Source organism: Aeromonas sp. V90_14 (assembly GCF_029967615.1).
Classification (GTDB): domain Bacteria; phylum Pseudomonadota; class Gammaproteobacteria; order Enterobacterales; family Aeromonadaceae; genus Aeromonas; species Aeromonas hydrophila.
In genome coordinates, this window is record NZ_JASCAS010000007.1 from 1 (window position 1) to 56,475 (window position 56,475).

51 protein-coding genes (1 of these 51 only partly in view) are annotated in these 56,475 nt (G+C 62.6%); 33 read left to right on the forward strand and 18 right to left on the reverse strand.

The window, feature by feature from the left end; all coding sequences use genetic code 11:
• Window positions 1–192 precede the first annotated feature (192 nt).
• Window positions 193–3,978 carry a translocation/assembly module TamB domain-containing protein gene (locus QLG02_RS06955; protein ID WP_282464828.1) on the reverse strand — a complete coding sequence of 1,262 codons (3,786 nt, stop codon included), beginning with the start codon at window positions 3,976–3,978 and terminating at the stop codon, window positions 193–195.
• A 144-nt stretch (window positions 3,979–4,122) separates the two neighbouring features.
• A complete protein-coding gene (locus tag QLG02_RS06960; RefSeq protein WP_282464935.1) occupies window positions 4,123–5,823 on the reverse strand; it encodes an autotransporter assembly complex family protein in 1,701 nt (566 codons plus the stop codon).
• A gap of 649 nt (window positions 5,824–6,472) precedes the next feature.
• Between QLG02_RS06960 and QLG02_RS06965 the strand changes: the two genes are divergently transcribed.
• Window positions 6,473–6,847: a hypothetical protein gene (locus QLG02_RS06965; RefSeq protein ID WP_029301378.1), complete on the forward strand. Its 375-nt coding sequence runs from the start codon at window positions 6,473–6,475 to the stop codon at window positions 6,845–6,847.
• Between the two features lie 81 nt (window positions 6,848–6,928).
• Window positions 6,929–7,207 carry a peptidylprolyl isomerase gene (locus QLG02_RS06970; RefSeq protein ID WP_011705448.1) on the forward strand — a complete coding sequence of 93 codons (279 nt, stop codon included), beginning with the start codon at window positions 6,929–6,931 and terminating at the stop codon, window positions 7,205–7,207.
• 14 nt (window positions 7,208–7,221) lie between these two features.
• Here the strand turns inward: QLG02_RS06970 and QLG02_RS06975 are convergent, their stop codons facing one another.
• Window positions 7,222–7,782 (reverse strand): peptide-methionine (S)-S-oxide reductase, encoded by a 561-nt coding sequence (locus QLG02_RS06975; protein ID WP_029303450.1) that lies wholly within the window; start codon window positions 7,780–7,782, stop codon window positions 7,222–7,224.
• A gap of 51 nt (window positions 7,783–7,833) precedes the next feature.
• Between QLG02_RS06975 and QLG02_RS06980 the strand changes: the two genes are divergently transcribed.
• The 8 genes from QLG02_RS06980 to mltB all read left to right on the forward strand — a co-directional run bounded on the left by QLG02_RS06980 (window position 7,834) and on the right by mltB (window position 16,613).
• Entirely contained in the window at window positions 7,834–8,508 is a 675-nt protein-coding gene (locus QLG02_RS06980) for a DUF1499 domain-containing protein (RefSeq protein WP_282464829.1), read from the forward strand.
• A gap of 11 nt (window positions 8,509–8,519) precedes the next feature.
• Window positions 8,520–9,101 (forward strand): carboxymuconolactone decarboxylase family protein, encoded by a 582-nt coding sequence (locus QLG02_RS06985; RefSeq protein ID WP_194759622.1) that lies wholly within the window; start codon window positions 8,520–8,522, stop codon window positions 9,099–9,101.
• Entirely contained in the window at window positions 9,101–11,254 is a 2,154-nt protein-coding gene (locus QLG02_RS06990; protein WP_282464830.1) for a bifunctional TVP38/TMEM64 family protein/FAD-dependent oxidoreductase, read from the forward strand. Before QLG02_RS06985 ends, QLG02_RS06990 begins: the two co-directional genes overlap by 1 nt.
• A gap of 20 nt (window positions 11,255–11,274) precedes the next feature.
• On the forward strand, window positions 11,275–12,459 hold the full coding sequence (locus QLG02_RS06995; protein WP_282464831.1) for an ABC transporter substrate-binding protein: 1,185 nt from the start codon (window positions 11,275–11,277) through the stop codon (window positions 12,457–12,459).
• Complete coding sequence (locus QLG02_RS07000) at window positions 12,459–14,135, forward strand: ABC transporter permease (protein WP_282464832.1); 1,677 nt, start codon at window positions 12,459–12,461, stop codon at window positions 14,133–14,135. The genes QLG02_RS06995 and QLG02_RS07000 overlap by 1 nt, the downstream gene beginning before the upstream one ends.
• A 23-nt stretch (window positions 14,136–14,158) precedes the next feature.
• Window positions 14,159–14,797 (forward strand): ATP-binding cassette domain-containing protein, encoded by a 639-nt coding sequence (locus QLG02_RS07005; protein ID WP_282464833.1) that lies wholly within the window; start codon window positions 14,159–14,161, stop codon window positions 14,795–14,797.
• 14 nt (window positions 14,798–14,811) lie between these two features.
• Window positions 14,812–15,414 (forward strand): CDP-alcohol phosphatidyltransferase family protein, encoded by a 603-nt coding sequence (locus QLG02_RS07010; RefSeq protein WP_282464834.1) that lies wholly within the window; start codon window positions 14,812–14,814, stop codon window positions 15,412–15,414.
• Window positions 15,415–15,509: 95 nt separating this feature from the next.
• Window positions 15,510–16,613 (forward strand): lytic murein transglycosylase B, encoded by a 1,104-nt coding sequence (mltB, locus tag QLG02_RS07015; RefSeq protein ID WP_011705439.1) that lies wholly within the window; start codon window positions 15,510–15,512, stop codon window positions 16,611–16,613.
• A 44-nt stretch (window positions 16,614–16,657) separates the two neighbouring features.
• On the opposite strand, the gene QLG02_RS07020 is transcribed toward mltB, so the two are convergent.
• The gene (locus QLG02_RS07020; protein WP_282464835.1) at window positions 16,658–17,140 is read right to left on the reverse strand and encodes a MarR family transcriptional regulator; all 483 of its coding nucleotides are present in this window, start codon (window positions 17,138–17,140) and stop codon (window positions 16,658–16,660) included.
• A 96-nt stretch (window positions 17,141–17,236) separates the two neighbouring features.
• Here QLG02_RS07020 and QLG02_RS07025 point away from each other — a divergent pair, with 96 nt between their 5' ends.
• On the forward strand, window positions 17,237–18,118 hold the full coding sequence (locus QLG02_RS07025; RefSeq protein ID WP_139391111.1) for an EamA family transporter: 882 nt from the start codon (window positions 17,237–17,239) through the stop codon (window positions 18,116–18,118).
• Between the two features lie 77 nt (window positions 18,119–18,195).
• On the opposite strand, the gene pgm is transcribed toward QLG02_RS07025, so the two are convergent.
• The gene (gene pgm / locus QLG02_RS07030; protein WP_282464836.1) at window positions 18,196–19,845 is read right to left on the reverse strand and encodes a phosphoglucomutase (alpha-D-glucose-1,6-bisphosphate-dependent); all 1,650 of its coding nucleotides are present in this window, start codon (window positions 19,843–19,845) and stop codon (window positions 18,196–18,198) included.
• 57 nt (window positions 19,846–19,902) lie between these two features.
• Window positions 19,903–20,412, reverse strand: a complete 510-nt coding sequence (gene seqA / locus QLG02_RS07035) for a replication initiation negative regulator SeqA (protein ID WP_073349600.1) — start codon at window positions 20,410–20,412, stop codon at window positions 19,903–19,905.
• A 292-nt stretch (window positions 20,413–20,704) separates the two neighbouring features.
• Here seqA and QLG02_RS07040 point away from each other — a divergent pair, with 292 nt between their 5' ends.
• The 4 genes from QLG02_RS07040 to fldA are packed head-to-tail and all read left to right on the forward strand — an operon-like array spanning window position 20,705 to window position 22,627.
• Window positions 20,705–21,469, forward strand: a complete 765-nt coding sequence (locus QLG02_RS07040) for an alpha/beta fold hydrolase (RefSeq protein ID WP_282464936.1) — start codon at window positions 20,705–20,707, stop codon at window positions 21,467–21,469.
• A 55-nt stretch (window positions 21,470–21,524) separates the two neighbouring features.
• Window positions 21,525–21,746 (forward strand): DUF2788 domain-containing protein, encoded by a 222-nt coding sequence (locus QLG02_RS07045; RefSeq protein ID WP_011705431.1) that lies wholly within the window; start codon window positions 21,525–21,527, stop codon window positions 21,744–21,746.
• 20 nt (window positions 21,747–21,766) lie between these two features.
• Complete coding sequence (gene ybfE / locus QLG02_RS07050; protein WP_011705430.1) at window positions 21,767–22,063, forward strand: LexA regulated protein; 297 nt, start codon at window positions 21,767–21,769, stop codon at window positions 22,061–22,063.
• Between the two features lie 39 nt (window positions 22,064–22,102).
• The gene (gene fldA, locus QLG02_RS07055) at window positions 22,103–22,627 is read left to right on the forward strand and encodes a flavodoxin FldA (protein ID WP_011705429.1); all 525 of its coding nucleotides are present in this window, start codon (window positions 22,103–22,105) and stop codon (window positions 22,625–22,627) included.
• A 60-nt stretch (window positions 22,628–22,687) separates the two neighbouring features.
• Here the strand turns inward: fldA and QLG02_RS07060 are convergent, their stop codons facing one another.
• On the reverse strand, window positions 22,688–23,170 hold the full coding sequence (locus QLG02_RS07060) for a DUF4442 domain-containing protein (protein WP_024943809.1): 483 nt from the start codon (window positions 23,168–23,170) through the stop codon (window positions 22,688–22,690).
• Window positions 23,171–23,414: 244 nt separating this feature from the next.
• On the opposite strand from QLG02_RS07060, the gene fur reads away from it, so the two are divergent.
• On the forward strand, window positions 23,415–23,843 hold the full coding sequence (gene fur / locus QLG02_RS07065; protein ID WP_011705427.1) for a ferric iron uptake transcriptional regulator: 429 nt from the start codon (window positions 23,415–23,417) through the stop codon (window positions 23,841–23,843).
• 244 nt (window positions 23,844–24,087) lie between these two features.
• Here the strand turns inward: fur and glnS are convergent, their stop codons facing one another.
• The 3 genes from glnS to nagE all read right to left on the reverse strand — a co-directional run bounded on the left by glnS (window position 24,088) and on the right by nagE (window position 30,359).
• Window positions 24,088–25,749 carry a glutamine--tRNA ligase gene (glnS, locus tag QLG02_RS07070; RefSeq protein WP_282464837.1) on the reverse strand — a complete coding sequence of 554 codons (1,662 nt, stop codon included), beginning with the start codon at window positions 25,747–25,749 and terminating at the stop codon, window positions 24,088–24,090.
• 345 nt (window positions 25,750–26,094) lie between these two features.
• A complete protein-coding gene (locus tag QLG02_RS07075; protein WP_049049266.1) occupies window positions 26,095–28,758 on the reverse strand; it encodes a beta-N-acetylhexosaminidase in 2,664 nt (887 codons plus the stop codon).
• A 122-nt stretch (window positions 28,759–28,880) separates the two neighbouring features.
• Entirely contained in the window at window positions 28,881–30,359 is a 1,479-nt protein-coding gene (gene nagE, locus QLG02_RS07080; protein ID WP_016350212.1) for an N-acetylglucosamine-specific PTS transporter subunit IIBC, read from the reverse strand.
• A gap of 273 nt (window positions 30,360–30,632) precedes the next feature.
• On the opposite strand from nagE, the gene nagB reads away from it, so the two are divergent.
• From nagB to QLG02_RS07095, 3 genes are read left to right on the forward strand one after another with little or no spacing between them, the layout of a single operon-like run.
• On the forward strand, window positions 30,633–31,433 hold the full coding sequence (gene nagB, locus QLG02_RS07085; RefSeq protein ID WP_011705423.1) for a glucosamine-6-phosphate deaminase: 801 nt from the start codon (window positions 30,633–30,635) through the stop codon (window positions 31,431–31,433).
• A 9-nt stretch (window positions 31,434–31,442) separates the two neighbouring features.
• A complete protein-coding gene (gene nagA / locus QLG02_RS07090; RefSeq protein WP_024943812.1) occupies window positions 31,443–32,588 on the forward strand; it encodes an N-acetylglucosamine-6-phosphate deacetylase in 1,146 nt (381 codons plus the stop codon).
• 4 nt (window positions 32,589–32,592) lie between these two features.
• Window positions 32,593–33,807 carry an ROK family protein gene (locus tag QLG02_RS07095; RefSeq protein ID WP_016350209.1) on the forward strand — a complete coding sequence of 405 codons (1,215 nt, stop codon included), beginning with the start codon at window positions 32,593–32,595 and terminating at the stop codon, window positions 33,805–33,807.
• Between the two features lie 69 nt (window positions 33,808–33,876).
• Here the strand turns inward: QLG02_RS07095 and QLG02_RS07100 are convergent, their stop codons facing one another.
• From QLG02_RS07100 to aspS, 3 genes are all read right to left on the reverse strand, one after another.
• On the reverse strand, window positions 33,877–35,493 hold the full coding sequence (locus tag QLG02_RS07100; RefSeq protein WP_282464838.1) for a phosphoethanolamine--lipid A transferase: 1,617 nt from the start codon (window positions 35,491–35,493) through the stop codon (window positions 33,877–33,879).
• 282 nt (window positions 35,494–35,775) lie between these two features.
• Window positions 35,776–36,516, reverse strand: coding sequence for a YebC/PmpR family DNA-binding transcriptional regulator (locus QLG02_RS07105; RefSeq protein WP_011705419.1), 741 nt, complete (start codon window positions 36,514–36,516; stop codon window positions 35,776–35,778).
• Between the two features lie 95 nt (window positions 36,517–36,611).
• Window positions 36,612–38,378: an aspartate--tRNA ligase gene (gene aspS, locus QLG02_RS07110; RefSeq protein WP_282464839.1), complete on the reverse strand. Its 1,767-nt coding sequence runs from the start codon at window positions 38,376–38,378 to the stop codon at window positions 36,612–36,614.
• A 432-nt stretch (window positions 38,379–38,810) separates the two neighbouring features.
• Here aspS and QLG02_RS07115 point away from each other — a divergent pair, with 432 nt between their 5' ends.
• The 6 genes from QLG02_RS07115 (at window position 38,811) to QLG02_RS07140 (ending at window position 45,125) form a co-directional block, all read left to right on the forward strand.
• Window positions 38,811–39,659, forward strand: coding sequence for a DUF72 domain-containing protein (locus QLG02_RS07115; RefSeq protein WP_282464840.1), 849 nt, complete (start codon window positions 38,811–38,813; stop codon window positions 39,657–39,659).
• Window positions 39,660–40,052: 393 nt separating this feature from the next.
• Window positions 40,053–40,799, forward strand: coding sequence for a carboxy-S-adenosyl-L-methionine synthase CmoA (gene cmoA / locus QLG02_RS07120; RefSeq protein WP_282464841.1), 747 nt, complete (start codon window positions 40,053–40,055; stop codon window positions 40,797–40,799).
• On the forward strand, window positions 40,796–41,773 hold the full coding sequence (gene cmoB / locus QLG02_RS07125; RefSeq protein ID WP_282464842.1) for a tRNA 5-methoxyuridine(34)/uridine 5-oxyacetic acid(34) synthase CmoB: 978 nt from the start codon (window positions 40,796–40,798) through the stop codon (window positions 41,771–41,773). Before cmoA ends, cmoB begins: the two co-directional genes overlap by 4 nt.
• A gap of 82 nt (window positions 41,774–41,855) precedes the next feature.
• Complete coding sequence (locus QLG02_RS07130) at window positions 41,856–42,614, forward strand: ATP-dependent zinc protease (protein WP_016350202.1); 759 nt, start codon at window positions 41,856–41,858, stop codon at window positions 42,612–42,614.
• Window positions 42,615–42,617: 3 nt separating this feature from the next.
• Entirely contained in the window at window positions 42,618–44,156 is a 1,539-nt protein-coding gene (locus QLG02_RS07135; RefSeq protein ID WP_011705413.1) for an inactive transglutaminase family protein, read from the forward strand.
• Window positions 44,157–44,159: 3 nt separating this feature from the next.
• Window positions 44,160–45,125 carry an alpha-L-glutamate ligase-like protein gene (locus QLG02_RS07140; protein WP_011705412.1) on the forward strand — a complete coding sequence of 322 codons (966 nt, stop codon included), beginning with the start codon at window positions 44,160–44,162 and terminating at the stop codon, window positions 45,123–45,125.
• A 209-nt stretch (window positions 45,126–45,334) separates the two neighbouring features.
• Here QLG02_RS07140 and QLG02_RS07145 read toward each other — a convergent pair whose 3' ends face one another.
• Window positions 45,335–45,937, reverse strand: a complete 603-nt coding sequence (locus QLG02_RS07145) for a peroxiredoxin C (RefSeq protein ID WP_005299113.1) — start codon at window positions 45,935–45,937, stop codon at window positions 45,335–45,337.
• Between the two features lie 146 nt (window positions 45,938–46,083).
• Here QLG02_RS07145 and QLG02_RS07150 point away from each other — a divergent pair, with 146 nt between their 5' ends.
• A complete protein-coding gene (locus QLG02_RS07150) occupies window positions 46,084–46,992 on the forward strand; it encodes a hydrogen peroxide-inducible genes activator (RefSeq protein ID WP_011705410.1) in 909 nt (302 codons plus the stop codon).
• Window positions 46,993–47,059: 67 nt separating this feature from the next.
• On the opposite strand, the gene ahh1 is transcribed toward QLG02_RS07150, so the two are convergent.
• Window positions 47,060–48,925, reverse strand: coding sequence for a hemolysin Ahh1 (gene ahh1 / locus QLG02_RS07155; RefSeq protein ID WP_282464843.1), 1,866 nt, complete (start codon window positions 48,923–48,925; stop codon window positions 47,060–47,062).
• 854 nt (window positions 48,926–49,779) lie between these two features.
• On the opposite strand from ahh1, the gene QLG02_RS07160 reads away from it, so the two are divergent.
• Window positions 49,780–50,229: an NlpC/P60 family protein gene (locus QLG02_RS07160; protein WP_011705408.1), complete on the forward strand. Its 450-nt coding sequence runs from the start codon at window positions 49,780–49,782 to the stop codon at window positions 50,227–50,229.
• Between the two features lie 58 nt (window positions 50,230–50,287).
• Here the strand turns inward: QLG02_RS07160 and QLG02_RS07165 are convergent, their stop codons facing one another.
• On the reverse strand, window positions 50,288–50,581 hold the full coding sequence (locus tag QLG02_RS07165; protein ID WP_005299095.1) for a hypothetical protein: 294 nt from the start codon (window positions 50,579–50,581) through the stop codon (window positions 50,288–50,290).
• A 211-nt stretch (window positions 50,582–50,792) separates the two neighbouring features.
• Here QLG02_RS07165 and QLG02_RS07170 point away from each other — a divergent pair, with 211 nt between their 5' ends.
• The 4 genes from QLG02_RS07170 to QLG02_RS07185 are packed head-to-tail and all read left to right on the forward strand — an operon-like array spanning window position 50,793 to window position 54,534.
• A complete protein-coding gene (locus QLG02_RS07170) occupies window positions 50,793–52,223 on the forward strand; it encodes a coniferyl aldehyde dehydrogenase (protein WP_282464844.1) in 1,431 nt (476 codons plus the stop codon).
• 10 nt (window positions 52,224–52,233) lie between these two features.
• Window positions 52,234–52,836: a TetR/AcrR family transcriptional regulator gene (locus QLG02_RS07175; RefSeq protein WP_282464845.1), complete on the forward strand. Its 603-nt coding sequence runs from the start codon at window positions 52,234–52,236 to the stop codon at window positions 52,834–52,836.
• On the forward strand, window positions 52,817–53,332 hold the full coding sequence (locus QLG02_RS07180; RefSeq protein ID WP_139393365.1) for an SCP2 sterol-binding domain-containing protein: 516 nt from the start codon (window positions 52,817–52,819) through the stop codon (window positions 53,330–53,332). The genes QLG02_RS07175 and QLG02_RS07180 overlap by 20 nt, the downstream gene beginning before the upstream one ends.
• Before the next feature lie 17 nt (window positions 53,333–53,349).
• Window positions 53,350–54,534: an iron-containing alcohol dehydrogenase gene (locus tag QLG02_RS07185; RefSeq protein ID WP_065478392.1), complete on the forward strand. Its 1,185-nt coding sequence runs from the start codon at window positions 53,350–53,352 to the stop codon at window positions 54,532–54,534.
• 33 nt (window positions 54,535–54,567) lie between these two features.
• On the opposite strand, the gene QLG02_RS07190 is transcribed toward QLG02_RS07185, so the two are convergent.
• Together QLG02_RS07190 and cysM are read right to left on the reverse strand one after the other, a co-directional pair.
• Window positions 54,568–54,849: a hypothetical protein gene (locus QLG02_RS07190; protein WP_017410040.1), complete on the reverse strand. Its 282-nt coding sequence runs from the start codon at window positions 54,847–54,849 to the stop codon at window positions 54,568–54,570.
• A gap of 166 nt (window positions 54,850–55,015) precedes the next feature.
• Complete coding sequence (gene cysM, locus QLG02_RS07195; protein ID WP_101614157.1) at window positions 55,016–55,921, reverse strand: cysteine synthase CysM; 906 nt, start codon at window positions 55,919–55,921, stop codon at window positions 55,016–55,018.
• 133 nt (window positions 55,922–56,054) lie between these two features.
• Here cysM and QLG02_RS07200 point away from each other — a divergent pair, with 133 nt between their 5' ends.
• Together QLG02_RS07200 and QLG02_RS07205 are read left to right on the forward strand one after the other, a co-directional pair.
• Window positions 56,055–56,312, forward strand: coding sequence for a GNAT family N-acetyltransferase (locus tag QLG02_RS07200; RefSeq protein ID WP_011705401.1), 258 nt, complete (start codon window positions 56,055–56,057; stop codon window positions 56,310–56,312).
• Window positions 56,302–56,475: the 5' end (the start) of a nucleotidyltransferase family protein gene (locus QLG02_RS07205; RefSeq protein ID WP_282464846.1), read on the forward strand. 447 nt of this gene lie beyond the right edge of the window; 174 of the gene's 621 nt are visible here — the first part of the coding sequence; it begins with the start codon at window positions 56,302–56,304; the stop codon falls past the right edge of the window. The genes QLG02_RS07200 and QLG02_RS07205 overlap by 11 nt, the downstream gene beginning before the upstream one ends.

The window sequence follows — 56,475 nt, forward strand, 5'->3', positions numbered from 1 at the left end:
ACTGTAAATCTGACGGCTCTGCCTTCGAAGGTTCGAATCCTTCTCCCTCCACCATCATTCAAGAAAACCCGGCCTCGCGCCGGGTTTTCGCTTTTCAGCATCCCCCTGCTCATCAGCATCAACGTCAGCCGCATCAACGCCGTCAATAAAAACGGGAGGCTTGTGCCTCCCGTTTTTGTCTCTTCCTGCCCGCTACAGGGTGAAGCGATAGAAGATATCCACCGCCTGGGCCACCCCGCTCATGGCCTGCAGGTAGAGCCTGGGCATCAGCTCGTAGCGCAGCTTGAACTCGGCGATGGGGCTGAACACCCCGACCCCGTACTGGAACTGCAGCCCCGGCAGCAGATAGGCCGACAGGGTCACCTGGGTGTTGTCGCCACTGCCGGCGGTGTCGAGGGCCACGTCGCTCATGCCGAGGGATTCTCCCAGACTGGAGACCACGCCGTTGGCCTGGCTGACCGCGCCCGCCACCAGCAGGCCGTTGAAGCCGCCATCCTCGCCGCTGGTCTGCAGCCCCTTGCCGCGCAGCAAGTAGGAGAGCTGCTCGGACTGGGCCAGCTGCGGCTCCGAGTAGACGGTGATCTTGGGCTTGCTGGCCGGTCCGGTCACCCGCACCCCCACCGTCACCTTGTCCTCGATGGTGTCGGGGTCCCGATACGCCTCTATGTTGAGGAACGGCTGATCGAGGGGGCCGGAGAAGAGGATGCGGCCATCCTTGATGATGAGGTTCTGGCCATAGGCCTTGAAGCGCCCGTCGTTGAGCACCAGCTGGCCGTTGCCCGCCAGCGGCCGCGAGGGATCCTGGCGGATGTTGATGCCGCCCCCCACCTTGGTCTTGAGCCCCATCGCCTCCAGCCGCACGTCGTCACCCAGCCGGATGGCCAGCTTGATCGCCATCGGCAGCGGCGCCGCCTTGGGCACCGGCGGCAGATCGTCGTAGACCACGGTCACGTCGTCCGACACCGCCACCGCGCTCTCGGGCAGGCTCTTGACCAGGATCCGCGCCCAGGGGATGTCGACCTGACCGGTGATCCGGGTCTCCTCCCCCAGCGAGATGGCGATGTCCGGGGAGACCCGCACCCGGCCCATGCCCGGATACTGGGCTTCCAGCTCCTTGCCCTGAATGGTGAGGCTGCCGGTGACCGGCAGCTGTGCCCAGCTCAGCCAGCCCCCCAGTGCCAGCGGCCCCTTGCCCACCAGCATGGTGCCATCCAGCTCGGCCCGGTTGCCTTCAATCTTGAGGCGGGTCACCAGCTTGGAGAGGGTTACCATGTCGGAGTGGGTCTGCACTTCCCCATCCAGCAGGTTGAGCTGGCCAAACAGCAGCGGCGAGGCCAGGGTACCGTCGAAACGGGCATCGGCCGAGATGACCCCCTGCAGGGAGCGTACCTCGGGGATGAGCGGGGCGAAGGTGGTCAGCTTGAGGTCGTCAAACTTGAGCTGGCCGGAGAGATTGCCACGACCGGACGGATCCCGGATATAGAGCTTGGTATCGATGTTGCCAATCTGCTCGGAGGCAAAATCGAGCCGGATCGCCGCCTGCTGGCGCTCGAAGTCCACCCCGAGCTCGAGGCGCTGATAGTCGGTCTTGAGCTCGTCGGCCACGAAGGTGCCCGGCGTGGTGCGCACGGTGGCGTGCAGGGTCGGCTGATTGCCGCGCCAGCTGGCCCGCCCGTCGGCGGAGAGCACCGCCTGCCAGCGGAAGTTGTCCGGCAGCCAGGGCCGCAGGCGCTTGAGGTCAAACTGGTTGAGGGCAAACTCCAGGCTGCCCTGCTGGGCCGATACCTGGCTGCCCTTGACGCAGAGGCTGGCCCCCTGGGAGCCGAGGCAGAGATCCCCCATGGTCAGCCGCTGACGCGGCAGATCGAGGTCGAGGGCCCAGGGCGCGTTCAACTCCCAGCGCCGCAGCGGCGTCTTCAACTTGAGCTCGCTGAGGGCACCGCGCCAGCGCTCCCCGCGCAGACCGCCGCTCAGCTTGAGGTTGGCCGCCACCGGATCGCCCTTCATGGTGAGCGACAGGGCGTGCTGGTTGAGATCGCCGCTCAGGTTGAGCGCCAGCTGGCTGAGGCTGGTCGCCCCCTGCACCAGGCTGGCTACCGCCAGGGCCACTTCCCCTGCCGGCTTGTCACCGACCAGGGCATTGCCCTTGACGGCGATCCCCTTCAGATCGGTGCCGGCATAATAGAGGCGGCTGGCAGCCAGCTCGGTAGTGACCCGCGGCGCTTGCTGATTGCCGGTCAGGCGCACCTGCCCCTTGATGTCCCCCTTGAGCCCGGGGTAGAGCCCGGCCAGGTTGGGGGCATTGAGATCCGCATCCAGTTTCCACGCCTGCTGGCTCAGGCTGCCCTTGGCCTGCAGCTGGTTGGGGCCGCTTTGCAGCGCCAGCGCCGGGATGGTCCACTCCATCTTGTCGTTGCCGCTCGCGCTGCCCTTGATGGCCAGCGGATACTGGTTGAGCTTGCCGTCCACCTTCAGCTCGGGCAGTTGCAGTTGCCAGTGGCCCGCCTCATCGAGCTCGAAACGGCTGGCAATCTTGCCCGCCAGCGCCCCCTTGAGCTCGGGCACCAGCTCGGCCGGGTTGATCCCCTTGAATTCCGTGGTGCCCTGCCAGCGTACCCCCTTGTCCCAGGCGAGCTTGCCGTCCAGCTTGAGCTCCCCCTTGAGGGCGTTGAGCAGCAGGTTGATCTGGTTCAGCTGCGTCAGATCCCCCTTGCCCGTCAGTGCCAGCTTGAAGGGGGGCACATCCGTGCCCTTGCCGGCGGTATTCAAGGCAAACTGGTAGCCGGAGAGCTTGCCCTTGGCACTCAAACTGCCCTTGTCCAGCCGGTAGCTGGGCTCATCTTTGGCAGGCTTGTGCAGCGGCCAGCCCAGGCTCTTCCACTCCAGCCCCGCATCAAAGGGCAAGTCGGGGTCGAGGGCAGCCAGAGAGCCCTTGAGGCTGGCGGCCACCGGCCCCTTGGCCTGCAGCGCCAGTGCCAGCTTGCCCACCGAACCGCCGAGGGTCAGGTTGGCCTGTTGCCCCTGCAGCTCGCCATCCAGCAGCCCCTTGCGGGCCTTGGCATCCAGAGTCAGGGCGAGCGGATAATCGTCTTTGAGCTGGATCTTGCCCTTGAGCGCCAGATCCGCCATGGCGTGGCGCAGGGAGAGCTCGCGCAGCGTGATGTCGCTGCCCTCGGCACTGGCCGACAGCAGCAGCTTGTCGAGCCCTTCAATCAATTCACCCTGCTGATAGCGAAACGCCGTGACCTGCAACCCTTCCAGCTGGATGGGGAAAGGCAGCCGGATGACGGGCAGCTCGATGGAGGCCGCCTTGGTTGCCTGCTGCGCCTTGCGCTCATCCGCCGGCTTCGCCTTGGCGGTGACAGGCGACTTGGCCGCAGCCTTGTCCTGGGAGCTTGCCTTGGTGGCAGCCGGTTTGACAGCCTCGGTGGCCGGCGTCTCGGCCAGGGTCACCTTGAGGCCGTCCAGCACCGGCCCCTGCACGATCAGCCCCTTGCGGCTGAGGGTGGCGCCGATGTCGAGGGACTTGAGGCTCACCCCCACCCCGGGCACCGTCACATCGAGATCCGCCACCTGGAGGCTGTCGACCTGAATTTTCAGGGGCAACGGGTGCCAGACGAAGGGCTCTGACGGCTCTTCCGGGGTCGGTTCGGAGTCGGCCACCTTGACCACCGGGTGGGTGACGTTCAGGGATTTGATCCAGAGCTTGCCCTGCAGCAGCTTGCCCAGATCCCAGTCCAGCACGGCGCGATCCACCGTGACGTCCACCAGCTCATCCTGCCAGCCGACCCCTTCCAGGGTCCAGCCATAGCCAAGCTGGCCCGCCACCAGTTCCCCCTTGAGGGAAGGCAGGGCGGCTCTCGCCTGCTGCCACAGCCACTTGTTGCCCTGATGGGTGAAGCCCAGCAGGCTGACACCGATGAGCAACAGGAAGATGAGCCCCATCAGCCAGAGAAAAATACGTTTTACCCAAATCACAGTGCAGACCCCCGCGAAAGACGCAGCCGCAGCGGCCAGAGAAAGATGCGTTTTACCCAGATCACAGTGCAGACCCCCGCGAAAGATGCAGCCGCAGCGGCCGGTCAGGAGAACAGAAGAGAAGAGGAGTGAAGTGCGGCCGGATCATAGTTCAGGCCCCAGCGCGAAGTGGAGTCGCAGCGGCTTCTCCTGCTCGGAAATGCCCACCGCCAGATCGAGCCTGACCTGACCGATGGGGGTGACCCAGCGCACGCCGACCCCGGTGCCTATCTTCCAGGCCTCGCTGTAGTCGACCGTGGCGGTACCGCTGTCGACGAACAGGGCCCCCAGCCACTTGTCGCTGAAGCGGTAGTTGTACTCGGCACTGGCGACGCTCACATAGCGGCCCCCCAGCAGCTTGCCGTCGCTGCCGCGCGGCGAGATGGTTTCGTAGCCGTAGCCGCGCACCGTCTGATCACCACCGGTGAAGAAGCGCAGCGAAGGCGGCACCAGCGAGAAGCTGTCCCCTATGATGGCCCCCTGTTCGGCCCGCAGCAGGAAGCGGTGATCCTCCCCCAGGGTGCGCAGCCACTTGCTGCGCCCCCACACCCGCACGAAGCTGATGTCGGAGCCCCAATAGGGATCGGAAAACTCCAGGGTGAGCTGCTGGCGATCGCCCCAGTCGGGCACCAGACCACCGCGCACCCGCAGCCGCGACCAGGAGACGCCGGGGATCAGCAGCAAGCTGTTGCCCTCATCGGCGCCCTGGGTATAGATCTCGTTCTCCAGCCGGATGAACACATCCCGGTCCCAGCTCTCCGGCCGCCGTTTCCAGCGGTGCACGCTGAGGGTGGTCAGGTCGGAGCGGGTATCGTTGTTGTCCTTGTATTGATAACCGGCCTGCAGCGAGTAGTAGTCCCGCAGCGGGTTGCCTACCGGGATCTGGTAGTCGAAGCTGAGCTCGGCCTCGGGCTGGGAAACTTTGGCGGTGGCGTTGAGCCGGTGACCGTAGCGGTTGACCCAGGGCTTCTCCCAGGTGGCGCTCATGCGCGGCCCCACGTCGGTGGCATAGCCGATACCCGTTTCAATCTCGTGATCGACCCGGTTGGAAAGAGTCACCTGCACCGGCACCCGGTTGCCCTCGGCCTGGCTGATGAGCGGCTTGATGTCCACCTGCTTGAACAGCTTGGTGGAGGAGACATCCTGCGACATCTCCGCCAGCCGGATCGCCAGATAGGGGTCGCCGCTCTTGATGTTGATGAGCGGGCGGATGAGGCGCAGCGCCTCCGGCGTGGCGTCGTAGTGGATCTCGCCGAAGTGGTAGCGCGGGCCGGAGCGAAACAGGATGTAGATCTCGGCGGTGCCCTGATCCGGGAACACCTTGACCTGGCTCTTGCTGATCTTGGCGTCGAAGTAGCCGCGGGCCAGCCCCAGACTGCCCAGATCCGCCTTGATGGATTCGTATTTGCCGTGGTTGAGGGGATCCCCCTCTTTCAGCGGCAGCTTGTCCAACAGCTCGCTGTAGAGCTCGTCGCTGCTGGCATCCCCTTCCAGCAGGATGTCGAGACGGGAGATGATGACCGGCTTGCCCGGCTCCACCTCGATGATCACTTTGGCGGGCGCCTTCTTGTCGCGGCTCAGGGTGATCTTGGGCTGGTAGTAGCCATAGACCTGCAGCGCCTTTTGCACGCTCTCGGTGATCTTGGCGCGGGCCGGACGGTACTGGCGCTCCTGATAGACCGGCAGGGCGTTGAGGTAGGCCTCGACGTTGTCCTTGTTCTCCCCCTTCAGTCCCTTGATCTGATAGGTGAGTTTGGCCGCCATGGCGGGCGTGACGAACAGCAGCAGACAGAGGCTCAGTCCCAGCGCGCGAAGCCCACGACGAAAGGCCCGTGCGGGCGGTGAGATCCCTGCAGGCAGGGGCGGATTGCATCCTGTCAAACGTCAATTTCCCCGAAGAACATGATTAAAATAATGCGATATTCAGAACGAATATGAGGCTCACTCGATCGCAAACGCGCCTCATCCTAGCATATCCCCGGCCCGACATCAGAGCGGGGTGACACCGAATTTCGCCATATTATTGAAGCCTTTGCCCGCGCAGGCCGCGCATTTTTCACACTTTCCCCCGCAGACTTATGCCACTGCGGGCCAAAAAGGGCAATCCATGACCAACACGGCCATGCCAGATGGCCCCTGGCGGCCCATCCGGCCCGGTATCGCGCCACCCCTTGTTGGCCGATGGGCGCGACATCAACTGTCGGCAACTGCTCAAGATAGCGGCAATTCCCTCTCTCACCGGGCCCGCCAGCTGCATCCTCCTTGCCACTGGGCCGCCCGCCTTGCCCCACTCCCGTGGAGGTAGTGCATTTTATCTTGCAGGATCAAACAGTTGCCATCGCCCAATCAAAGCCTCGTTCAACCCAATCGATTTATCCCGCTGCCCCCCTGCTCACTTCTCGCCCACACTGGGGTCATTGCACCAAGGCTCGCATCCCACCAGAGGAGACACCGCATGCACGCACGCAGCGAACAGATGGCGGACTACATCGCCGACCGACTCGAATTCATCACTTTTCTCGCCTGTTGCAGCGCCCTGCTGGCCCTGCTGACCGGCATGAACGGCCAGCAGGCGCTGGCCTTCACCGCGCTGAACCTGCCGTTCGGGCTCGCCATCCTGCTGGGCATGGCCATGCTGGCACCGCTGCCGGCCCACTGGCGCCTGCCGGGCATCACCTTGCTGCTGGCGGGCAGCGCCCTGGCGACCCTGCAACTGGGGGGCAACTGGCTCAATCCGCTGGCCATCTGGAGCCTGCATGCCCTGCTCGGGCTGGAGATCCTCTGGCAGGCACGGCCCAGAACCCGGCTTGCTGCCCGTGCCCGCAGCTGAATTTGCCATGACGGCTGACGCGCGGCAGGAATTGGAGTACTCTTTGCGCCCCCGATTTGCCCACCGCCGAGGAGCGTCCCGATGAGAAAAGCCTGTGCCCAGCACATCCTGGTCAAGACCGAGAAAGAGTGTCTGGAGATCAAGGAGAAGATTGCCAAGGGAGCCGACTTCGGCCAGATGGCCAAGCGCTTCTCCACCTGCGCCTCCAGCAAGCGCTTCGGCGATCTGGGGGAGTTTTCGAAGGGCGACATGGTCAAGGCGTTTGACGATGCCGTGTTCAAGGGCGAGCTGCTGACCGTGCTCGGCCCGGTGCGCACCAAGTTCGGCTTTCACCTTATCAAGGTGCTCTACCGCAACTGAGTTCAGGGCCCGGTTCAGGGTTCTGGGTTCAACTCCACCGGCCAGCCGCCGCAGCGGCGGGCATAGAAGCCAAAACGCCAGGGATGGCGCGCCGCCCAGTCCTCCATCTCCGGCGCCGGGGTGAACCGGCTCTGCGGCCAGAGCGCAACCCGGCTCGGCCGCCCGTGCAGCGCCTGCCAGCGCGTCAGGCTCACCTGGGCCAAGCGCCACTGATAGTCATCCTTTGGCAGCAGGGCCGGCGCAAATGCCAGGCCACGGTTGCAATACTGGCCGTCGCCATCGCGCCCATCCACCAGCTGCCAAAACACGTTGAGCAGATCGCCATACCCCACCTTGACCGGGTCATAGTCGATGCGCACCGCCTGGCGCCGCGGCGGCACTTCCCGCCAGCTCGACCCCGTCGCCGCCAGCTGACTGACGTAGCCCGGCTCCACCCGGCTGACCCCGGGCAGGGTCTCGTAGACGGCTTCGGCGCGCCACATGTCCCCCGCCGCCAGCACGGCACTGTCCGCCCACAGCGGAACGCTTGGGAAAAGCAGCAGGATTGAGATAAATTTACTAACGTTATCAGTCAATTAAGTTTATCCTTCTGGGCACTTGTCCATCATAACCAGTGGATCCCCGTTATGCCCAGATATTTGTGGTGGCCGCTTCTGGCCTGGTTGCTGCCGCTCGCCGGCGCCCTCGGCAGCCGTGTTCACCTCTGGCCCTGGTGGCTGGGGTTTGCCATCTGCCTGCTCGGGGCCCTCGTCTCCCTCGCCTTGCTGGTTCGCCTGCCCTGGTCTCGCAGCCGCTGCGCCAACGGTTGGGGCGCCGTCCCCCTGCTGTTGCCCCTGGCCTTTGTGGTGCAGGCGCTGCGCACCCCGCTGATCAACGACGTGAGCACGGATCCCAACAACCCGCCCCAGCTGCTCTGGGCTGCCGAGCTTAGAACGGCGCAGGATCTGCCGATTAATCCAGCTCCGTTGAAAGCATTTGAGGGGAAACCCGGTCCTCTCTTTACCAGCGCCTCCCCGGCCGAGGTGATCACCGAGGCCCACGCCCTGATGGAGCAGCTCGGCTGGCAGGTGCGGCCAAGCCAGGAAGGACTCGAGGCTGTGGTCACCACCGGCTGGTTCGGTTTTCAGGATGACGTGGCGCTGCGGGTCTTTGCCGGCCCCAAGGAGACCCGCATCGACATGCGCTCCGCCTCCCGTCAGGGACAAAGTGATCTGGGTACCAACCGGGCCCGCATAGAGGAGTTTCTGATCCGCCTCAACGAGCGGCTGGGTCAGGCCTACAAACCCAATTTGAAACAATAAGAAGGTCATCCATGCGCGTCGAGGTCAAGCCCGATCGGGAATATGCCTGGTTTATCCGCCCCTTTTTCTGGCTGCAACAACGCAACTACGGCCAGGTGCTGATCCCGGGCAAGTGCTGGGGCCGCTCGCCGCGCCTGTTTGCCGCCGTCGCCACCCTCTATGGCGTCATCAACCGCAAGCGCTCCCCCATCGACCCCGTGCTGCGCTCCCTGGTGACGGTGCGGGTTTCCCAGCTCAACTGGTGCCGCTTTTGCGTCGACATCAACGCCATGACCCTGATCAAACGGGCGGGCTCCAGCGAGAAGGTGGAGGCACTCGCCAACTGGCGCGAAAGCCCCTTGTTCGATGAGCGGGAGCGGGCCGTGCTCGACTACACCGAGGCGATGACGGGGCTGGATGGGGTCCGCGATGAGCAGGCCGCCCGTCTCAAGCCCTGGTTTGACGACGACGCCATGGTGGAACTCACCGGCCTCATCGCCTTCCAGAACATGTCGGCCAAGTTCAACGCCGCCCTCGATATTGCGCCGCAGGGCTTCTGCCAGCTGCCGGTGCAACCCGAGCGGCCGGCCCAACCGGATAACAAGGACGCCTGATGAGCGGCTCCCGCCTGCTGCTGATGCTGGTGATGGGCTGCCTCATCGGCGCCTTTTTCGCCTTCGACCTTGGTCACTACCTGAGCCTGCCCCAGCTGCAGGCCCGTCAGGCCGAGCTGGCCGCCCTGGTCGATCGCCATTTCGTCAGCACAGCCCTGCTGTTCGTCGCCGTCTATGTGGTGAGCACAGCCCTCTCCCTGCCTGGCGCCAGCCTGCTCACCCTGGCCGGCAGCGCCGTGTTCGGCGTTGCCTGGGGGCTGCTGCTGGTCTCCTTTGCCAGCAGCATTGGCGCGACCCTGGCCTTTCTCAGCGCCCGCTTTCTGCTGCACGACTGGGTCGAGCGGCGCTTTGGCGACAAGCTGGCCAGCTTGCAGGCCGGCATGAAGAAGGAAGGGGCGCTTTATCTGCTGAGCCTGCGCCTCATCCCCATCTTCCCCTTCTTTCTGGTCAACCTGCTGATGGGGCTCACTCCCATCAGAGTCAGCACCTACTACTGGGTGAGCCAGCTTGGCATGCTGCCCGGCACCTTCGTCTATGTGCTGGCGGGCAGCGAGCTCGCCAACCTCACCAGCACCGGCAATATCCTCTCCCCCGGCCTGATGGTGGCGCTGACCCTGCTCGGACTGATGCCGATGCTGCTCAAGGGTTTGCAGCGGCGCCTCGCCCTGCATCGGTTGCACGCCCCCTACCGCAAGCCGACCCGCTATGACTACAACCTGCTGGTGATTGGCGCCGGAGCCGGCGGCCTCGTGACCAGCTATATCGCCGCGGCGGTGAAGGCCAGGGTAGCGCTCATCGAGAAGCACAAGATGGGGGGCGATTGCCTCAACAGCGGCTGCGTCCCCTCCAAGGCGCTGATCCGAAGTGCCCGCTTTGCCGCAGAGCAGCGCCGGGCCAGTGAACTGGGCTTTGACCCAAGCCAGACCAGCGCCGATTTCGCCGCCGTGATGGAGCGGGTCGCCCGTGTTATCAAGGATGTTGAACCCCACGACTCCATCGAGCGCTATCAAGGGCTGGGAGTCGAGTGCATCGAAGGGGAGGCAAGGCTTGTCTCCCCCTGGGAGGTGGAGGTTAATGGCAAACGCCTTGCCAGCCGTCATATCGTGCTCGCCACCGGCGCCCGGCCGCTGGTGCCCACGCTGCCGGGCCTTGAGCAGGTGCCTTGGCTCACCTCCGACACCCTCTGGCAACTGCGCTCCGCGCCGCGCCAGCTGCTGGTGCTGGGCGGCGGCCCCATCGGCTGCGAGCTGGCCCAGAGTTTTGCCCTGCTAGGGGTGCCCGTGACCTTGGTAGAGCTCTCGGATCAGCTGCTGCCCCGTGAAGAACGGGAGGTGGCCGAGCTGCTGGCGGAACAGCTGGCCCACGACGGCGTACGGGTGCTCACCGGCTGGCGCGCCGAGCGAGCCGACTATCTGCCTGCGGCTGAGGGAGATCTCCCCATCCGGCTGCAACTGCGCCGGGGCGACGAGATGCAAACCATTGCAGGGGATCAGCTGCTGCTGGCACTGGGTCGGGTCGCCAACGTCAGCGGCTTCGGGCTCGAAGCGCTGGGGGTGGAGCTGACCCCGCGCGGCACGTTGGCGGTCGATGGCTTCCTCGCCACCAACTACCCCAGCATTCTGGCGGTGGGGGACGTAGCGGGCCCTTATCAGCTCACCCATGCCGCCGCCCATCAGGGCTGGTATGCCGCAATCAATGCCCTGTTCAGTCCGTTCAAGCGCTTTCGGGCCGACTATCGGGTCATGCCGGCCGCCATCTACACTACCCCAGAAATAGCCCGGGTCGGCCTCAATCAGAAAGAGGCCAGGGCGCAGGGCATCCCCTTCGAGCTGACCCGCTTCGAGCTGGCCGAGCTGGACAGAGCCATCGCCGACGGCGAGCGTCAGGGCTTTATCGAGGTGCTCACCGTGCCCGGCAAGGATCAGATCCTGGGTGCCACCCTGGTGGGCACTCACGCCGGTGAACGGATCGCCGAGTTCGTGCTCGCCATGCGCCACCGCCTCGGCCTTGGCAAGATCCTCGCCACCATCCACGCCTACCCCACCCTGATGGAGGGGAACAAGTATCTGGCGGGCGAGTGGCGACGGGCCCGTCAGCCCGCCACCCTGCTGGCTCTGCTGACCCGTTATCACCGCTGGCGCCGCGGCGCCTGACCCAACTCCAGGTAACCCAGATGCGACACTCATTGCCCTCGTTCAAACAGCTGTTGCGCACCCTGCCCCTGCTGGCAGGCAGCTTCCTCTTTACCCAGGCCAACGCCGCCGACAACCCGCAGTGGCAGCAGACCCTTGATGAGGCCAAGGGGCAGACCGTCTACTTCAACGCCTGGGGCGGCAGCCCGGAGATCAACGCCTATCTGGTGTGGGCCGGCCAGGAGCTGGCACGCGAATACCAGGTCAAACTGGTGCAGGTTAAGGTGGACGACATCGCCCAGAGCGTCAGCCAGTTGCTGGCCAACAAGCAGGCGGGTAAGCAAGCTGGCGGCCCCATCGACCTGCTCTGGGTCAACGGCGAAAACTTCAAGGCGCTCAAGGAGCAGGGGCTGCTCGGCGCCCCCTTTACCCGGGAGCTGCCCAATATGGCGCGGGTGGACAAGACGCTGCCGGTGAGTGAGGACTTCACCGTGCCGGTGGAGGGGCTGGAAGCCCCCTGGGGCATCGGCCAGCTCAACCTGATGGTCAACGGCGAAGAGGTCAAACAGCTGCCCACCTCGGCAGCGGCCCTGCTCGCCTGGAGCAAGGCTCACCCCGGCCGCTTCACCTATCCCAAGCCACCCCAGTTTCACGGTTCCAGCTTTCTCAAGCAGATCTTGCTGGAGCTGACCCCGGACCCCGCCCCCCTCTATCGGGAGGCGACCGATACCGACTTTGCCAGGGTTACCGCCCCGCTCTGGGCCTGGCTGGATGAGCTGCACCCGACACTCTGGCGCAAGGGCAAGCTGTTCCCCACCAGCGCCGCCGAGACCCGCCAGCTGCTCGATGACGGCGAGCTGGCCATGGCCATCAGCTTCAACCCGCAGGAGGCGCAGAGCGCGGTGCAAAACGGCACCCTGCCCCCCAGCGTGATGGCGGTGGCCATGGCGAAAGGGGCGCTCACCAACAGCCACTTCCTCGCCATCCCCTTCAACGCCAACGCCCGCGCCGGCGCCAAGGTGGTGGCCAACTTCCTGCTGAGCCCCGCCGCCCAGGCGCGCAAGGCCGAGCCCGCCTTCTGGGGCGATCCCAGCGTGCTGCGGGCCGATGCCCTGCCCGCCACCCAGCAGCCGGTGCCGGCGCTGCGCTTCAAGGCGGTGGCCGAACCGCACCCCAGCTGGCAGCTCAGGCTCGAAGCGGCCTGGGCCGAGCGCTACGGTCACTGATGAGCCGGTTCGGCCGCTCTTTGCTTGATTGGCGCCCCCTGTTTACCGCCGGGTGCGCCCTGGTTTTTGGCCTCCCGCTGCTGGCGGGGGGCTGGCAACTGCTGGCTGAGGGGCTGAGTCAGGCCCACCTGCAATTGCTGCTGGCGCAGCCGGGCCTGCGGCACTCGGCGCTGCTGAGCCTGTGGATTGGCGCAGCCTCGACCCTGGCCAGTCTGCTGCTGACTGCCCTGCTGCTGGCCCACAGCGACAGCCGGGCCGTTGGCTGGCTGCGTCGGCTGCTCTCACCCTTGCTGGCGCTGCCCCACGTCGCCTTTGCCATCGGCTTTGCCTTTCTGCTCGCCCCCTCCGGCTGGCTGCTGCGCCTGCTCTCGCCGACCCTCACCGGGTTCGAACTGCCCCCCGACTGGCAGACCCTGCGCGATCCCGCCGGACTTGGGCTCATCTTCGCCCTGATCTTCAAGGAGACCCCCTTCCTGCTGCTGATGGCGCTCGGCGCGCAAGACCCCGCCAGGGTGGCGCGTCAGCAGTGGCTGGGGGCGAGCCTTGGCTTCAGCCCCCCCCAGATCTGGTGGCGCCTGCTGCTGCCGGCGCTCTGGCCCGCCTTGCGCCTGCCCCTCTATGCGGTGGCCGCCTACGGGGTGGCGGTGGTGGATCTGGCCCAGTTGCTCGGACCCGATGCCCCCGCTCCGCTGGCTGTGCGCCTGTGGCTCTGGTATCAGGACCCGGATCTGGTCTGGCGCGGCGCCACCGCCAGCGGTTCCCTGCTGCTGCTCGCCATCACGGCGCTGCTGCTGGCTCTGTTGCGCCTGCTGGAGCTGGCTCATCGAATCTTTGGCAAACCCGGCTGGCTCGATGGCCGACGAGCAAACCCAAGCGCTCTTGGCCACACCCTTGCCACCGGCAGCGTGGCGACCCTGATCGTCCTCAATCTGGCAGTGCTGGGGGCCTTGCTGCTCTGGTCACTGGCCCGGCGTTGGCCCTTTCCCGCCCTCTGGCCGAGCCAGTGGAGCGGTCGCCATTGGCTCGAACTGCTGCCCACCCTGTCGCCGCTGCTGACCACCAGCATCCTGCTGGCGCTGGCGAGCGGGGCGATTGCGCTGGTGATGGCGGTGCTGAGTCTGGAGGCGCAGGCCGGCCGCCGCCCCTGGCCGCTCTGGCTCATCTGCCTGCCGCTGTTGCTGCCGCAGGCCAGCCTGCTGTTCGGCATTCGCCTCGGGGGGGACTGGTTCAGCCTCGGGTGGGGGGGCGATGGCATCGGCTGGGGCTGGGTGCTCTGGAGCCAGCTGCTGTTTGTCTTTCCCTACGTTTATTTGTGCCTGCACGGCCCCTATCGCCAGTTCGATGCGCGGATCACCCAGAGCGCCCTGCTGCTGGGGGCAACCCCGTGGCGCGCCTGGTGGCAGGTGAAAGGGCCGCTGCTGGCCCGTCCGCTGTTGTTTGCCTTCGGCGTCGGAGCCGCGGTGAGTCTGGCCCAATACCTGCCGACCCTGCTGTTTGGCGCAGGCCGGGTGGTCACCATCACCACCGAGACGGTGGCCATCGGCAGCGGCCTCAACCGGCGGCTGGCGGGCCTCTACGGCCTGTTGCAACTGCTGCTGCCGCTCCTTATCTATCTGCTGGCGCTCTGGCTGCCGGTCCGACTCAACCCGGCGCTCAAAGGGAACAGCTCACGATGAACTCTCATGTTGGAAATAACCATATGCTGAGCACCACACCCCTTCGCCTCTATCTGGAGGAAAACCTGCTGCTCTCGCTGCCCGCTCTGCAGGTGGCGCCCGGCGAGGTGTTGACCCTGATGGGACCCAGTGGCTGTGGCAAGAGCTCGCTGCTGGCGGCGCTGGCGGGGATATTGCCCGCAAGCGGCCCACTCAGGCTGGAGGGGGACGTGACCCTCGGCGCGCGCCGGCTCACCCAGCTGCCGCCCCAGGCGCGGCGCATCGGCATGCTGTTTCAGGATGATCTGTTGTTCGAGCACCTGACGGTGGCGGAGAACCTGATGTTCGGCATGCCGGCCAGCCTGAAGGGGCACGGGGCACGGCGAGAAAAGGCAGTGGCCGCGCTGGCGCAGGTGGAGCTGACAAATCAGGCGGACAAGCTGTCGGGGGCGCTCTCCGGCGGCCAGAAGGCCCGCGTCAGCCTGCTGCGGGCGCTGCTGGCCGAGCCCGAGGCATTGTTGTTGGACGAACCCTTCTCCCGCCTCGACAAGCCGCTGCGGGCCGCCTTTCGCGAACTGGTGTTCGCGCAGATCAAGGCGCTGGCCATCCCCGCTATTCTGGTGACCCACGACGAAGACGACGCGCCGGGCACCATACTCCAGCTCACCGAATCCTGTTTTTGACCGAGGAGTTCACCTTGTTTGATCGCCACCTGATCCCCGTTATCCGCAGCCCCCTCACCCGGCTCGCCAGACCGCTCTGCCGCGTCGGGATCAGCGCCAACCAGATAAGCCTCACCGGCTTTGCCATCGGCATGCTGGCGTTGCCGCTGCTGGCCTTTGGCTGCTATCAGTGGGCGCTGGCGGCCATCCTGCTCAACCGGCTGCTGGACGGGCTCGACGGCGCCGTCGCGCGGGAAACCGGCATCACCGACTGCGGCGGCTTTCTCGACATCACGCTCGATTTCATCTTCTACGCCGCCGTGGTGCTGGGCTTTGCCCTCGCCGCCCCCGCCAATGCGCTGCCCGCCGCCACCCTGCTGTTTGCCTTCATGGGCACCGGCTCGAGCTTTCTGGCATTTGCCATCATGGCGGGCAAGCGGGGCATCGACAATCCGGTCTACCACCACAAGTCCCTCTACTATCTGGGCGGCCTCACCGAGGGGAGCGAGACCATCGCCCTGTTCGTGCTGATGTGCCTGTGGCCCGCCGCCTTCGCCCCGCTCGCCTACGGTTTTGCCCTGCTCTGCGCCATCACCACCCTGACCCGGCTCTGGAGCGGTTACCACACCCTGCATTGAGGCGGGACGGCGGAAGGGGCCCGCTACGGAACACTTGCGCATGGACGACAATGTTTTACCATGGCGACACTCTTTTTCAGGCTCATGAGAACCTTATGCGTCGCCTTGTCTCCGTGCTCACCCTCTCCCTGTTTCCCATGCTCTATGGCTGCAGCAGCACGCCGGCTGCCAAGCCCGTGGTCAAGCCCCAGCCCAACAGCGCCTTCATCAACCAGACGCCGCCGAGCAAACCCTTCTACGGGCAGGTGAGCCAGCCGGGTGTCAGCAAGGGGGACTTCGCCAATCGCGCCAACGTGGACAACTTCGTGCAGCGGATGGTGCAAAAGCACGGCTTCGACGGCGCCGAGCTGCACCGGGTGCTGGCCCAGGCCGAGCGCTATGACTGGATCATCCGCCTGATGGATGCCCAGGCCCCCACCACCACGCCGCCCACCGGTCCGACCGGCGCCTGGAATCGCTACCGCGCCAAGTTCATCACCCCGGACAACGTACAGAACGGCGTCAGCTTCTGGCGTGAGTACGAGAACGAGCTCAACCGTGCCCAGCAGGTGTATGGGGTGCCGCCGGAGATCATCGTCGGCATCATAGGCGTGGAGACCCGCTGGGGCCGGGTGATGGGCAAGACCCGCATCCTGGATGCGCTGGCGACCCTGGCGTTCGACTACCCGCGTCGGGCCGAGTTCTTCACCAGCGAGCTGGAATCCTTCCTGGTGATGACCCGCGACGAGGGGATGGATCCCACCGAACCCAAGGGCTCCTACGCCGGCGCCATGGGCTACGGCCAGTTCATGCCCTCCAGCTTCCAGCGCTACGCGGTGGACTTCAACGGCAACGGCCACACCAACCTGTGGGATCCGGTGGATGCCATCGGCAGCGTGGCCAACTACTTCAAGGCCCACGGCTGGGAGAAAGGGCAACCGGTGGCGGTGCGCGGTCAGGGCCAGCTGCCCGGCTACGAGCACGGCTTCCAGACCCGCTACCCGGTCGCCTCCCTGCGCCGCGCCGGGCTGACCCCCACCAGCACCCTCGGCAACCACAGCGAGGCGAGCCTGCTGCGCCTGGATGTGGGCACCGGCTATCAGTACTGGTACGGCCTGCCCAACTTCTACACCATCACCCGCTACAACCACAGCACCCACTACGCCATGGCGGTGTGGCAGCTGGGACTGGCGGTCAAGGATGCCCGCGGCGGTTACTGAGCAAGGCATACAGCCAACAAAAACGGGCCCGCAGGCCCGTTTTTTTACTCGTTTTCCAACAGCCAGCGCTTGAGAAGGGCGGCCAGCTGATCCTGCTCGGCCAGGGTCAATGGTGCCAGCAGACGCCGCTCGTTGGCCACGTGCCGCTCCACCGCCCGGTCAACCAATTCCCGGCCCGCCTCGGTCAAACAGACCAGCAGGCTGCGCCGATCGCTCGGGGCGGCCTGGCGTTCGATCAAGCCCCGCTCTGCCAGTTTGTCGAGGCGGGCGGTCATGGCCCCCGAGCTCAACATGGCGGATTGATAGAGCACGGTCGGGGTGAGCGGTTCGCCGGCCCGGCGCAGGGTCGCCAGAATGTCGAAGTCGCTGCCGAGCAGGCCGCACTCCTTGAGCTCCTCACTCACCTCCCGTCCGGCGATCGCCGCCATTCGCGCCACCCGTCCCAGCACGCCCATGGGAGAGCAGTCGAGATCCGGTCGCTGCCGGGCCCACTGGGCCAGCAGCAGGTCTACATGATCTGATTCCATCTTCGGCCACTTATCTTTTCATCGAGATACTTGATGGTAAACCAATTTGAGGCTAATTTATCTTTTCTTAAAGATACTTCATAAAGAGACAAATTCATGCCCATGCTGATCGCCCTGCTGGCCCCCCTGCTCTGGGGCAGCACCTATGCCGTCGTCAGCCTCTCTCTGACCGACTACTCCCCCTACTGGGTGGCGGTGTGGCGGGCATTGCCGGCAGGATTGCTCCTGTTGCTGGTACGCCCGCGCCTGCCGCCCCTGCCTTGGGGCAAGCAGTGCCTGCTGGCGTTTTGCAATATCGCCGCCTTCTTCGCCCTGCTGTTCGTGGCCGCCTTCCGGCTGCCCGGGGCCGTGGCGGGCACCCTGGGTGCCACCCTGCCGCTGGTCCTGATGTTGCTGGCCTGGTTGCAAGATGGCGTCAGGCCGTCCCTGAAATGGCTGCTGCTGGGCCTGATGGGGCTGGGCGGAGTCTTGCTGCTGCTCAACCCTTCCGCCAATCTGGACCCTGTCGGCGTCACCTGCGCCCTGCTGGCTACCCTGCTCATCGGCCAGTCCAGCCGCTGGATGCAGCGCTGGCCGGTCAGCGATCTGCTGGCGCTGACCGCCTGGCAGTTGCTGCTGGGCGGCCTGATGCTGATCCCGCTCGCCTGGTGGCTGGCCGGCCCCATGCCGCTGCCGCAGCCGGCAAGCGTTCCCGGCCTGCTCTGGCTGATCCTGCTCAACACGGCGCTGGCCTACTGGGCCTGGCTGTGGGGGCTCAAGCGCCACGGCCCGGAGGTGATGGGCATGCTGGCCCTCACCAACCCCATGGTGGCGGTCTCCTGCGGCGTGCTGATGGTGGGAGAAACACTGGATGCTCGCCAATGGCTCGGCATCGGAGTGATCCTGCTCTCCCTGTTCCTGATGAAGCTGCCTGCTCGCCCCTTCTTCAAACGCTGGCAGGCCCGCCGGGCGAGCACCGGCCAGTGCAGCAGGCCGTGACATCCAGCTCAAGCGCAATAAAAAAAGAGGAGCCATCAAGGCTCCTCTTTCACATTCCGCGGGTGCTTGAGTCGAACTCAGACCCCGGCCTTGGCCAGGGCGGCGGAGACGATCTGCTGGGCTTCCTGCTGGATGAGGTCCAGGTGCGCCTCGCCCTTGAAGCTCTCCATGTAGATCTTGTAGATGGATTCGGTACCGGAGGGGCGCGCCGCGAACCAGCCGTTCTCGGTCACCACCTTGAGGCCGCCGATGGCGGCATCGTTACCCGGCGCCTTGGTCAGCTTGGCGACGATGGGCTCGCCGGCCAGGGTGGAGGCTTCCACCAGCGCCGGATCCAGCTTGGAGAGCACCGCCTTCTGGGCGCTGTTGGCCGGGGCATCGATGCGGCGGTAGCTGGAGCGACCGAACTTGGCTTCCAGTGCGTCGTAGTGGGCCTGCGGATCCTTGCCGGTCACCGCCAGAATTTCCGCTGCCAGCAGTGCCAGGATGAAGCCATCCTTGTCGGTGGTCCAGACGGTGCCGTCTTTGCGCAGGAAGGAGGCGCCCGCGCTCTCCTCGCCGCCAAAGCCGAACTCGCCGCTGTAGAGGCCATCCACGAACCACTTGAAGCCGACCGGCACCTCTTTGAGGGTGCGGCCAATCTCGCCGGCCACCCGGTCGATCATGGAAGAGGAGACCAGCGTCTTGCCGACCGCAGACTCTTTGGACCAGCCGGTACGATGGGTAAACAGATACTGGATTGCCACCGCCAGATAGTGGTTCGGGTTCATCAGGCCCGACTTGGTGACGATGCCGTGACGGTCGTAGTCAGGGTCGTTGCCAAGGGCGATGTCGAACTTGTCCTTGAGGGCAATCAGGCTGGCCATGGCGAACGGGCTGGAGCAGTCCATCCGGATCTTGCCGTCTTTATCCAGGGTCATGAAGGAGAAGGTCGGGTCGACCTTGTAGTTCACCACCTCGATGTTCAGACCATAGGTCTTGGCGATGACGTCCCAGTAGGCGACGCCGGAGCCGCCCAGCGGATCGACACCGATCTTGATGCCGGCCTGCTTGATGGCCTCCATGTCCAGCACGTTCTTCAGGTCATCCACATAGGGAGTGACATAGTCGTGCAGGGCCACGAACGGGCTCTTGAGGGCCTCGGCGAACGGCATGCGCTTCACCCCGGTCAGACCCGCTTCCAGAATCGCGTTGGCGCGATCCTCCACCCACTTGGTGATCTCCCCTTCGGCGGGACCGCCGTGGGGCGGGTTGTATTTGAAGCCACCGTCTTCCGGCGGGTTGTGGGACGGGGTGATCACCACGCCGTCAGCACGGGCAGCCGGTTTGCCCGCGTTGTGGCGCAGGATGGCGTGAGAGATGACCGGGGTCGGGGTGAAGCCGAGACCGGCCTGAATGCGGGTCTCGACGCCGTTGGCCGCCAGCACTTCCACCGCGCTGGCAAAGGCGGATTCAGACAGGGCGTGAGTATCCATGCCGACAAACAGCGGGCCCGTGATGCCGGCCTGCTGGCGATACTCCACCAGTGCCTGGGTCACCGCCAGGATGTGGGATTCGGTGAAGGCGTTGTGCAGGGCGCTGCCGCGGTGACCGGAGGTGCCGAAGGCAACCCGCTGCTCGGGGCGGCTCATGTCGGGCTTGTTGAGATAGTAGGCGCTGACCAGACGGGGGATGTTGGTCAGGTCGCTCAAACGGGCCGGCTGACCGGCGTGGGAATGCTGTGCCATGGCGTTGTCCTTGCTTGATGGCGGCCTTGCCCGGCAAGGCCTGAGTCTGATGAAGCGTTAAATTGCGCCGCACACCCGGGCGATCACCTCGTCGCCATACCCCATGCTGGTCATCAGCTGGGCCACCATGTTCTGCTTGCGACTGGTGTTGGTATTGGTGATCACCCAGAACGGGGTCTCCGGCACCGGCTTGGGCTTGGTGGTGCTGCCGCTGGCGCGCAGGGCATCGGGATCCCGCGAGAAATAGACGCGCTTGCGCCCCTTGATTTCGGTGGCCTGGGTAAATCCGACCGGGTCATCCCGGTAGAGGGTACTGAGCACCTGCATGAAGCGGTTGATGGACTTCTCTTCTTTTTGCAGCTCGCCGGAGTCGAGCAGCGCCTCCAGCCCCATGGCATCGGCCACGGCGTGCGGCTGGGCCGTCGTCACCGGCTCGGATACCGGGGCTGCCTGGTTGGCGGGCTGTTCCAGCAGGCGGCGCAGGATATCAGAGGCACTCTCGCCGATGTGCCGGGTCTGGCTGGCGATATAGAAGTAGAGATCGTCATCAAGCTCGATGGTTTTCATAGGGATGCGCTGGACTCGTCGAAATTCGGATGCGGCGATTATACATAGGCAAACCCGGCAGCCCAAGCAAGGGGCGGACAGATGTGCATGAATCTCATCGAGAATACGGCATAATAGCGGGCCAAGTGTGTGATCCGTCGCACTGATAGCCGATCTGGCAGACTTTTTTTAGAAAAAAAACCACACTTTTTTGCTCCGCAATGAGTGAAATCCTTTTCTTTCCAGTGTGTTAAATCACAACGAGTAACGCACTCACGACCGACAAGGTGTCATTTTGCAACAAAACCCATTATTGAACTTCAAGGAGCAAGGCCAGGGCCAGCCCGTCGTGCTGATCCACGGGCTGTTCGGCAGTCTGGACAACCTCGGCCTGCTGGCGCGCCCGCTGAGCGAACAATACCGGGTCATCAGCGTCGATCTGCGCAACCATGGCGCCTCCTTTCACTCCGACGAGATGAGCTACCCGGCCCAGGCCGCCGATCTGCTCGCCCTGCTGGATCGGCTCGGGCTTGAGCAGGTGGCCATCGTGGGTCACTCCATGGGGGGCAAGGTGGGCATGCAGCTGGCGAAGCTCGCGCCAACGCGCGTTGCCAAGCTGGTGGTGGCCGATATCGCGCCGGTCGCCTACCCCCACGCCCGCCACCAGAACGTGTTCGCCGGCCTCAACGCCACCCTCGAACAGGCTCCGCAAAGCCGCAGCGAGGCGGAAGCCATCCTGGCGCAGCACATCGAGATCGCCGGCGTACGCCAGTTCCTGCTCAAGTCGTTTGCCAAAGCCGGACACGGCTGGGGCTGGCGTTTCAACGTCCCGGCCCTTGAGCGCAACTACGCCAACATCATGGGCTGGCCCGATGCACAGAGCCGTTTCGAGGGCCCAGCGCTCTTCATCAAGGGGGGAGATTCCGACTACATGCAGCCCGAGCATACCGAGACGGTGATGGCGCAATTCCCCGCCGCCAAGGCCCGGGTCATCGCCGGGACCGGTCACTGGCTGCACGCGGAAAAGCCGGTTTTGTTCAACAAACTGGTTGTGGATTTCCTGTCGACAGGCGGTTAACAGTTTCAAATCCTTTGTGATATAGTGCGCCCGTCATAAGGAGTGTGCGCAATCCATGCTAAGTGAACATATCGACCTGATTGAGAGTCTGGGCCTGAAGTTATTCTTTGTGGCCATTTTCGTATTGATTGGCCTGGCCATTCAGGACGTGCTCAAACGCGGCAACGTGCCCCGTTTTGGCCGACTCATCGTCTGGTTGGTACTCTTCCTGGGTTGTGCAGGTTTTGTCGCCAAGGGGCTGATCGAACTGGGCTGGGAAGGCTCAGGCATCGGCTAACTTATTTTCATCTGTGATGTATGGCCAAACAGCAAACTGATCGAACAACACTGGATCTGTTCGCAAATGAGAAGCGCCCCGGCAGGCCAAAGACCAACCCACTCCCCCGCGAGACCCAGCTCAAGATCAACAAGCGCAACCAGCTCAAGCGCGATCGGGAGAACGGTTTGAAGCGGGTAGAGTTAAAGGTGGAGGCCGAGTTGCTGGAACGCCTGAACCAACTTGCGTTACAACAGAACGTCAGCCGAGCCGAGCTGATCCAATCTATCCTGAAGCAACAGATTGAGTCTGCACATGCTGCAGGCATCACAATCTGACCGTTAAGCATTAACACCAGATACGGGTAACTAAACACTATGGCTAGTGTAGGTCTGTTTTTCGGCAGCGATACCGGTAATACCGAAGCTGTCGCCAAGATGATCCAGAAAGAACTGGGCAAACAACTGATTGAAGTCCGTGACATTGCCAAGAGCAGCAAGGCCGACATCGACAGCTTCGATCTGCTGATGTTCGGTATCCCGACTTGGTACTATGGCGAAGCCCAGGCCGACTGGGACGACTTCTTCCCCGAGCTGGAAGAGATCGACTTCACCAACAAGCTGGTCGCCATCTTCGGATGCGGCGATCAGGAAGACTATGCCGAGTACTTCCTCGACGCCATGGGCACCCTGCGTGACATCGTCGAAGCCAAAGGCGCCATCGTCATCGGCAACTGGCCAACCGCCGGCTACGAATTCGAAGCCTCCAAGGCACTGGTGGACGACAAGCACTTCGTCGGTCTGGGCATCGACGAAGATCGCCAGCCGGAGCTGACCGCCGAGCGCGTCAAGGGCTGGTGCAAGCAGCTGCACGAAGAGATGTGCCTGGCCGAGCTGGAGTGATCCAGGCTCGCCAGCCTCTCTGACAACAAGGGCCCCACAGGGCCCTTGTTGTTTTCTGACTCAGCCTCTTTCGCCACTTCGGTGCTCCGGTTTGGCCCGCACATAGAGGGTGCGCTTGACCTGGGCCACCAGCTCGCCGCTCTGATCCTGCACCGTCACTTCGAACTCGGGGAAGTGCTTGTCTCCCCCGTCGGTCGCCGCCACGATGGCAGCCAGCTTGCCGTCGGTCAGGTTGAATTCGGCTACCAGCTTGCCCTTGCCCGGCTTGATGTAGTTGATGCTGCCCGCCTTGTCCCAGACGTAATAGCGGTTCTTGAAATAGCCCATCAGCATCAGCGGATAGATGGGATCGGTCATCGCAAACATGCTGCCGCCAAACTGGGTACGGTTGGCGTTCTTGTTCCACCAGCGGGACTTGAGGGTGACCCGGCAAAAGCGAAAATCATCGCTCAATGTCTCTATCTTGATGCCGGCGCCCCAGAAGGGGGGCCAGGCGTTGAGGGCGCGGCGCACCCAGGCCGCATTGTCAAAAAGCCAATCCATGGATCTCATCCGACCAGACAGTGAAGAAGGTTACATTTTATCAACATTCACCAAACGAGCAAGCCGTCACGAGAATCCGTCCAATTCCGCCGGATGGCGCCATCTGCGCTAAAGCCCTTGAATTACTGGGTTTATTTTTAGGTGAGCTACGACCTATAATGACAGGCCAAGCGAGTTCGTGGTTGCCATTCCAGCGGCAGTCAATCAGAATAACCACACCTTCGAGAATGCGAATAAATAGAATATGGCAGACAACAACCAAGCGTTAAAAAAGGCCGGGCTCAAGATCACCTTGCCCCGTGTCAAAATCCTGGAAATCCTGCAACAGCCGGACTGCCAGCACACCAGTGCGGAAGATCTGTACAAACGACTGATCGACCAGGGTGAAGAGATTGGTCTCGCTACCGTATATCGCGTTCTCAACCAGTTTGATGATGCCGGTATTGTTACCCGTCACCACTTCGAAGGGGGCAAGTCGGTGTTCGAACTGGCCACCCAGGAACACCACGACCACCTGGTCTGCCTCGACTGCGGCAAGGTGATCGAGTTCTCCGACGAAGTGATCGAGCAGCGCCAGCGCGATATCGCCCAGCAGCACAACATCCGGCTGACCAATCACAGCCTCTATCTGTATGGCCACTGCGCCGCCGGCGAGTGCAAGCACGAAGATTGACCCGCCAGACAGAGACAATAAAAAAGCCAGCATCACGCTGGCTTTTTTGTGTCCGTCATTTAGAACCCGTTTATGGTCTTGCTCCGAGGTCGTGATCAAGGCTCACCTGCTGCTCAAAACCCTCACGTCTCTCTATACGCACCGGTTCCTGTGCCGCTTTACCTTGCTGACAACCTCTCGTCACAGATCGTAAACAGGTTCCCAGATCAAGAGAGGGCAGGGTCTCCCCTGCCCTCTTCTGTTATCAGGCCTCAGCCTTGCCCCACACGTCGCGCAGCGCCACGGTGCGGTTGAACACCAGATTCTCCGGGCTGGAGAGCTTGTTGTCGGCGCAGAAGTAACCTTCACGCTCGAACTGGTAAGCCTGCTCCGGCTTGGCGTTCTTCAAAGAGGCCTCGACGCGAGCGCCCTCGATGATCACCAGGGAGTCCGGGTTCAGGGCCGCTTCGAAGTCCTCTTCGGCGCCCGGGTTCGGCACCTTGAACAGACGGTCGTAGAGGCGCACTTCGGCCGGCAGGGAGTGAGTGGCGCTGACCCAGTGGATCACCCCTTTCACCTTGCGACCATCGGCCGGATCCTTGCCCAGGGTCTCAGGATCGTAAGAACAGTAGATGCAGGTGACTTTACCATCGGCATCTTTCTCGACCCGCTCGGCCTTAATGACGTAGGCATTGCGCAGGCGCACTTCCTTGCCCAGCACCAGTCGCTTGAACTGCTTGTTGGCTTCTTCTTTGAAATCCGCTTCATCGATGAGGATCTCGCGGGTGAAGTTCAGCTCGCGGGTACCCATCTCGGCGTTGTTCGGGTGGGCCGGGGCAGTCAGCACTTCATCGGCGGCCAGGTTCTCGATGACCACCTTGACCGGGTGCAGCACGGCCATGGCGCGCGGGGCGTTCTCGTTGAGATCTTCGCGGATGCAGGCTTCCAGCATGCTCATCTCGACGATGTTGTCCTGCTTGGTCACGCCGATGCGCTTGCAGAACTCGCGGATGGAGGCCGGGGTATAGCCACGACGACGCAGACCGGAGACGGTCAGCATGCGCGGATCGTCCCAACCGTCCACGTGCTTCTCGGTCACCAGCAGGTTCAGCTTGCGCTTGGACATGACGGTGTATTCGAGGTTCAGCCGGGAGAACTCGTACTGACGGGGGTGGCAGTCGATGGTGATGTTGTCCAGCACCCAGTCGTACAGGCGACGGTTGTCCTGGAACTCCAGCGTACAGATGGAGTGGGTGATCCCTTCCAGGGCGTCCGAGATGCAGTGAGTGAAGTCATACATCGGGTAGATGCACCACTTGTCACCGGTCTGGTGGTGGTGGGCAAACTTGATGCGATAGATGACGGGATCGCGCATCACCATGAAGGGAGATGCCATGTCGATCTTGGCGCGCAGGCAGGCGGCGCCTTCGGCAAACTCGCCGTTCTTCATCTTCTCGAACAGGGCCAGGTTCTCGGCCACCGAACGATCGCGGAACGGGCTGTTCTTGCCCGGCGCGGTCAGGGTGCCACGGTATTCGCGCATCTGCTCGGCGGAGAGCTCGTCCACGTAGGCCAGGCCCTTCTCGATCAGCTCGATGGCATAGCCGTGCAGCTTGTCGAAATAGTCGGAGGAGTAGCAGATCTCGCCGTTCCACTGGAAGCCGAGCCACTGTACGTCCTGCTTGATGGACTCAACGTACTCGATATCTTCCTTCACCGGGTTGGTGTCGTCGAAGCGCAGGTTGCACTGGCCCTGGTAGTCGCGGGCGATGCCGAAGTTCAGGCAGATGGACTTGGCGTGACCGATATGGAGATAACCGTTCGGCTCGGGCGGAAAACGGGTATGCACGCTGCTGTGCTTACCGCTGGCCAGATCTTCATCAATGATCTGACGAATAAAGTTAGTTGGGCTGTTCGCCTGACTCATGGCTCACCTCAAAAATGCGTCACTGGCGGAAGTTGTGCCGGCTGGCACCCTCATACCCCCGCCGTCAAGCCGGATATGATCCCTCATTACGCGCCCTGTCTCAACCTGAATTTGCCCGTTTCGGGGTACTGGCGCCGCAAAACGCCCTGCACTGGTGGCCGGTTTGACTGACTGACGAAAAAAAGACCCCGCGCGAGGCGGGGTTCAAGGTGATGAAAAACAAAAACAGACAATACACACACAACAAAGGCTCACACGCACAGTCAACCTTTCCCAAGCCCGATGGCCATCGCCCTTGGGAAAGGCGGGTCTTGCGACCCACCTTGCGTTATGGGTTGAGGGCTATCAGTTCAGCTCGGTGACGCGGCTGGTGCGCTTGCCATCGAAGCTGGTGGTACGCAGGTAGACCTTGCCATCCACGGTCGGCTTGGCGGCAGCGTCGTAGGCACTCCAGCTCTTGCCATCCAGACTGTACTGGATGGGCAGACCCGGCAGATCCACGTTCGCTTCCAGCACGCCGTTCACCACTTTGGCGCCCGGTACGGAGAGGCGGTATTCCACCCCGGCCTGGTCCAGTTTCGGCAGCACGCGCTGACCCAGTACGTTGGCGAACTGGTTCCACTCCTTGTTCAGGGTGGCCTTGTTGACGAACTTGGTGGTGCCGGAGAACTCGCGGTTCTTCACGTAGTCGAGCTCGAAGCCGCCCTTGTGCCAGGCACGCTCGGCCATGGAGAAGATGCGCGGGTAGACCATGTACTCGTATTGCGCGTCGGTACGCACGGTTTCACTCCACTGCTGACCGGAGATCCCCTTGAACTTGACCGGATCCTGGTCACCCTTGGCCACGAAGGCGTTGCCGTCGCGGTCAACCGAGGTCTCGGCGTTCTGCGGCAGGTTTTCCGGGGCGAAGGCGAACACCTTGCGGGTGTCGTTGAAGCGGGTGGCCCAGTAGTAGCCGCGCTCGGCCGGGTGTACCTCGTTCGGGAAGTCGAAGTAGAGGTAATCCGGGTTGGAGAGCACCACGTCATAGCCCTTGTGCGCCCACTTCATCGCTTCGTTGAAGCCACCCCAGTAGAGGGTTTCCCAGAAGTTGACCCGGGTCTTGTCGGTGGCGAACACGCTGGCATCCTTGGCGTACTTCAGACCATCTTCCCACGCCTGCAGGGTGGAGAAGCCGTGGCCCTTGACCATTTCGCTCACTTCTTTGGCAAAATACACCGGCAGCTCGGCCACGTCCTTGATCTTGCCATCGTCGATCATCTTCTGGCACATCGGGGACTTGCCGAACGGCTTGTCCTGCTTGCTGGAGTCGACGTTGCCCTTCCAGGCGACCAGCTCTTCTTTCTTGGTGACGGCCGGATCCTGGTAACCACCGCCCTGCATGATGTTCTTCGCCTCATCACCACCGTAGTGCCAGGCAGTCAGCGGCTGGCCGGCGGCCTGATGCATCTGGGCCACTTCGTCCATCACCTTGGCCACGAAGGTAGCGGCGCCCGGCTGGCAGGGGTTGATGAAGGACATCTTGTCGTAGAACTGCACCGAAGTGACGTTGGAGGTATCAGCCGGGTCAGTCAGACGGAACTGGTTGGCTTCGGTCTCTTTACCTTCAGCCATCAGACGCTTGTAACGCGCCTCCATGGAGACCACGGCGGCACGGGCGTGGGCCGGCATGTTGATCTCGGGGATCACGGTCACGCCGCGGGCCTTGGCATAGCGTACCAGGTCGATGTAGTCGGCCTTGCTGTAGAAACCGGAACCCTGGTTGTCGCTGGTCGGGCCGGAGCCCAGCTGCGGCATCAGGCACTTGGTTTCGGACTCGTCGTGGCAACGCTGGCTACCGACGTCGGTCAGCTCCGGCAGACCCGGGATCTCCAGACGCCAGCCTTCATCGTTGGTCAGCCCCAGGTGCAGCACGTTGAGCTTCATGGCGGACATCTGATCCACCAGCTTCTTCAGAGTCTCGGGGCTTCTGAAGTGACGGGCCACGTCGGTCTGCATGCCACGGTATTCAAAGCGCGGCGCATCCTCGACGTGCATCTGGCTGACCAGCTTGTCGTTGACCCCCAGGAGGGAGATCAGGGACTGGGCACCCCAGAAGGCACCTTCGATGTCGTGACCCTGCACCACTGTGCCTTTCTGGCCGATGGTCATGTCGTAGCCTTCGGCCTGCTTGAGCTTGCTGCCGAGCTTGATGGTCACTGGGTAGCCGGTGTCGGAGAGGGTAACACCCAGCTTGGTCAGTTGAGCCTTCAGGGCTTCGGCGCGATCGCTCGGCAGATCCAGGGCATTGAGCTTGATGGTGGAGAAGTCGACCTGCGGGCCGGCCTTGACCACCTGCTTCATCGGGGTCGGCAGGATCTGGTTGTCGACCTTGCCAGCCGGCAGCAAGGTGCTGGTCTGGTTGGCGGCGAAACGGGTTTCGCTGTTCATCAGGATGTTGTTGTCATCCTTGGTGCGCTTCCAGCCATCGGCCGGCATCGGCTTCTCGTAGGTGGTGGCATCGTCGATGTTGCTCATGCTGGCCAGCACTTTCGGCTCGGCCCCTTCGCTGGCGACATACCAGTTCGGCATGATGTCAGATTCGAACAATACCCAGTACTCCACCACCAGCGGCACTTCGACCGTGGCATCCTTGGCAAAGCCCTGGAACTTCTCGGTCGGCGTCAAACGATAAAGGTCGCCGGTCAGGTGGGTGATGGTGAACTGGTCGTTGTCCACCCGCTGGATGCGGCGGATGGAGGAGACATAGATGCTCCAGTCTTTGGAGGTGACGTCAGCACCGGTATTGGTCAGGTGCAGCTTGGCAACGCCGCAGCTCGCCCACTCGGAGCCCAGCGCCTGGCAGTCGAGGCCGGCGCCGGCACCGTCGTTGGTAACGACTTCGTACTTGACGACGAGGTTGCTGGCGAGGGCGTCGACCACGGCTTGCTTGGCGGCATCGGCTGCCTGTACCTGGCTGACGAAAACGGTAGACATGGCAATGGCTAACAGAGAATGTTTCAAGTTCATAACTGCTGCTCTCATTTGAAGTAAAGGTTGGATTTTCTTGGCTTTTTTTATATGGGGCCCCGAGGCGGGGCCCTTAGTTATGTCAACAATGGACTTAGACTTGAGGCGAGCTTGGCGCCCGATTAACGCAGGGCCTTCATCTCACCGGCGATGATTTCGGCCAATGGGCCCAGAATCACCTGCAGGTTCTGCTCACCGAGCTTGACCACACCGGCCGCGCCCAGGGCTTTGAGCTTGCGCTCGTCGACGATGCTGCGGTCTTTCAGGGTCAGACGCAGACGGGTGATGCAGGCATCGATGGTCACCAGGTTCTCCTGACCGCCCAGCACTTCCAGATACTGGCGTGCCAGTTCGGTACGGTCGGTGGTCTGGGCAGCAGCCGGAGCAGCAGCTTCATCATCTTCACGACCCGGAGTTTTCAGACCCAGTTTGGCAATGACAGCGCGGAATACCACGTAGTAGAGACCGAAGAACACCAGACCTTGCGGGATCAGCATGTACCAGTTGGTCGCCAGCGGGTTACGGCTGGAGAGCACCATATCCACCAGACCGGCACTGAAGCCGAAGCCGGCCATCCAGTGCATGCTGGCTGCGATGAACACGGAAACACCGGTCAGGAAAGCGTGAATGACGTACAGCACCGGTGCCACGAACATGAAGGAGAACTCGAGCGGCTCGGTCACCCCGGTGAAGAAGGAGGCAAAGGCGGCTGCGATCATGATGGATGCAACTTTGTCCTTGTTCTCTTTCTTGGCGGAGTGGTAGATGGCCAGCGCGGCACCCGGCAGACCGAACATCATGATCGGGAAGAAGCCAGCTTGGTACATGCCTACCACGCCTTTCACCTGATCCAGGCTCTTGCCTGCTGCCAGAGCGGCATCGATGGTAGCCTGACCACCCAGGAAGTTCGGGATGTCGTTGATACCGGCCACGTTGAACCAGAACACGGAGTTCAGGGCGTGGTGCAGACCAATCGGGATCAGCAGGCGGTTGAAGAAGGCGTAGATACCGGCGCCGGTGGAGCCCAGGCTGACGATGGATTCACCAAAGCTCACCAGACCACCGTAAATGACCGGCCAAACGGCCATCAGGATGAAGGAGACCACGATCATCACCACGGAGGTTACGATCGGCACCAGACGGCGGCCGGAGAAGAAAGCCAGCGCCTTGTGCAGTTCTACGCTGCTGAAGCGGTTGTAGAGCTCGGCGGCGATGACGCCACACAGGATACCGACGAACTGGTTGTTGATCTTGGCAAAGGCTGCCGGAACCTGCTCTACAGGGATGCCTTTAATCATCGCCACAGAACCAGGGCTCAGCAGAGTGGTCACCACCAGGAAACCGACCAGACCGGCCAGCGCGGCAGAACCGTCTTTGTCTTTGGACATACCATAGGCAACACCGACCGCAAACAGCGTGGACATGTTGTCGATCAGTGCTGAACCCGCCTTGATCAGGAAGGCGGCCAGCGCGCTGTCACCACCCCAACCATTCGGGTCAATCCAGTAGCCAACCCCCATCAGGATCGCAGCGGCAGGCAATACCGCTACCGGCACCATCAGGGCACGGCCGATCTTTTGCAAATAACCGAGAATGTTCACGGTTCCTCTCCTTAGTTAATGTTTTTCTAGAAATTAAGTGCTTATCACGTTTGACGCATAAGCCATCAAGGCTTGATTGGCAGTCTAGGGCTTTTATTTCGCTGCGCAAATTAATAAACCTATAATCGTGATCATTATCACCCAAACGAGATAAAGGTGGCGGATAGATGTGGCTTAGTTCGCAATCTTTATTTACGCTATAAAACAACTTAAATCCGTCCCAGTCTATTTGCCGCCGACATCCCGGCAGCAACCCGTACAGAGGTATCTACAATGCGCCTGATCCCGTTGAAATCTGCCAGCCAAGTGGGCCTGTGGTCTGCCCGTTACATCGTTGACCGTATCAATGGGTTCAAACCCACTGCCGAGCGCCCCTTCGTACTGGGCCTGCCCACTGGCGGCACCCCACTCAACACTTACAAGCGCCTGATTGAACTACATAAAGCCGGTGAAGTGAGCTTCCAGAACGTGGTCACCTTCAACATGGACGAGTACGTCGGCCTGCCGGAAGATCACCCGGAGAGCTACCACAGCTTCATGCACAACAACTTCTTCAGCCACATCGACATTCGCCCCGAGAACATCAACATCCTCAACGGCAACGCGCCGGATCTGGTGGCCGAGTGCAAGCGCTATGAAGACAAAATCAAGTCCTACGGCAAGATCCACCTGTTCATGGGCGGTGTCGGCAACGACGGCCACATCGCGTTCAACGAACCGGCCTCATCCCTCTCCTCCCGCACCCGGGTCAAGACCCTGACCGAAGACACCCGCATCGCCAACTCCCGCTTCTTTGGCGGCGACATGGAGCAGGTGCCCAAGCTGGCGCTGACCGTGGGTGTCGGCACCCTGATGGATGCGGAAGAGATCATGATCCTGGTGACCGGTCACGGCAAGGCCCAGGCCCTGCAGGCCGCGGTAGAAGGCAGCGTCAACCACATGTGGACCATCTCTACCCTGCAACTGCATCCGAAGGGAATGATGGTGTGTGACGAGCCCTCCACCATGGAGCTCAAGGTCAAGACGGTGCGTTACTTCCAGCAGCTCGAAGCCGCCAACATCGGCCGTCTGTAAGGAGTCACCATGTACGCATTGACCAACTGCACCCTCTACACCGGCAGCTGCGTGCTGACCGGTTACGGAGTGGTCATCGAGGGCGACAAGATTGTCGCCATCTCCCGCCTGGCCGAACTGCCGGCCGGCATCGAACGCATTGATCTCAAGGGTGCCAACCTCTGCGCCGGTTTCATCGACGTCCAGCTCAACGGCTGTGGCGGCGTCATGTTCAACGGCCACATCACCACCCAGACCCTGGCGACCATGCAGGCCGCCAACCTCAAATCCGGTACCACCAGCTTCCTGCCGACCCTGATCACCAGTCCGGACGCAGACATGAAGCAGGCCGTCGCCGTCACCCGCGACTACATGGCTGCGCACCCCAACGAGGTACTAGGCGTCCATCTGGAAGGCCCCTACACCAACCTCAAGCGCAAGGGGATCCACCCGGCCGAGCAGATCCGCCAGCCCGCCGACGAAATGATCGACTTCTTCTGCGCCAACGCGGATGCCATCGCCAAGATCACCCTGGCGCCGGAGCGCAACAAGCCGGAGCACATCCGCCGGCTGGTGGAAGCCGGCATTCTGGTCTCCGCGGGCCATACCGCCGCCAACTATGACCAGGCGATGGCCGGGTTCGACAACGGCATCCGCTTTGCCACCCACCTCTACAACGCCATGACTCCGACCGTGAACGGTCGCGAGCCGGGCGTGGTTGGTGCCATCTACGATCGCAAGGATGTCTACGCCGGCGTCATCGTCGACGGTCATCACGTGCACTGGGCCAACGTGCGCCTTGCACACAAAATGCTGGGAGAGCGACTGGTGCTGGTCACCGACGCGACCGCACCGGCAGGGGCACCGGAAGGCTTTGAGAAGTTTGATTTTTGTGGCGCAACCGTCTATTTCCGCGATGGTCAGTGCGTCGACGAGAATGGTACACTCGGCGGCTCTGCCCTCACCATGATTGAGGGGGTGGAGAATCTGGTCAAACAGGTCGGATTACCGCTCGATGAAGCACTGAGAATGGCCACCCTTTACCCTGCTCGCGCCATTGGATGGGACTCACGTCTCGGTAGTATCCAGGTCGGAAAAATAGCCAACCTGACTGTCTTTGATCAGGCCTTCACGGTCTGCGGGACCGTGGTTAACGGACACTACACAACACAGTGACACTATGACTGGCGGACAAATAGCAAACGTAGATCTTATCAAGCAGGTCAACAGTGCAGCCGTGTATCGGCTCATCGACCTGCAGGGGCCCATCTCGCGGGTCAAAATTGCCGAGTTGAGTCAGCTGGCCCCGGCCAGCGTGACCAAGATAACCCGGCAACTGATCGAGCATGGCCTGATCAAGGAGACCTCGCCGCAAGCCTCCACCGGCGGACGGCGCGCCATTTCCCTGACCACCATCAAGCATCGCTTCCAGTTTGTGTCCGCCAAGCTCGGCCGCGGCTACCTGCAGCTCGCCCTGTATGACCTCGACGGCAAGGAGCTCGATCAGCACATCACCCAGGTGACCGAGATCGAGCAACAGCCGGTGGTCGACATGCTGCTGCGGGAGATCGGTGCCTTCATCGACTCCCAGCAGGATCGCAGCCGCAACCTCATCAGCATCGCGCTGACCATGCCGGGTCTGGTCAATCCGGAATCCGGCATGGTCATCTACACCCCCAAGTACCAGATCCGCAATCTGGCGCTGGCCAAACTGCTGGAAAACCACTTCAACCTGCCCTGCTACGTGGGCAACGACACCCGCTCGCTGGCACTGGCCGAACACTTCTTCGGCGAGTCCCGCGACTGCATGGACTCCATCCTGGTGAGCGTCCACCAGGGGGCGGGCTCTGGCATCATCACCAAGGGCAAGGTGTTCCTCGGTCAGAACCGCAACGTCGGCGAGATCGGCCACATCCAGGTCGAGCCGCTCGGCAAGCGCTGCCACTGCGGCAACTTCGGCTGTCTGGAGACCATCGCCTCCAACGAGGCTATCGTCGACAAGGTGAAGGAGCTCATCAGCCGCGGCCACCTGAGCTCGCTGCAAGAGAAGCACATCACCATCCAGGAGGTGTGCAAGGCGGCCATGGCCGGTGACGAGCTGGCCCGCAGCGTCATCGAGAACGTGGGTGAGCATCTGGGACGGGCGGTGGCCATCACGGTCAACCTGTTCAACCCGCAGAAGGTGCTGATCGCGGGCGAAATCACCGCCGCCGAAGAGATCCTGTTCCCGGCCATCCGTCGCTGCGTGGAGCACCAGTCGCTGCCAAGCTTCCATCGCGGCCTGCCCATCGTGAAGGCGCGCTTCCAGAATCAACCCACCGTCGGCGGTTTCGCGCTGGTGAAGCGAGCCCTGCTGGAGGGAGACCTGCTGCAGATCATCATGGAGCAGAAGTAAGGCCTCGGCCTTGCGAAATAAAAAACGGCAGCCACTGGCTGCCGTTTTTTATTGGTCACTTTCGCCGGTTCACCCCGCCCGGCACGGTTTGAACAGATCCAGCGCCCCGTTGTAGACCTGAGTCTGCACATCCATGATGCCGAGCATGGAGTGGAACAGGTTGTCGTGGGAGAAGCGCTTGCTGGCCGCCTCCTGCTGCAGACAGGTCATATCCAGCTGGCGATCGGCCTGCAACTGGGGAGAGAACCAGGTCATCAGCGGCACCCGGGTCTGATCGTCCGGCGCGAACTTGTAGGGAGTGCCGTGCAGGTAGAGCCCCATGGCGCCCAGAGATTCGCCGTGATCCGACAGATAGACCAGCCCCACGTTGTAATCCTGCTCCAGCGTCTTGAGCTTGTCGATGAGACGGGCCACCACCTTGTCGGTGTAACGGATGGTGTTGTCATAGGTGTTGACCAACTCTTCATTGGTGCAGTTTTCGATGTCGCTGCGCGGGCAGTCCGGCACGAAGGTCCGCTCACTGGCGGGATAGCGGCGATAGTAGGTCGGGCCGTGGCTGCCCATCAGGTGGAAGGCCACCAGCTTGTTGCCCTTCATCTGCGCGATCTGCCGATCCAGCCCCTCCAGCATCACCTCGTCGTAGCAGGAACCGCCCCGGCAATACTGGGGAAAATCCTTGGCCTCGATCTCGATGGTGGGCACGTTCTTGCACACCCCCTTGCAACCGCCGTCATTCTCCTTCCAGAGCACGGAGACCCCGGCGTGCTGCAGCACATCCAGCATGCCGTCGCGGGACTGGGCCAGGGTGTCGTCATAGCCGCGCCGCGTCAGATTGGAGAACATGCAGGGCACCGAGACCGCGGTGGCGGTACCGCAGGAGCGCACGTTGCGAAACGACACCATACTCGACTCCCGCGCGGTGAAGCTGTTGGTAGCCTTGCCGTAACCGTTGAGGGAGTAGTTCTGGCTGCGCGCCGTCTCCCCCACCACCAGAAACATCAGGGTCGGCTTGCCGCCCTGCCCCACCACCCTGGCATCCGTGCCCAACTGCTGATACGGGATCGGGGTGGCAAACAGGATGTCGGTGGCATAGCGATAGAGGCCGTGCACATAGTTGGCGGGCACTATCTCCTTGCCGAGGGACTTGTTGTTTCGCCCGACCGAGGCGTAATCCTGGTAATAGAGCGCCGCCACCCCCACCAGAAACAGTAGTGACAGGGCGATGGAGCCAAGCCGCAGGCCCAGCCCCTTATACCAGGGACGGGGATACTCTATCTTTACCCACAGCAGGGCCAACGCCGGCAGCAGGCCGGTCAGCACGAACCAGAGCAGGATGGAGGCATTGAAGTAGGAAGTCGCCTCCCCCGTGTTGGTCTCGACGATGTTCTGCACCATGCTCACGTCGAAGATGACGCCGTACTTGAGCATGGCATAGCTGACCACGGATCCCATCAGGATCAGCAGCACGAAGAAGGGCTTGAGCAGATAGCGAAAGGTAAAAGGCAGGAACACCGCATTGAGCGCGGCCAGCAGCACGAAGGGGATCGAGACGGCGAAGCCCGTCTTGACGTGTTCCAGCTTGGTGAGAATGGTGTAAAAGTGCAGGAAAATGGGCCAGTTGAATACCAGTGCAAACAACAGCACCAGCAACAGATTCACCTTCATCACACCCAGGGTGATGCGCATAACGATACTCCGACAAACCAGGCAGGACAGGGGCCACACAGGGCACCTCTTGTTGCAGTCTCGCTTGCCGATCCCTCCTCCCGAGGTGATGGCGGCAAGGGGCAGCGAGGCCCGGACACGGCAGGCAGCTTAAAAAGCCAAACTTAAGGGAAAATTAAGGCGGGCAATGCCATGGCCGGCACGGCCTTCAGGCGTCAGGTCATCACAAGAAAAACGGCAGCCGAGGCTGCCGTTTTAGCGGGGGCGAACAGAGCGTCGCCACCTGGGTGTTCACGAACCGGGTTACAGGGTCGCGGCGACTTCGTCGGAGATGGAGCCGTTGTGGTACACCTCCTGCACGTCGTCCAGATCTTCCAGCATGTCGATGAGGCGCATCAGCTTGGGCGCGGTCTCGGCATCCAGCTCGGCTTCGGTGGACGGGATCATGGTCACTTCGGCGCTCTGGGGCTTGAAGCCGGCGGCTTCCAGACCATCGAGCACGGTGCCGAAATCGTTCGGGGTGGTATACACCTCGATGGAGCCATCCTCTTCGGTCACCACGTCGTCGGCACCGGCTTCCAGGGCGGCATCCATCAGGGCATCTTCATCGACGCCCACGAAGGTCAGCAGCCCTTTCTTGCTGAACAGATAGGCAACAGAGCCATCGGTGCCCAGGTTGCCACCGCACTTGCTGAAGGCGTGACGCACTTCGGCAACGGTACGGTTGCGGTTGTCGGTCAGGCACTCCACCATGACGGCAGAGCCGGCCGGGCCGTAACCTTCGTACACGATGGTCTCGAGCTGTTCGCCATCGCCACCGCCGGCGCCACGCTGGATGGCACGGTTGATGGTGTCGCGGGTCATGTTGCCGGTCAGGGCAGCCGCCACCGCCGCACGCAGGCGCGGGTTGTTGGCAGGATCGGCATCACCCAGACGTGCGGAGGTAGTGATTTCGCGGATCAGCTTGGTGAAGATCTTGCCGCGCTTGGCGTCTTGCGCCGCCTTGCGGTGTTTGATGTTGGCCCATTTACTGTGACCTGCCATAGGGACTCTCCGTTATTTTTGAATTTCAGTAACACTGGTCATGACTAATGCAAGGGAAAGGCCGCATTGCTGCGGCCTTTGCTGCCGGTAACGGCTTATTCATCACCCTTGACGGTGGTCGCAATCGCCAGCTCGCCCAGTTGGGCGGCGTTGGCAAAGCTGGGGGCGTCTGTCATCAGACAGGCGGCCGCCGTGGTTTTCGGGAAGGCAATCACGTCCCGGATGTTTTCAGTACCGGTCAGCAGCATGCTCAGACGGTCCAGGCCGAAGGCCAGGCCAGCGTGCGGCGGGGTACCGTACTTCAGGGCATCCAGCAGGAAGCCGAACTTCAGGCGCTGCTCGGCCGGGGTAATCCCCAGGATGTCGAACACGGTGGCCTGCATCTCGCTGTTGTGGATACGGACAGAACCGCCACCCACTTCGTAGCCGTTGATCACCATGTCGTAGGCGTTGGCGTAAGCGCCTACCGGGTTGGCTTTCAGCTGCTCCGGGCTCAGGCCGCTCGGCGCGGTGAACGGGTGGTGCATGGCAGCCAGACCGCCTTCGCCATCTTCTTCAAACATCGGGAAGTCGATGACCCACAGCGGCTTCCAGCTGTTCTCCAGCAGACCCAGATCGCGGCCCACTTTCAGACGCAGGGCGCCCATGGCATCGCACACCACTTTCTTGGAGTCGGCGCCGAAGAAGATGATGTCGCCGTCGGCAGCGCCGGTGCGGGCCAGGATCTCGCGCACGATGGCGTCGGAGAGGAACTTGGCTACCGGGGACTGTACCCCTTCGATGCCGCTCCCGGCTTCGTTGACCTTCATCCAGGCCAGGCCCTTGGCACCGTAAATGCCGACAAACTTGGTGTACTCGTCGATCTGCTTGCGAGAGAGCTCGGCGCCGCCCGGTACTTTCAGGGCTGCCACGCGGCCTTTCGGATCGTTGGCGGGGCCGGCGAACACGGCGAACTCGACGGCGGTCAGCAGATCAGCCACATCCACCAGCTCCATCGGCAGACGCAGGTCCGGCTTGTCGGAGCCGTAGCGACGCATGGCTTCGTCGAAGGTCATGATCGGGAAGTCGCCCAGATCCACGTTCAGGATGTGCAGCCATAGTTTGCGGATCATCTCTTCCATGATTTCACGCACCTGGGGTGCGGTCATGAAGGAGGTCTCCACGTCGATCTGGGTGAATTCCGGCTGGCGGTCGGCACGCAGGTCTTCGTCGCGGAAGCACTTGACGATCTGGTAGTAGCGATCGAACCCGGACATCATCAGCAACTGCTTGAACAGCTGCGGGGATTGCGGCAGGGCGTAGAACTTGCCCTTGTGCACGCGGCTCGGCACCAGGTAGTCACGGGCCCCTTCCGGGGTGGCCTTGGTCAACATCGGGGTCTCGATGTCGAGGAAGCCGTGGTCGTCCATGAAGCGGCGCACGAAGGCACTGGCCTTGGCGCGGGTCTTCAGGTACTTGGCCATCTCGGGGCGACGCAGGTCCAGGTAGCGATACTTGAGGCTCACCTCTTCGCTGTTGACCTGGTTGAAGTCCAGCGGCAGCGGCTCGGCACGGTTGATGATGGTCAGCTCGTGGGCAAACACCTCGATGGCACCGGTGGCCATGTCGCTGTTGCGCTGGGAGTCGGGACGGGTGCGCACCACGCCGGAGACCTGAATGCAGAATTCGCCGCGCAGTTCGGAGGCCAGGGCAAAGGCGTCCGGCTTGTCCGGATCGAAGAACACCTGCACGATCCCTTCCCGGTCGCGCATGTCGATAAAGATGAGGCCGCCCAGATCGCGACGACGATGGACCCAACCGCACAATGTAATGGTCTGCCCTGCATGGGCCTCATTGACCTGTCCGCAATAGATAGAGCGCATGGACTTCTTCCTTCGAATTTGTAGAGAGACGGTTAACCTGGGTCGCCGGGCACGACTGGCAAGCACCGTCTGTCTCACAGCTGGCCAGATCCTGTTCTTGCCCGGTTTGAAATCTGTCTCGTACCGTCCGACCGCCGGGATCGGACACCTGCCGCCGATATCGGCTCGACCAGAGGCGGCTGGCAAGCGGCCGGGTTGTCGGGCGGAGGGCATCGGCAAGCGATTGTTGTTTGGCCGCATCATGGCCGCTGCCGTCGTCACAATATGCGTACAGCGGCGTGAGTCACAACAAATTGGCAAACAAAAGGGCTGGCATTATAGAGGAAAACCCCCATTTGGGTAAAATGGCCAGCAGCCTCCTTTGCCCTGTTTTTTACATCCCGGGGCAAAAAAGGGGGATAAAACGAGATAAACCCGCAGACAGGATCCCTCATGAGCCTCTTTTTGGGCCTGCCACAATGGTCTCACCCGGCCTGGCCAGGTCACTTGCTGGGCATGGGCGCCAAGCCCGCCGAGCACCTCGCCCACTATGCCCGGGTCTTCAACACGGTGGAAGGCAATACCACCTTCTACGCCTCGCCGACCCCCGACACGGTCCGGCGCTGGGCCGATGCGGTGCCCGCCCACTTTCGCTTCAGCTTCAAGTTTCCACAAACCATCAGCCACCAGAGCGATCTGGTGAGCGCCGACAAGCAAGTGAGCGACTTCATCCGCCTGCTGGAACCCTTGCACGACAAGCTGGGACTGCTCAAGCTGCAGCTGCCCGCCCGTTTCGGCCCACAGGGGCTGCCCCGGCTGGCGGCCTTTTTCGAGCGGCTGCCGCCGGCGTTTCGCTATGCCCTTGAGGTGCGCCACCCCGATTTCTTCGCCAAGGGCGAGGCGGAACGTCAGTTGAACCGGCTGCTGATGGAGAGAGGCATCAACCGCATCATGCTCGACAGCCGGCCGCTGTTCTCGGTGCCAGCCACCACGGCAGCCATGATCGATGCCCAGGGCAAGAAGCCGAGGCTGCCGGTGCACCTGCTGGCCACCGCCAATGCCCCCGTGGTGCGGCTCATCGGCCTGCCGGATCCGGCCGCCAACCACTCCTTTCTGCCAGGCTGGCTCCCTCACTGGCGCCAGTGGCTGGCGGAGGGCAAAGATCTCTACCTCTTTATACATACGGCCGACAATGCCCAATCCCCCGAGCTGGCCCGTCAGGTTGCCCGCCTGCTGGGGGAGGAGATGGCCCCCTGGCCGGGGGAAAACGATCGCGCGCACCAGGGCGTGCTGCCCTTTTAGTCAGCCGCCTCACCCCGTCTTCCCCGCCGCGAAAAAAAGCCGTTTTTTTGTGGCTGGACGGGGCTTGGCGTCAAGACAAACGCCGACCTTTCCTCTACACTAGCGCCCCAAGTAAGGACCCGGACCGCCAGCCCAGCACAATCCGATGCAGGCAGGCGTCCGGCGCCATAAACAGGGCCCTGACGCCAATGCGCTGCAACTCGTTGCCGCAGATGGTGCCGCCCTCAGAAAGGACCTGGATGATGGTCCATTGCGAACGGAACCGGCCCGATGGATCTCAAGGCCCGCCACCCCGTTCGTGAACCGGTGACGACCCGGCCCGGACCGGTGTCACCCAACGATTCAATTGAACAAAACAGTCGGTTCGCGCACCGGCTGTCAGGTTGCGCCAGCATGCATACCAAAGATCAGATTTTTGCCGCCCCTATCGCTCGATTGGGGGATTTTTGCTTTGACGAACAGGTCGTCGATGTCTTCCCCGACATGATCCAGCGCTCGGTGCCGGGTTACAGCAACATCATCTCCGCCATCGGCATGATGGCCGCCCGTTACGCCCAACCCGAGAGCCGGCTCTACGACCTCGGCTGTTCGCTCGGCGCCGCCACCCAGGCGATGCGTCGCCACGTCACCCAGCCCGGCTGCCACATCACGGCGGTGGATCTCTCCCACCCCATGATCGAGCGCGCCCGCGCCCACCTCTCCGGCTTCAAGTCCGAGGTGCCGGTGGAGCTGGTGGAGGCGGACATCTGCGACATCACCATCGAGAACGCCTCCGTGGTGGTGCTCAACTTCACTCTGCAGTTCGTCGAGCCCGAGAAGCGGGCCGCCCTGATCCAGCGCATCTTTGATGGGCTGCGCCCGGGCGGGATCCTGATCCTGAGCGAAAAATTCCGCTTCGAAGATACACCGGTCAACGAGCTGCTCATCGACCTGCACCTCGACTTCAAGCGCGCCAACGGTTACAGCGAGCTGGAGATCAGCCAGAAGCGCACCGCCCTTGAAAACGTGATGCGCACCGACAGCCTGCCGGTGCATCAGGCCCGCCTGCGGGAGGCCGGCTTCGCCCACCAGGATCTCTGGTTCCAGTGCTTCAACTTCGGCTCCATGATTGCCATCAAATCCAGCGACGCCCAGCCATGATCGACTTTGCCAACTTCTATCAGCTGATCGCCAAGAATCGGCTGAGCCACTGGCTGCATACCCTGCCCGCCCAGCTGCACGCCTGGCAGCACGACAACCAGCACGGCGATCTGCCGCGCTGGAACCGCGCCCTCAACAAGCTGCCGCAGGTGGCTCCCGGCCACATCGAGCTGCACAGCCGGGTCGAAATCGGCTCGGCCGAGAGCCTCAGCGAAGGGGAGCGCAAGAAGGTGGAGAGCCTGCTGCGCCACTTCATGCCCTGGCGCAAGGGGCCGTTCACGGTGCACGGCATCCACATCGACACCGAATGGCGCTCCGACTGGAAGTGGGATCGGGTACTGCCCCACATCAGCCCGCTTGCCGGCCGCTACGTGCTGGATGTGGGCTGCGGCAGCGGTTACCACCTCTGGCGCATGGTGGGCGAAGGGGCCAAGCTTGCGGTCGGCATCGACCCGAGCCCGCTGTTCCTCTGCCAGTTCGAGGCCATCCGCCACTTCGCCGGCAACGACCAGCACGCCCACCTGCTGCCGCTCGGCATTCAGGAGCTGCCGGAGCTGCGGGCGTTTGACACCGTCTTCTCCATGGGGGTGCTCTATCACCGCAAGTCCCCCATCGAGCACATCGAGCAGCTGCGCAACCAGTTGAAAGACGACGGCGAGCTGGTGCTGGAGACGCTGGTGATCGACGGCGACGTCAACGATGTGCTGGTGCCCACCGATCGCTACGGCAAGATGCGCAACGTCTGGTTCATCCCCTCCAGCGCGGCCCTCAAGCTGTGGGTCGAGCGCTGCGGATTTACCGATGTGCGGATTGTCGACGAGAATATGACCAGCACCGACGAACAGCGTCGTACCGACTGGATGATTAATGAATCCCTGAGTGATTATCTGGATCCAACCAATCCCGCACTCACGGTAGAAGGACACCCGGCACCCAAACGTGCCGTACTGATTGCCAGAAAGGCCAAAGACTAGCCGATGGCGGCTGTGGAAGTTACACTGACCCAATTCCAGGAAGCACAGTTAAATGAATGACATGAAAAGCAAATTAAAAGGAATGACCCTGCTCTCCCTGCTCAGTCTCGGCGGGTGTGTCAGTATGGAGAAAGCGCCCCCGGTACCTACCTTGACGCTGGCCGAGCTTCGCAACGAGATCAATCTGAGCGAGCAGCGCCTGCAAACATCCATGGAACAGCAACAGAAGCAGTATGTGCAGCAACAGCACCTGCTGGTTCAGCTCAACACTGATGTCAACAACATGAAAGAGTCCGTGAACAAAGTCGGCAGCAAGCTCGAATCCCTGCCGCCCGAGCCACCCAAGCCCATGGCGATCCCGACCGAGAAGTGCCAGGCCCCGAGCCAGGGTCACACCGTCGACGGCAAGTTGCTGGTCGGCGAGGCGGAGTGGATCTGGGTTGACGCGGCCAACGACGCCTTCCAGGCGCGGGTCGATACCGGTGCCACCACCTCCTCCATCAGCGCCCAGGACATCACCATCTTCGAGCGCAACGGCAAGAACTGGGTGCGCTTCTTCCTGAGCCATCAGGAGATGGACGACAAGATCCAGATTGAAGCGCCGCTGGTGCGCCACGTGCGGGTGCGTCAGGCCTCCGCCGACGACCTCGACCGCCGTCCGGTGGTGCGCCTCGCGGTACGCATCGGCGACATGACCGAGAAGGCCGAATTTACCCTGAAGGACCGCAGCGACATGGCCTTCCCCGTGCTGCTCGGCCGTGAGTTTTTGAAAGACATCGCCGTGGTTGATGTGGCCCGCGAATATATCCAACCCAAACCCAAGCTCAAGGATGTGAAATAATCCATGGTTTCCCGTAAGCCGTTCTATTTGCTGGTAGCCCTGCTGTACATTGTCGGCCTGGGGATGACGTTCTATCACCACATCGCGCTGGACGTACCGCTCACGCCGGGTGAAAAACGCCAGATCTGGTCCATCGAAGCCAAGCTGGAGTTCGAGGCCACCGGCGAGCCGGTGATCGCCTCTCTGGCCATTCCGGGCACCCAGCCCGGTTTCACCCTGATGAACGAGAACGCCGCGAGCCCGGGCTACGGCCTCTCCTTCGTCGAGAAGGATGGCGATGCCCGCGCCGAGTGGTCCATCCGCAGCGCTTCCGGTCGTCAGGAGCTCTACTACCGCGTCGACATGATGGCCGATGCCCATGCCAAACCGGCTGCCAACCCGCTGCCGCCGGCCATCGAGAAGCAGATCGAGAGCGAGCCCTACGCCACTGCCATGAAGCAGATCCTGGAACGGGCCCAGGAGCGCTCCGCCGACGGCTATACCCTGACCCGCGAGATCATCAAGGAGATCGAGAAGCAGGAGCAGAACGCCGAGCTGCTGAAGAAGCACAAGAGCCGCGCCAACCTGATCGCCGAGCTGCTCAACAACGCCGACGTGCCGACCCGGGTGGTGCACGCGCTGAGCCTGGAAGATGGCCGCCGTCGTCAGGAGCTGGTGGATTACCTGCAGGTGTTCAACAGCCCGACCGACTACAAGCTGTTCAACCCGCAGACCGGTGAACAGGGCCGCCCTGCCAACCTGCTGCTGTGGGAATACAACTCCGGCGCCCTGCTGGACGTGACCGGTGGCCACAACTCCCGCGTCAGCTTCTCGATGATCGAGCAGGAACAGCCGGTCAGCGTGGCGCTGGCCCAGAAGTTTGAAAAATCGGAGATGATGAACTTCTCCATCCACAGCCTGCCGCTGGAAGAGCAGACCCTGTTCAAGGGCTTGCTGCTGATCCCGATCGGCGTGCTGATGGTGGTGTTCCTGCGGGTACTGGTGGGGATCAAGACCTCGGGTACCTTCATGCCGGTGCTGATCGCGGTCGCCTTCATCCAGACCTCGCTGGTCACCGGTCTCATCGGTTTCCTGCTGATCGTCGGCACCGGTCTGGTGATCCGCTCCTACCTGTCGCGGCTCAACCTGCTGCTGGTCGCCCGAATATCGGCCATCATCATCATGGTGATCTCGATGATCGGCATCTTCTCCGCGTTTGCCTTCAAGCTGGGGCTGACTGACGGCATGAAGATCACCTTCTTCCCGATGATCATCCTCTCCTGGACCATCGAGCGGATGTCCATCCTGTGGGAAGAAGAGGGTCCGAAAGAGGTGTTCCGCCAGGGTGGCGGCTCTCTGCTGGTGGCCGTCATCGCCTATCTGGCCATGGATAACGAACTGATCCGTCACCTCACCTTCAACTTCCTCGGCCTGCAGCTGGTGCTGATGGCGACCGTGCTGTTGATGGGTAACTACACCGGCTACAAGCTGAGCGAACTCAAGCGCTTCAAGCCGCTGGTGGACGAGATCAAATCGGGTGCCACTCCGGGTAAGGACAAGTAACAGATGTGGTTCTGGGAAAAGTACACCACCCCGTGGAGCCTGTCCCAATCAGGCATCCTCGGCATGAACAAGCGCAACCACTCCTACATCAGCCGCTACAATCCGCGCAGCCTCTATCCGCTGGTGGATGACAAGCTGCAGACCAAGCGCATCGCGCTGGATGCCGGCGTCACGGTACCGGAACTGATCGGTACCATTCGTGCCCAGCACGACGTGAGCCGCATCACCGAGCTGGTGAAGGATTGGCCGGGCTTCTGCATCAAGCCGGCACGCGGCTCCGGCGGCAAGGGGATCCTGGTGATCCTGCGCCAGGAAGAGGGCCTGTTCTACAAGCCCAACGGCAGCGCCTCCAACGGGCAGGATCTGGAGCGCCATGTCTCCAACATCCTGGCCGGGCTCTATTCGCTCGGCGGCAAGCCCGACGTGGCGCTAGTGGAAGGCCTCATCAACTTCGATGACGTGTTCGACGGCTACTCGTTCGAAGGGGTCCCCGATGCCCGGGTAATCATCTTCAAGGGCTTCCCGGTGATGGCCATGATGCGCCTCTCCACCGCTGCATCCGACGGCAAGGCGAACCTGCACCAGGGCGCCGTGGGGGTGGGTCTGTGCCTGCGTACCGGCCGTGCGCTGCGGGCGGTGCAATTCGGCAATCCGCTGCGCCACCACCCGGACACCGGTCTCGATCTCTATGAGCTCAAGGTGCCCCACTGGGACACCCTGCTGACCCTGGCGGCCTCCTGCTACGAGATGTCGGGCCTGGGCTACATCGGCACCGACATGGTGCTGGACAAGTTCCGCGGCCCCATGCTGCTGGAACTCAACGCCCGCCCGGGTCTTGCCATCCAGATCGCCAACGGCCGTGGTCTGGTGCCCAACCTCAAGACCATCGAGAAGCTGGGTCAGGTGAAGATGAACGTGGAGCAGCGGGTCAACTTCGCCAAGGATCACTTCGGTATCTTTGACGAGTAGTCCGGACACCCATGACAAAAGCGCGCCAAAGGGCGCGCTTTTTTATGCCTGCCGTTTATCGGCAATCTGCCGGCAACCACAATCCTGCTGAGCATGGGTTTCTGGACAAGGGTTGCTGGACACCGTTGCGAAACGAGAGTGCCGAATAACGGCCATAAAAAAACCGATGCCTAGGCATCGGTTTTTCACTATCCGGATTGCTGACCCGATTACAGGGAAGCAGCGTTCTCAGACAGGTACTTGGCAACGCCGTCCGGAGAGGCGGTCATACCTTTCTTGCCTTTTTCCCACTGAGCAGGGCACACTTCGCCGTGCTCTTCGTGGAACTGCAGGGCGTCGACCATGCGCAGCATCTCATCAATGTTGCGGCCCAGCGGCAGATCGTTGACAACCTGGTGACGAACGACACCGTTCTTGTCGATCAGGAAGGAGCCACGGAATGCAACGCCGGCTTCCGGGTGCTCGACGTCATAGGCTTTGCAGATCTCGTGCTTGATGTCGGCAACCAGCGGGTACTTGACCGGGCCGATGCCGCCGTCTTCGATCTTGGTGTTGCGCCAGGCGTTGTGGGAGAACTCGGAGTCGATGGAAACACCGATCACTTCCACGCCACGCTTGTTGAACTCTTCCAGACGGTGATCGAAGGCAATCAGCTCGGACGGGCAGACGAAGGTGAAATCGAGCGGATAGAAGAACAGGACGGCTGCCTTGCCCTTGATGTGGGATGCCAGGTTGAAGGAGTCAACGATCTGGCCATTGCCCAGAACGGCAGCAGCGGTGAAATCGGGTGCGGGACGGCCTACCAATACCATATTCAATTCCTCTTTATGTGAAGTGAACAATCCTGTCAGGATCAGGCTACCTAGAGCCAAGTCCGTCTAATTAAAGCGACAAACTATAGCCCCGATGGTAGATTAGTTAAATCAAATTAAATAGATAGCATTAATCGGGTTTTCCTATGCAACGTTGGCCCAGCCTGAAACAGCTGCAATATCTGGTTGCTCTCGACGAGCACAAAAACTTCAACCGCGCCGCCAAGGCCTGTCATGTCAGCCAGTCGACCCTGAGTACCGGGATCCAGACGCTGGAGGACATGATGAACCTGCAACTGGTGGAACGGGACCACAAGAGCTTCATTATGACCCCGGTCGGCATGGAAATCGTCGAGCGAGCTCGCAATTTGCTCTCCGATGCGCGGGATCTGATGGAGCTCGGCCAGCATCAGGGGGGCGTCATGCACGGCACGGTACGCCTGGGCTGTATTCCCACCATCGCCCCCTTCCTGCTCAGCAAGCTGCTGCAGGTGTGCGGCAAGACCTATCCTGAGCTGGAATTGTTGCTGCGTGAAGACACCACCACCAACCTGCTCAAGCAGCTGGAGCAGGGTCAGCTCGACCTGCTGATCCTGGCGCTGCCGGTGGAGATCGGCGGCTTTCACTGCAAGACGGTCGGCCAGGATCCCTTCCACATGGTGATGCCCGCCAGCATGGCGGCCAGCCTGCACACCCCGTTCGACTACAAGGAGCTGCCCAACCAGAGCATCTTCCTGCTGGAGCGGGAGCACTGCCTCACCGAACACGCGGTGAGTGCCTGCCGGCTGCGGGACAAGAGCAAGATCAACCCGTTTGCCGCCACCAGCCTGCACACCCTGGTGCAGATGGTCGGCGCCGGGCTCGGCACCACCTTCCTGCCGCAGATGGCCATCGATGCCGGCATCCTCGACAACACGGATCTGGTGGCCATCCCGCTGCCGGGAGAACATCCCTATCGCGAGATCGGGCTGGTGTGGCGCCCCAGCACCACCCGGGTGCAGACCTTCTACAAGCTGGCGGAGCTGCTCGCCCCGCTCATCGAAAACAAGGCCTGATCCGTCCTTCATAAAAAAACGCCGGCACTTGCCGGCGTTGTTGTCTTGGGCGCAAGGCCCTGCTCTGTCAGTGACTGGCCGGTGGCCCGAAGATGCGGGTGTAGGAGGTCAGGGTCCGTACGCTCACATTCTGCGGATTGCCATTCTCGTCGTAGAGCCCCAGCGCCCCGCTCTGCTTGTCATGACCCAGCAGCTGGTGGGCACTCAGGTTGCTGAGCGCATCGCTGTCCGCTTTCCACTCCCAGCGCTGACCCAGACTCAGGCTGCAGCTCTGCAGCTGGCCGAGGTTGTTGCCATCCAGGCAGCGGCGGGTATCCTGCGCGCTGACATAGCGGCCGTACTGGTCATAGATGAAGGACTGGGCGGCCGAGGTCTCGTCACAGGTCACCGCGCTCAGACCATGGTTGGCATCCGCGCTCAGGCAACGGTTGTCAAAGCCCCCCAGCTGCAGGTTGACCGGGCGACCGCCGGTAAACACCGGGTGGTTCCAGTCCACCTTGAAGCTGGTGGACGCCGTCACCCGTCTACGCTTGTCGGTATCTTCGAAGCCCTGGAAGGAGACATGGGCCCCCACCACGTAGTAGTGCTTGTAGATGCCGGTGTAGATGGGACGGATGTTGACCGAGGAGTCGATCTTGAACTCGGTGCTGCCCGTCTCGTCCGGTGCCGCCTTGTAGATGACGTCCAGATTCGGCACGAACCCCTTGTAGCTGAGCGGCTGGATGCGGTTGTGATCCACGTCGTAGCCCATGCCCCAGACGGTGGCCGTCTTGGAGGAGAGCAGGGACTCCGCGGTCGCGTATTGATCGCGCACCCAGCTGAAACTCACCTTCTGGGCGCTCGGCGCCGAGCGTTCAACCCGATAATCCTGGGTGTTGTAGGCGAGCTGGCGCTGCTGGCTGAACTTGGCCGACGCCTCCAGCTTGGCCTTGGGCCCATCCTTGTTCACCTCGACCCCGCCGGTGACCCCCACCTCGAAGCCCGAGATCTCGCGATGCTCGTACTTGCTGTTGAGGTTGGTCGGCAGGCTCTTGAGCACCGCCGCCTTGGCGTTGGAGGCTTCGATGCTGAAGCGGTAATCCTGGGCGATGGCATCGGTGGCATAGTCGCGGGCCCAGCCATCCAGCAGCAGGTAGTCCGCGATGTTCTCGCTCCAAGTGAGATCTTCGTTGAGCTGGATGCCGGCACCGGCCGACTCTTCGTCCAGCGAGATCCGCACTATCTTGGCATCCGGCGTGGCGGAGCCGGTGTTGCCAAATTGCAGGGAGCGCTCCAGGTTGACCCGGTAAACCAGCGAGATGTTCGGCGAATCGCAGAACAGCCGATCGCCCCGGCTCCAGGTGCGCGAGCGCGGGAAGGTGCACTCGGCATCGCTGATCTTGCGGTTGACGTTGAGGTAGAAGGCCACGTGGGGCAGGCCAGCCTCGGCGGCGGGCGGCTGGGTCAGCGAGCGCTTGTGGCGCTTGCCCTGCCCTTCCAGGCTCTCGACCCGATCCATCACCTGATAGAAGGCCGGGTCATCGACGCCTCCCAGCGGGGTGAACAGCAACTCCCCCTTGTAGCCGGACACCAGCACCCAGTCTGCATCAAAAGAGATGCCGGCCAGCTGCTCCATGGCCTTTCTGGCCTGCTGCCGCTCATTCTTGTCGGTGACGGCGCTGAAATCGATGAACAGACGCTCGCCCCGTGCCAACACCCGCTCGCGCAGCTGATCCCGGGTCATGAGCGGCGTCGCGCCCTGCCCCTTCAGCCAGACGTCGGCATTGAGGTAAATCAGACCCTGTTCGGATTGCAGGCTGGCCAGCATGGCGGTGCCCTGGTCGGTACGTTCGCCAATATCTTCGGCTTGCACGCTGCCTGCCAACAAGGCCAGCGCGAGCAGACTGAGAGTGGGGGCTTGCGTGATGAATTTGCGTGGTTGTTTGTTTTTCATTGTTATCTCCTTGTCGAATCACGCCAAGCTATTTAAACAATGAACGAATACGGCATAACCATATTATCCACGGTTATATTTCGGGGCGTTATTCTGCTTGCCTGTCATGACATTCATTATTCTCGCCGTGAATTAACAGCGTGGCGGCGAATGCATTTATTGTTGACAGAACAAGGATCGCGATGCGATCTAAGGTGGATGATTCGGCATGCGCCGATGCTATTACACGGGAGTCGCGCACTGATGGCATTCTTCCCTCAAGGTCGCCTGACTGCGCCTTGCATCTCGCACCGTGCCCGTTGGCTTGGCGGTAGCGCCCATCGGCCTGAACGATGGTGCGACAGCCTGATGCCGCAGGCCTCCTGGTGCGAGGGAACACTCACTGCTATGGACCGGATATCATGGGATGGCCCTCCTCTGTCTGGTGATATTGTCAGCCGACGCCAGTCATTGGCCGAATATTATTATGTGAACCAGTTGCGGGAATATACCCAGAGATATCTTGTGGTGCTGCCATCATATTGGCGGTGAAAATGGCGGGGTCCCTTGCCATTTATTTGATGGCGCCATCATAACGAATTAACCCTGAGACAGAACGTGACACAGATCACGGGGCGACGTCAACAAGGTTAATTATCATTTCATGACGGGCCTGATTGGAATAACTACTTTAATATTGAAATACTCATTCAAGATAATCGCCAAATATTATTCAAATGAATACAAACAATATTATGACCCTCTGCATTTGCGCCTCTTTTGAGGTAGCCAGAGGCTGTTTCTTGCAAGCAAGGCTATGTTCGAGCCCCGAACCCCGTTTATGATGGAGACGTTGTCGTCTCGAAGGAGCCCCCATGGATTGCAAATGGCTGCTACCCCTGCTGGCCCTGTTGCTGGCCGCCTGTTCCAGCACACCCGAGCCTGCCCCGCCACGCCAGCAGAGCAGCGCCTTTGAAGGCTTCTATCAGCAGTGGCGCGGCGTGCCCTATCGCATGGGTGGTTCGGATCGGGCCGGCCTCGACTGCTCCGCCTTCACCCAGCTCGCCTACCAGCAGGTGATGGGTTTCAATTTGCCCAGAACCACCGAATCCCAGGCCAACCTGGGCCGGCCGGTCGATCGCTACCGGCTACAGCACGGCGATCTGGTCTTCTTCAAGACCGGCTGGCAGCAATACCACGTCGGCGTCTACACCGGCGGCGGGGAGTTCATCCACGCCTCCACCAGCAAGGGGGTGATCCGCTCGCGCCTCGACAACGTCTACTGGAACAGCCGCTACTGGCAGGCGCGCCGCCTCACCCAGTGACCGCCATAAAACAACAGGGCCCGCGACGGGCCCTGTTGTTGTTGATCCAACGGATGGCTCAGTGCTTGCGATGCCAGCGCGGCGAGGTGGCCCGCTCACCCCAGGGGGTCACGCAGGGCAACAGCGCTCCTTCGATCACCTTGTCGCTGCCGGCCAGGGCCTCGGCAATCTTCTCGTGCAGCACCCGCAGCAGGCGCCCCTCCTGTTCGGCCAGGGAGTGACCCGCGGCAAAAAACTCGCGCTGATGCTGCAGCGCCAGCTTCTGGGCAAATTCATAGGTGTTGAAGCAATCCGGCATCCGCTCGACCACATCTTCCAGGCGGGCCAACAAGCTGTTCAGTTCCCTGGTCATAACACTCTCTCCTTGTCGGTTGATAGCCAAAAACTACCCCTTATTGGATAATTCACCAACCCCAAATCCACGAAAGTGTGGAGGCCAGCACAGTCGCCGGGTGAGTCATCCGCGCCCCATCCTAAGCCAACGGGCAAAACTTTACAGCCAGTTAACAAGACGCTAGATTTAGACCGACCAATCAGTCGGTCCCTAACCAGCGGGGTATGCCATGGAAGCGATGCAGTTGCAGGAGGCCACCGACAAGCTGTCGCTCCCGGCCAGACTGGCCAGACTCAGAGACGCCTGTCAGCAACATCCCATGCCGAGCCTGAGTGAGCGCAGAGCCCACCTCAGCCAGCTCAAGCGCGCCCTGATCGCCCACAAGCAGCCGCTGTGCGATGCCCTGGCCAAAGACTATGGCCAGCGCAGCGACTACGACAGCATGATTGCCGACATCCTCCCCTGCGTCATGCAGATCAACTACACCCAGAAACGGATCAAGCGCTGGATGCGCCCGCACCGCCGCCACACCGGCCTGCTGCTGGCGCCGGCCCGGGTGGAGGTGTTCTATCAGCCGCTCGGGGTGGTCGGCATCATTGTGCCCTGGAACTTCCCGGTGATGCTGAGCCTGGGGCCCCTCATCAGCGCCATCGCCGCCGGCAACCGCGCCATGCTGAAGCTCTCCGAATTCACCCCCCACACCAACCGGGTGTTGCGCGAGCTGCTGGACAGCGTCTTCGACGAGCGCGAGGTGATGGTGATTGAAGGTGACGCCCAGGTGGCGGCCGCCTTCAGTGCCCTGCCCTTCGACCATCTGCTGTTTACCGGCTCCACTGCGGTGGGGAGGCTGGTGATGGCCGCGGCGGCCCCCCAGCTCACCCCGCTCACCCTGGAGCTCGGTGGCAAGAGCCCCTGCCTCATCGCCCCCGACATGCCGCTGGCGCTGGCGGTGGAGCGGATGATCTTCGGCAAGAGCCTCAACGCCGGCCAGATCTGCGTCGCCCCCGACTATGTGCTGCTGCCGCGCGGTCAGGAGCAGGCCTTTGTCGAGGCCTATCGCGATCACTTCGCCCGCCTCTATCCCCAGGGGCTGGCCAGCGCGGATTACGGCTCCATCATCAATGGCCGCCAGTATGAACGGCTCACCAGCTGGCTGGCCGAAGCCGAGCGGGCAGGCGCCCAGATACACCCCTGTGGCAGTCCGGCCCGGGACGATGGCGCCCACCGCCTGCTGCCCCATCTGCTGACCGAGGTGCCCAGCCACTGCCAGCTGATGCAGCAGGAGATTTTCGGCCCGCTGCTGCCGATCGTGCCCTATGACTCGCTGGACGAGGCGCTCACCTACATAGCCGCGCGGCCCCGCCCACTCGCCTTCTACCTGATGAGCCTGGACCCTGCCCTGCAGCACAAGGTGATCCGGGAGACCCACTCCGGCGGCATGGCCATCAACGACAGCCTGTTCCAGGTGGCGGCCGACGACGTGCCCTTTGGCGGCATCGGTGCCTCCGGCATGGGTCACTACCACGGCCACGAGGGGTTTCTTACCTTCTCCAAGGCCAAGACCGTGCTGAGCCGGGGACGCTGCAGCACCGGCACCATGGTGCACCCTCCCTATCGGCGCTGGCACCAGCGGCTGATGATGGCCCTGTTTTTGCGCTGACGAGACCAGCATGAACACACCCGTGACCGACAAGCGCCGCCAGATCCTGGATGCCGCCCTTGCCCTGTGCGCCGAAGATGGCTTGCAGGGCGCCGCCACCGCCCGCATCGCCAAGGCGGCCGGGGTAGCCAACGGCACCCTGTTTCACCACTTTCCCAGCAAGGAGGTGCTGATCCAGAGCCTCTACCAGGACATCAAGCTGCGCCTTGGCGCCGCCATCACCGAGGCTGACGCCGCCCTGCCCCTCCAGGAGCAGGCGCGCCACTACTGGAGCCAGGCGATGGCCTGGATGCAGGCCCACCCCCACGAGCTCAAGTTCGTGCTGGGCTTCTTTCACTCCCCCCTGCTGGCTCGCCCGCTGCGCAGCCAGATCCTGAGCGACACCCTGCGTTTTCTACCCCGCCTGCTGGCCCAGGGCCAGGCCAGCGGCGAATTGATGCAAGCTCCACCGGCCCTGATGCTGGAGGTCTGCCAGGGCCAGTTCCTGGCCTGCGCCTCGCTGTTTGTCGACCAACCTGAACTGGGACGGGACGGCCACTGGCAAGCCAGCGCCTTCGCCCTGTTCTGGTCCGCCATCTCGGGAGTTCACGTCTATGCACAACCGACACCTTGATACTCTGGCGGCGCAGGGTCGCCGCCTGTGGATCAGCTGCCTGCTCTGGATCATCGGCCGCACCCTGTGCCGCGCCGCACGCATCGACGAGGCGGTGCGCCAGGAGCTCGCCCCCCTGCCGGACGGGCTCACCATCCGGCTGGAGGTAAGCGGCATGGCCCACGGTCTGACCATTCACAAGGCGGCCGGCCGCTGGCAGAGCGGCCCAGCACCCGACACCGGCGGGCTGCATCCGCTGCGGGTGCGCTTCAAGCATCCCGCCATCGCCTTTCGCGCCCTCAGCTTTCGGCTCGGGGTCAATCAGGCGTTCAGCGAAAACCGCTTGCTGGTGGAGGGGGATCTCACCGTCGCCATGCACCTGGTACGGGCGCTGGAACAGCTGCAGGCCCTGATCCTGCCCGCCTTCATCGCGCGGCCGCTGTTGCGCCACTATCCGAGCCCACGCCACAAGCTGAGCCGGGCCTGCCACATCTACCTGGGTCTGTTGACCGGCTGAACGAGAGGATGAGCACCATGAGTCGCTATTACGATTTTTTCTGCCCGGTCAAACTGATGGCGGGCGAGCAGGCGCTGGAGCAACTGGCCGGCGAACTGGCGGGATTGGGGGCGCGCAAGCCGCTGCTGCTCACCGACAAGGGGGTCAGCGGCACCGGCCTCGCCACCCTGCTGGCCGGGGTGCTGGCCGAAGGGGAGCTGCCGGTGGCCGCCATCTGGGACGAGATCCCGGCCGACTCCTCCACCGCCGTGGTGGAGCGGATTGCGGCCCGTCACCGGGAGCTCGGCTGTGACAGCCTGGTGGCACTGGGCGGCGGCTCCGTCATCGACACCGCCAAGGCGGTCAACATTCTCGCCTCCATGGGGGGGACGCGGCTGCTCGATTACGCCGGCGCCGGCTGCCTGACCAGACCCCTGCAACCGCTGGCGGTGGTGCCCACCACGGCGGGCACCGGCTCGGAAGTGACCCTGGTGGCGGTGATCAAGGACGAGGCGAGCGGGCGCAAGGTGCCCTTTACCTCCCCCTTCCTGCTGCCCCAGCTGGCGGTGCTGGATCCGCGCCTCACCCAGGGGCTGCCGCTCAACATCACCGCCGCCACCGCCATGGATGCCATGACCCACGCCATCGAGGCCTTCATCGGCAACGCCAAGAACCCGGTCAGCGACGCCCTGGCCCTGATGGCGGTGGAAAAGATCGCCAGCGCCTTGCCACAGGTACTGAACAACCCGCAGGACAAGCGGCTGCGACTGCAGCTGGCGGAAGGCTCCACCCTGGCGGGCATGGCCTTCTCCAACTCCATGGTGGGGCTGGTGCACGCCCTCGGCCACAGCCTGGGGGCCCGCTGCCATCTGCCTCACGGCCTGTGCATGAACCTTTTCCTGCCCACCGTGCTCGACTACAACCGGCCGGGCATCGATCCCGAACTGGCCCGCCTGCTGTTGCCGCTGGTGGGGGCCGAGCGCTTTGCCGCAACCCCGGCCGCCGCACGGGCCCAGGCCGCCATCGAGGCGTTGCAGGCGCTGCGCGATACCCTGTGGCAGGCGGTCAAGCTACCGCGCACCCTGCGCGAGGCCGGCGTCACCGACAAGGCGCTGCTGCCCGAGATCCGCGATCTCGCCATCAACGACGGCGCCCTGCTCTACAACCGCAAGGATGCCGACCGCACCCAGCTGCTCGGCCTGCTCGAGCTCGCCTGGGAGTAATCAGACAGAGGCCCCGCATCGCGGGGCCTCCTGTTACCAACTGATGGTGGCGCCAGCGCCGTAGTTGCCGCGCTCCTCGGGCGTCTTTTCGCGCCAGATGGACTCCTTGTTGCGGCGCACGGCCTCCTCCCGCTCCTGCTTGCGCTCCCAGACGGGCTTTACCTCGTCCAGCGGCCGCTCATGTTTCTGCCCCTGGTGATCAATCACCGAGCACTGCTTGTCGCCGCACTGATAGGCGTAGGGTTCGACGGTACAACCCGCCGTGGCCAGACACAGGCCAAACAGAGAAAGACGAAGGGAGGAAGGCAAGATCATGGGACGCTCCTGTTTACATCGGTCAACCAAGGGCGCCGAGTGTCAAACAGGAGGCAAATGGAATCAACCCTGCCAGCAGGGTTGATTGTTACAAGGGGTACACAGTGCAATGTATCAGCAAGCTGTTGGTACATATCACGTTAACCATCACGCTGACGCAGCGCTCTTACGCCTGCTCGTCGCTGAACACCCCGGTGGAGAGGTAGCGATCTCCCCGATCGCAGATGATGGCCACCACCACCCCCTGCTTGATCTCTGCCGCCACCCGCAAGGCGCCGGCCACGGCGCCCCCCGAGCTGACCCCGCAGCAGATCCCCTCCTCCCGCGCCAGCCGGCGCATCATGGCAAGCGCCTCCTGCTGGGTCACGTCCAGCACCCGATCGACCCGGGCAGGCTCGAAAATGGCCGGCAAATAGGCCGCAGGCCAGCGCCGGATCCCCGGGATCTGGCTCCCCTCGGCCGGTTGCAGGCCGATCACCTGCACCGCCGGGTTCTGCTCCTTGAGGTAGCGGGAGACCCCCATGATGGTGCCCGTGGTGCCCATGGCCGAGACGAAGTGAGTGACCGCCCCCTCGCTCTGGCGCCAGATCTCGGGGCCGGTGGAGAGGTAATGGGCATCCGGGTTGGCCGGATTGTTGAACTGGTCGAGCACCAGCCCCTCGCCCCGCGCCTGCATCGCCAGGGCGAGATCTCGCGCGGCCTCCATGCCGCCCTCCACCAGCACCAGCTCGGCACCATAGGCCTGCATGGCATCGCGCCGCTCCTGACTCATGGTATTTGGCATGATGAGCCGCATCCGGTAGCCCCGCGCCGCCGCCACCATGGCCAGCGCAATGCCGGTGTTGCCGGAGGTGGCCTCGATGAGGCGGGCCCCAGGCGCTAAGTGACCGCTCGCCTCCGCGCACTTGATGAGGTTCAACGCCGGCCTGTCCTTGACCGAGCCGGCCGGGTTGTTGCCCTCCAGCTTCACCAGCAGGGTGACACCGGGGTGGGGATTGATGCGACGCAGCGCCAGCAGGGGGGTATTGCCGATCAACTCTTCCAGCGTGGCAAAAGCCATAATGGGATCCATCCTTCGTGAACTGTTCTATACCTTGGCTAGCGGGCATGTACCCGGCCGGGCTCGCAGTGTAAGCGACCCCGAACAGTTGGCAAAGGGGCGCCAACATGGTCAGATAACCCATCCCCCGTACCGAGGAGCAAGCATGAGCGAGATCATTCATCAGGCCAACCAGCAGCAATTCATCTGTGTGGTGGATGGCAAGGAGTCCAGGCTGCGCTACCGGCGGCTCGACGCCAAGACCATCGACGCCTACAGCACCTTCGTCCCGCCCGAGCTCAGGGTACAGGGGATCGCCGATCAGCTGGCGCGCACCTTCTACAGCTGGACCCAGGCAGAAGGGCTCACCATAGTGCCGAGCTGCAGCTACATCGACGTCTGGTTGCGCCGCAATGCCGGCTGACACCCAGACGCGTCACAGCACGCCAGCCTCGCACACTCGCCAGAGCGCCCAGGAAGCCAACCTGCAGGCACAGACCGAAGCCCTGCTGCGAGCCGATGATCAGCGCATGGATTGCCTGCGGGCCGCCCGTGAACTGGCACTGCCCGACTGGGCGCTGGGGGCC

Excerpts from the sequence above, each read along its gene's own strand:
- QLG02_RS07105 (WP_011705419.1), bottom strand. The coding sequence starts at position 36,516 with ATGGCAGGTCACAGTAAATGGGCCAACATCAAACACCGCAAGGCGGCG.
- QLG02_RS07000 (WP_282464832.1), top strand. The coding sequence starts at position 12,459 with ATGAGCCGGTTCGGCCGCTCTTTGCTTGATTGGCGCCCCCTGTTTACC.
- nagA (WP_024943812.1), top strand. The coding sequence starts at position 31,443 with ATGTACGCATTGACCAACTGCACCCTCTACACCGGCAGCTGCGTGCTG.
- QLG02_RS07190 (WP_017410040.1), bottom strand. The coding sequence starts at position 54,849 with ATGATCTTGCCTTCCTCCCTTCGTCTTTCTCTGTTTGGCCTGTGTCTG.
- QLG02_RS07185 (WP_065478392.1), top strand. The coding sequence starts at position 53,350 with ATGAGTCGCTATTACGATTTTTTCTGCCCGGTCAAACTGATGGCGGGC.
- cysM (WP_101614157.1), bottom strand. The coding sequence starts at position 55,921 with ATGGATCCCATTATGGCTTTTGCCACGCTGGAAGAGTTGATCGGCAAT.
- ybfE (WP_011705430.1), top strand. The coding sequence starts at position 21,767 with ATGGCCAAACAGCAAACTGATCGAACAACACTGGATCTGTTCGCAAAT.
- QLG02_RS06990 (WP_282464830.1), top strand. The coding sequence starts at position 9,101 with ATGAGCGGCTCCCGCCTGCTGCTGATGCTGGTGATGGGCTGCCTCATC.
- QLG02_RS07140 (WP_011705412.1), top strand. The coding sequence starts at position 44,160 with ATGTGGTTCTGGGAAAAGTACACCACCCCGTGGAGCCTGTCCCAATCA.
- glnS (WP_282464837.1), bottom strand. The coding sequence starts at position 25,749 with ATGAGTCAGGCGAACAGCCCAACTAACTTTATTCGTCAGATCATTGAT.
- seqA (WP_073349600.1), bottom strand. The coding sequence starts at position 20,412 with ATGAAAACCATCGAGCTTGATGACGATCTCTACTTCTATATCGCCAGC.
- pgm (WP_282464836.1), bottom strand. The coding sequence starts at position 19,845 with ATGGCACAGCATTCCCACGCCGGTCAGCCGGCCCGTTTGAGCGACCTG.
- aspS (WP_282464839.1), bottom strand. The coding sequence starts at position 38,378 with ATGCGCTCTATCTATTGCGGACAGGTCAATGAGGCCCATGCAGGGCAG.
- fur (WP_011705427.1), top strand. The coding sequence starts at position 23,415 with ATGGCAGACAACAACCAAGCGTTAAAAAAGGCCGGGCTCAAGATCACC.
- QLG02_RS06995 (WP_282464831.1), top strand. The coding sequence starts at position 11,275 with ATGCGACACTCATTGCCCTCGTTCAAACAGCTGTTGCGCACCCTGCCC.
- QLG02_RS07060 (WP_024943809.1), bottom strand. The coding sequence starts at position 23,170 with ATGGATTGGCTTTTTGACAATGCGGCCTGGGTGCGCCGCGCCCTCAAC.
- QLG02_RS07095 (WP_016350209.1), top strand. The coding sequence starts at position 32,593 with ATGACTGGCGGACAAATAGCAAACGTAGATCTTATCAAGCAGGTCAAC.
- cmoA (WP_282464841.1), top strand. The coding sequence starts at position 40,053 with ATGCATACCAAAGATCAGATTTTTGCCGCCCCTATCGCTCGATTGGGG.
- QLG02_RS07075 (WP_049049266.1), bottom strand. The coding sequence starts at position 28,758 with ATGAACTTGAAACATTCTCTGTTAGCCATTGCCATGTCTACCGTTTTC.
- QLG02_RS07150 (WP_011705410.1), top strand. The coding sequence starts at position 46,084 with ATGCAACGTTGGCCCAGCCTGAAACAGCTGCAATATCTGGTTGCTCTC.
- QLG02_RS07100 (WP_282464838.1), bottom strand. The coding sequence starts at position 35,493 with ATGCGCATCACCCTGGGTGTGATGAAGGTGAATCTGTTGCTGGTGCTG.
- QLG02_RS06985 (WP_194759622.1), top strand. The coding sequence starts at position 8,520 with ATGCGCGTCGAGGTCAAGCCCGATCGGGAATATGCCTGGTTTATCCGC.
- ahh1 (WP_282464843.1), bottom strand. The coding sequence starts at position 48,925 with ATGAAAAACAAACAACCACGCAAATTCATCACGCAAGCCCCCACTCTC.
- QLG02_RS07135 (WP_011705413.1), top strand. The coding sequence starts at position 42,618 with ATGGTTTCCCGTAAGCCGTTCTATTTGCTGGTAGCCCTGCTGTACATT.
- nagB (WP_011705423.1), top strand. The coding sequence starts at position 30,633 with ATGCGCCTGATCCCGTTGAAATCTGCCAGCCAAGTGGGCCTGTGGTCT.
- QLG02_RS06970 (WP_011705448.1), top strand. The coding sequence starts at position 6,929 with ATGAGAAAAGCCTGTGCCCAGCACATCCTGGTCAAGACCGAGAAAGAG.
- QLG02_RS06965 (WP_029301378.1), top strand. The coding sequence starts at position 6,473 with ATGCACGCACGCAGCGAACAGATGGCGGACTACATCGCCGACCGACTC.
- QLG02_RS07180 (WP_139393365.1), top strand. The coding sequence starts at position 52,817 with ATGCACAACCGACACCTTGATACTCTGGCGGCGCAGGGTCGCCGCCTG.
- fldA (WP_011705429.1), top strand. The coding sequence starts at position 22,103 with ATGGCTAGTGTAGGTCTGTTTTTCGGCAGCGATACCGGTAATACCGAA.
- QLG02_RS06980 (WP_282464829.1), top strand. The coding sequence starts at position 7,834 with ATGCCCAGATATTTGTGGTGGCCGCTTCTGGCCTGGTTGCTGCCGCTC.
- QLG02_RS07200 (WP_011705401.1), top strand. The coding sequence starts at position 56,055 with ATGAGCGAGATCATTCATCAGGCCAACCAGCAGCAATTCATCTGTGTG.
- QLG02_RS07115 (WP_282464840.1), top strand. The coding sequence starts at position 38,811 with ATGAGCCTCTTTTTGGGCCTGCCACAATGGTCTCACCCGGCCTGGCCA.
- QLG02_RS07175 (WP_282464845.1), top strand. The coding sequence starts at position 52,234 with ATGAACACACCCGTGACCGACAAGCGCCGCCAGATCCTGGATGCCGCC.
- QLG02_RS07130 (WP_016350202.1), top strand. The coding sequence starts at position 41,856 with ATGACCCTGCTCTCCCTGCTCAGTCTCGGCGGGTGTGTCAGTATGGAG.
- QLG02_RS07145 (WP_005299113.1), bottom strand. The coding sequence starts at position 45,937 with ATGGTATTGGTAGGCCGTCCCGCACCCGATTTCACCGCTGCTGCCGTT.
- QLG02_RS07025 (WP_139391111.1), top strand. The coding sequence starts at position 17,237 with ATGCCCATGCTGATCGCCCTGCTGGCCCCCCTGCTCTGGGGCAGCACC.
- cmoB (WP_282464842.1), top strand. The coding sequence starts at position 40,796 with ATGATCGACTTTGCCAACTTCTATCAGCTGATCGCCAAGAATCGGCTG.
- QLG02_RS07160 (WP_011705408.1), top strand. The coding sequence starts at position 49,780 with ATGGATTGCAAATGGCTGCTACCCCTGCTGGCCCTGTTGCTGGCCGCC.
- QLG02_RS07005 (WP_282464833.1), top strand. The coding sequence starts at position 14,159 with ATGCTGAGCACCACACCCCTTCGCCTCTATCTGGAGGAAAACCTGCTG.
- mltB (WP_011705439.1), top strand. The coding sequence starts at position 15,510 with ATGCGTCGCCTTGTCTCCGTGCTCACCCTCTCCCTGTTTCCCATGCTC.
- QLG02_RS07165 (WP_005299095.1), bottom strand. The coding sequence starts at position 50,581 with ATGACCAGGGAACTGAACAGCTTGTTGGCCCGCCTGGAAGATGTGGTC.
- QLG02_RS07170 (WP_282464844.1), top strand. The coding sequence starts at position 50,793 with ATGGAAGCGATGCAGTTGCAGGAGGCCACCGACAAGCTGTCGCTCCCG.
- QLG02_RS07020 (WP_282464835.1), bottom strand. The coding sequence starts at position 17,140 with ATGGAATCAGATCATGTAGACCTGCTGCTGGCCCAGTGGGCCCGGCAG.
- QLG02_RS07045 (WP_011705431.1), top strand. The coding sequence starts at position 21,525 with ATGCTAAGTGAACATATCGACCTGATTGAGAGTCTGGGCCTGAAGTTA.